Below are 56,244 nucleotides of genomic sequence, written 5' to 3'. Positions count from 1 at the left end.
AATCGGTAGTACACCAACTTCACGCCTTTTGATAACGGCGCCAGTGACATGCTCTTACCTTGATACGTTAGATGTAATGCTGGGTCGAAGTCGATCTCTCCAGACTCTAGCTCCGTGCCTAGAATAATGCCAAGTTCAATCAAGTGGAGAAGACTAGAGTAGGGCAGGTTATGCCCCCCAAGGTTAATGGTGTTGGTGGTGTCTCTTTTACCAAAACTGAACAGCCCTGCGTGAGACTTAAAACCAAGCAACAGCTTTTTACTGTTGTCACTACCAAAGCTACAACCCAGTGAAGCAGCTCTTTGCAAGGTCAGTGCTTCCTTTGGTGTCATATCTTTTAGGATTTGTAGCGCCTTCATCGACGTAGAGCCTGGGTTGGTGACTTCTCGTTTCAGCACCTGAGCCCACAGCCTTTGCATTGATGTGTTGTGGATCTCTTGTGCCATATCGAAAAAGCGGTACAGCCAGTCCTGATCTGGATCTCCAGCCGCTTCATCTTTACATGAAGAGTGGGCCAGTTTCAGGATCTGCTCTAGGTTCTTCTGGCGCAGCTCCTTACGTTTCTTCTCTCGCAATAACGCTCGCTCAATCAGAGTGCTAGCGGCTTTATCGTTCGTTTTTTCGCTATGACTAATTAAGGAATCTAAACCGAAGCTTTGGGCAATGTGCAGCATTCGACTGGCACTGTCGGCAATATGAGGCTTTTTCTCATGCTTGTGCTGTGTGTCGCTAGCATGCTCAATGATCACTGGCTGTTTGGTTTCTGACATAAGAGTACCGTTAGGAGACGAATCAATACCAATCGTAGTCATTGCTCTCAAGGCTTTTCCCTACGCTATTGCTGATCACTGACTTACTGTGATTGGTATAACTGTCTAAAATGTAACTCTTTATCTGATTGGTGGCTAGATTTTGCGTGCAGAGTTGAAGACTTCAACAAAATTTTACTTTTGATAATGATAATAAAATGTTAAATTTGTTGTAATTATCAAGGAGGAGTTATGAATCAAGTCAATGATAACAAGCTGAAAAAGCAGCTTGGTATAGGTTTATTACTCGCGACTTATGTGGGTGTGCTAGCTTATTTATCTAATTACATTGCGTAATTTAGAGGAACAATATCGTTATTAAACTGTTATTGAATAACTTGGTTTATTCAGTGACGGCGGCTCATCGCTGAGCCACCCTCCAAACGACTACATGTCGTCGTATTCTTCAATTGCAGTACCTTCAATCAGATAGCCCGTTTGCGCTAGATCGTGACTGATAGATTCTGTTTTCAGCGTACCTACCAAATAGATCACATCCCATAGTTGCTGGATTGGCGCGCCCTTAGGGAACTTAACGTAAATAATTTGGTTCGGTGGCGGTGGTGGAACATGGATACATGCACCAAAGTACGGCACTAACAGAAACTCAGTGATCATATTCTCATCGCCTTCCAATGGGATCACAAAGCCTGGGATCTTAACCTTACTGCCATTTAGCTCGGGGCGAACAGCGCCAAGTGTCGACTGTTGAGGCTTTTCCATACTGTTATGGTCAACCATCGGCATGCCAAACGAATCTAGTTGAGCGCGCTCTGATTCTGGAATCAAATCAATCCATTCGAGTGTTAATACCGATTCCTCATTCTGAGGTGTTTCAGCGTGAGCTGTACTGATAAATGGGAACATCATTAGCCCAAGTATCAGTAGGAATTTGCGTTGCATCGTAGGTTCCTATTTTAGATTCGAATCGTCATGCCATCAGACAATGACTGGCGGTAAGCCCTGAAAGCGGGAATGAAGCCGATAATTATTCCGGCAATTTGCACCAGCATAAGCAATTTCCACTCGTGTGGTGTGATTGCGGATATCGATATGTTGATACCATAACTTTGTTGCACAATAGGAGCAACTACTGCGATCAGAGCAAACAACACTGCAACGCCTAATGTGATGCCTAAGAAGGTCAGAGCACTGGCTTCACTAATCAGCAAACCAAATACATGGCGAGGCCTTGCGCCCATTGCACGCAGGATAGCCATCTCGCGACGTCTTTCTTGCAAGCTCGTTAGTAGGCTACTCAGCATTCCTAGTAAACCGGCAACCACTACAAACCCTGAAACAATCAGCAATGCTTGCTCTGCTACGGCCATCATGCCCCATAATTCATGCAGAGCAATGCCCGGCATAATTGCGCTTAACGGTTCTTGACGGTAGTTATTGATTTCTCTTTGCAGTGCGAAGGTTTGAATCTTTGAGTTCAAACCAAGCATCATCGCGGTGATTTGCTGAGGCTGGAAATCGTAGGTTTTCAAGGTTTCGGCATCTGGGGTATGCCCTAGGTTGGCACCCGACTCCCAACCAACGTGAATTGCTTCGATCGCTTCTAACGATACATGCACGGTTTTGTCTACTGGCGTTCCTGTTGGTGCGAGTATTCCGACAATCTTGAAGGGTAGGTTATCGTGTCGGCTGAACGCCACATCACTGATACCGTGTGCAAGAATGATTTGATCGCCAATCTTGTAATCTAACTTTTTCGCGACATCGGCACCAATCACCACATCAAATAGTTCATTAAACTCTTTACCTTGCTGGAAAGTAAGGGGTTGCTTACTTCCATAGCGGTAGTTTTCAAAGTAGCTATGGTTAGTACCCATCACACGGAAGCCTTTATGAGAATCACCCAATGAAATAGGGATCGCCCACTTTACGGCTTTGTGTTGGCTAAATTCTTGATAGCTTTTCCAGTCGATATTGTTGGTCGCATTGCCAATTCGAAATACAGAATAAAGCAGAAGGTTTACCTGGCCAGAACGGCCACCGACGATCAAGTCAGTACCTGAAATAGTATTGGCAAAGCTGCTCTTGGCCTCGGTTCTCACGCGCTCTACGCCGAGCAATAGAATGACAGACACTGCCACGGTAAGAATGGTCAGAATAGCTGTGGCTTTACGATTGAGTACGCTTTTTAAGGCTAAGTGAGTAATTACTTTCATACGACAACCTTAGCTTGGTTAACGGTTTTTAAATCTATGGTTCGAGTGAACAATTTTTCGAGTGTTGGATCGTGACTCACAAAGATAAGAGTAGAACCAGCTTGGTTAGCTTGTTCTAGCAACAGTTCGATAAAGGCTTCTCGGTTGTCATGATCCAATGCGGATGTTGGTTCATCTGCAATGATGATTTTAGGTTGGCCAATTAGGGCACGGGCTGCGGCGACACGTTGTTGTTGGCCAATACTCAGCTCAGTAACAGGTTTATCCATTAGGGCTTGAGGCAGCTTTAGTCGTAGTAATAAATCTTGAGCAGTGGCTTGTAGGCTGTTCTTACTTTCTGTGACTTGTTGTTTGCGAATAGTTGAGAACTGGCAAGGAAGCGTCACGTTATCGATTACTGATAGGTAAGGAAGCAGATTAAATTGCTGGAAGATATAACCTATATGGTCGGCTCTGAATTTGTCTCTTTGACGAGGTGTAAGCTGAGTCAGATCTTGACCTAAAATAGAGACTTCACCTTGCTCGGCTTGGTTGATTCCAGTCAGCAGCCCTAGCAATGTAGACTTGCCACAACCACTTGGCCCTTTTATGAAAAGGTGCTCTTGAGCTTGGATGTGCAGAGAAGGGATCTCTAGTGTTGGTGGTAATTCAGGCTTCCAACGAAAGCTAATATTTTCGAGTTTGACCACAAGTGATGAAGTGTCAGAAGACATGCGAGCTCCAATAATTAAAGCGGTGTATCTACTGGACAGCAATTAGAAGCATAAATTCCCTAGAGCACACCGATTTGAACAGCCAAGTAAGTAGGTACTTACTTGGCTGCTTATTTACGTTTAATCCGATCTAGGAGTGGTTAGAATCGAAAACTAATGCGCTCTGCGTTAAGAACTTCTTGTACTTGAGCGGTATCTGTTAGTAGGTTCACCGTCATTTTTTCAGTGTTGCTGAACTTAGAGAACCACTGAGTGTTAACTGTGTCTAGCTTAGCTACATCTGAACATTGGTAGTGGTACTCAACCGTGAACTCACCGTGGCCACCTTCAGAGTGGTCATGACCTTCATGATCGTGGTGGTCGTGACCTTCGTGGTCGTCATGATCATGTTCAGCGTGGTCATGGTCTTTGTGGTCGTCATGATCGTGCTCAGCGTGGTCATGGTCTTTATGGTCATCATGATCGTGCTCAGCGTGGTCATGGTCTTTGTGGTCGTCATGATCGTGCTCAGCGTGGTCATGGTCTTTATGGTCATCATGATCGTGCTCAGCGTGGTCATGTCCTTCATGCTCATCATGATCGCTTTCTAAGGTGTTCGACACTGATTTAAATTTCAGAGTACAGTTCGCGTTGTTAAAGCTAAATAGCTCGTCTGGCTTGTTTAGTTGCGCGATAGCTTGTTCAAACACTTTCTTTTGCTCTGCTGTTTCTGGAGCATGTTCAAAGCCAACTACGTCTGCACCCGGGGCTGTCACTTCAACAAGCAGTTCTTGTCCGTCTTGAGCAATGTTTACTTCAACCTGACCATGCACGTGTGCACCGTGAGAGCGGAACTCTTCGTTAGCTAGAACATTAGTAGAGACAGTCATGCCGATAACAACGGCTAAAATAGAAGGTTTCATGTTTTTTTCCTGAATAAAGGTTAATTAAAAAGTAGTGGTAATTAAATAATTTTGACAGGAGGAGAGCGCGCTAGATAAGCGAAATACAGGCGCTGCAGTGAGGTTACTGACTCCGTGATAACAACAGTAAACTCTGAATGAAACTCTGGAACTTGTGGCAACGAGTGCGAGGTAATGAACTGATTTATGGAAAACAGCTCACAGTGGTGTGAGGTGTGGTGCTCTGGGTCAATATCCACCATATGTGTTGCTGCTAACACGCTTAGCATGAGCATAAGCCCAAGCAAGAAGCCTGTTTTTCGTTTCACATTGTTGGGTGTGTCTTGCCACATCAGGATGATTAACCACAGAATTAAAAAAGGATACTGTTATAATATAACAATATCCTTTGATAAGGTCTCGAAAAAGACGCGAATATCTGATTAAAGGCTCGCTTTAATCAATTCAATAACTTGCGTTACCTCTGATTCGTTAAGTGCGCCTTCTTTCACAAACAAGATTTTACCTTGTTTGTCTTGCACGATAATTGCTGAGCTCTCTTCTTTTAGAGCCCAAGACGAAGCAACGGTGCCATTTTCATCAAGAACCATAGACGACCATGGAAATTCTTCTTTGCTGCTTTCAGCTGATGATTTTACAAAAGAGCCCGTTCCCCAGATTGCATCATCTTGGTTGATAATGGTGGTGGTTTGGTAGCTATCTTCTGAAAATTTGGATGCTGTAATTGCTGCCATCAGTGGTGCATTAAGCTCTTTAGAGCTGCTGCGGCCTGCGATAGCTTGAACGACACGGACTTTACCCAGAAGATCCTTGGTTGCCCAAGCTTGATATCCTGTAGCTCCGTCTTTTAGTACGATTTCACCATAGTTGCTAACATCAACGGCAGGAAGAGTTGAACCTACAGATAAGTTGTGAGCATTGGCGAAGAGTGGAGAGGCTGCGGCTAATAAAGCCAGTAGAGTTTTGTTTTTCATTATATTTTTGTTCCGCTTGTTGGTTTGCATTGGAAGTATAATATGAAATTTGAAAAATGCCTCTTTAACTTTTTTATCGTACGATGTAGAAATAAGTTGCAGGCTTGTTACCAAAGGGTATAATGCAACGATATCAAGATGAACAACAGATTATCTTGCTGTTTGCTAAAGGAATTAGCGATTAAATGTGCTTAGAATACGGTCGTGTTCAGGTGCGTGACAGTAGTACTCAAATGGAATTGAGGTTGTAATATGTTAAGAAAATTTTCTACTTACCGCCCACATCAGGTGGCGCGTTTCGTTAAAGTCCTATTCAAAGGCCAGTTTGCCATCGAAGGTGTCGGAGAGTTCCGTTTCGACCATGGTAAAGTGCTGCTCCCTGAAGTTTCAGATAAACAAAAGCTCACTATTTTTAAAGAAGTTAACGGCACGATTGCTGCTATGCCGATGTAATTAAGCTTTATTGATTGGTCTTGCTTCAAATAGATTAACAGCGAAAAGGGCTTCCGAATGGAAGCCCTTTTTTATGGATATCGTTTAAGGTAGTACAGCCTGACTGCCCTTTATTGTGGTGGGAAGCAAACGCCTGTTCCGCCCAATCCACAGTAGCCGTTAGGGTTTTTGGCTAGATATTGCTGGTGGTAGGTCTCAGCAAAAAAATATTTCCCTGCAGGCAGAACTTCCGTTGTGATTTCGTTGCCTAAAGAATCGGTAATGGCTCTTTGGTAATCTTGGCGAGATTGTTCAGCAATGGCTTGTTGCTCTTCACTGAAGGTGTAGATAGCCGAGCGGTATTGTGTACCTAAATCATTACCTTGGCGCATCCCCTGAGTTGGGTCATGACGCTCCCAGAAGGTCTCAAGTAGTTGTGCTAAAGACGTTTTCTCGCTATCAAAAATGACACGAACGACTTCAGTGTGGCCAGTTTGTCCGGTACACACTTGTTCATAGGTTGGGTTGCTAGTGTAACCACCAGCGTAGCCAACGGACGTAGAGATAACGCCGTCCAATTGCCAGAACAGGCGCTCAGCGCCCCAGAAGCATCCCATACCTAATAACACTTGTTGTTGGGAACCAGAAGGAGCGGCGAGTAAGTCCGTTTGGTTAACGAAATGGCGCTCAGTAATTTGAATTGGAGCTGCATTTCCCGGTAATGCGGTTGCTGCGGAAACCAGTTGTTGTTTGTTTAGCATGTTATATTCCTTTTCGCATACGTTTACCGTGTCGGCTTTTGTAACTGTAGGCGTATTTAGCTCTTGGTTCGTATTAAATAAGTCTTTAAATTAGACCGTGTTATTACAGGATTTCTTACAGACTCAATGCCTTTTTAGCGGTATTATTTCTTTTTGATTATTAACGTATTGATAACTTCTTCACCAATTAAGCATGATAAGAAAAACTTTACCAGTTCTGTTTGGCACTCTATTGTCATCGACGCTCGCTTTTGCTGACGTTTCCCTTGAGATTAAAGGGCTTGATGGAGCGCTAGAAGATAATGTTGATGCTTATCTAAGTGCTGTGCCTGAAGAAGAATATGCGATTTCATTAAGGTTCCAGTCTCGCGTGGAATCTATGATTAAAGAAGCACTCAATGCGTTAGGTTACTACCAACCGACTATCACTTTTTCTCACTCCCAAGATGAAACTGAACTGACTGTAACTGTTGATCGGGGAGAGCCCGTTCTTATTTACGAATCAGACATCGTGCTGAGCGGGGAAGCCAAAGATGATCCAGATTTTTTAGCCTTGATTGCTAAGAGTAAGCTATCCAAAGGTTCGATCCTCAATCATGGTAACTACGACTCTTTGAAATCATCGATGCGCAACCTTGGATTAGCCAAAGGTTACTTCGATGGCTCGTATGAGCTCAGTAAGCTAGAAGTGGCTCCTGAGTTGAATCGAGCTTACATTCGCCTTCACTACAACAGTGGTATTCGTTATCACTTTGGCACTACCACGGTAACGGGCAGCCAAATAGAAGATGATAGGGTTCAATCGCTCAAGCCGTTTAAAGATGGTGAACCTTACTCGATTACTAAGGTTGGCGAGTACAACCAAAACCTGTCCAATACCGATTGGTTCTCTTCGGTTTTTGTTGAACCAGATTTAAGTCAACTGGGTGAAGGTCGAGAAATTCCAATGAAGGTTAGCCTTGCTCCTCAAGCGCGTAACCAAATTGAAACGGGTATCGGTGTATCCACCGACCTTGGCGTAAAAGGCACTCTGAAGTGGAAAAAACCTTGGGTTAATGAACAAGGCCATAGCTTCAATAGCAGCCTGTCGATTTCTAAACCTGAACAGACGATTACTGCTACCTATAAAATCCCTCTGGATGACGTGCTGAACGACTACTATCAAGTTAAGTACGGTATGAAAAACTTGGATAACCGTGATACCAAAAGTTTGGAATCGAACCTAGCGCTAGAAAGGTATTGGCGCCTTGATAATGGCTGGCAGCGCACCGTGTTCATTCGATACTTGGTTGAAAACTATGAGCAAGGTTTACAAGACGATTTGGCGCAATTCGTTTTGCCGGGTATTTCGTTTTCACGAACTCGAACTCGTGGTGGCTCGATGCCAATGTGGGGGGATAAACAAACCATCATGGTTGAGGCGGGTGATGATACCTTATTGTCGGAAACCAAGGTGGTACGTTTTCAAGGACAAACGGCTTGGATTCGTAGCATTGGTAATAACCATCGTGGTCTAACCCGCCTTCAATTTGGTGGTAACTTTGCCGATGAATTTGAGAAACTGTCTCCCTCGCTCAGATTCTTTGCTGGTGGTGATAACAGTATTCGAGGTTATGGCTATGAGTCGATCTCTCCTCGAGATGAAAGTGGTGCACTAACCGGTGCAAAGTTCATTGCAACCAGTTCATTTGAGTATCAATACCGTTTGGTTGGAAATTGGTGGGGAGCGGCTTTCTACGATATTGGTGATGCATTCAATGATACGCCAGAATGGAAGCACGGTACCGGCGTCGGTGTTCGTTGGGCATCGCCGGTTGGCCCTGTCAGTTTAGATTTTGCTTGGGGCCTAGATGCGAAGAAAGGTGACGAGTTCCAACTGCACTTTAGTTTAGGGCCAGAATTATGATCAAAGTGATGGGCAAATGCATAAAATGGACGTCGATTTCCTTGACGTCTATTTTGCTGTTGTTGATAGCCCTGCTCGGTTTTGTACTGTTTACAAACCCTGGCTTAAACACTGTGTTGTGGGGCGCTGAAAAAGCTCTGCCACAACTTAAAGTGGAGAGCACAAAAGGTGCTCTGTTCCCGAACTTCACACTTAATAATGTTCAATTCAAAGATGATAGCCTCCATATCGATACCACAGTGGCAAAGCTGGTATTGGCTATTAATCCTCGCTGTTTACTCGACCCTAAGTTGTGTGTCGACCGCTTAGCGATTCAAGGTTTGGACTTCGCATTTACGGAATTACCTCCAGCTTCTGAAGAAGAGACAGAGCCGACTCCGCCAGTGACATCGCTGAAAACACCGCTACCAATCGTGATCAATCGTATTGCTTTGTCTGATATCAAACTGAATATCTTGGGTCATGAGATTGAATGGGGTTTGTTTTCAACTGCTTTGAGTATGCAGGGTGAAAAGCTTACGGTATCGCCAACCCTGTTCAATGACCTTAAAGTAAAAATTGCTGAATCGACGGAAGAACCACAGGCAGAACCTGTCGAACCAGAGCCTGCGGTGAAAACAGCAATTGAGCTGCCTGAGGTCTGGATTCCGTTACAGATTGTGTTAGAGCGCTTTGATTTAAATCACTTCACCTTAGTGCAAGAAACCCCAATTGTTGTCAATCATCTTGGACTCGAAGCTCAAGCGGGCGGGCATAAAGTGGATGTTTCAACACTTGAGCTCGATATGCCGCAGGCGAGCGCGAACCTTTCTACTAAGGTTGAGCTTAAAGATGGTTATCCTTTAGAGCTTTCATTGGATGCTAAGGTGAAGGACACCGACCTTGCTGGTCAGAAGTTATCACTGAAAGCACAGGGGAGTGTGGCTAAGCTGCAGCTCGACTCGCAGTTTTCTGACTTGATAGAAGCCAAGCTCTCTGGAGAACTTCAACCTTTAGAGCCGACGCTGCCATTTGATTTACTGTTAGAAGATGGACAAGCACAATGGCCCCTAACTGGTAAAAGTGATTACCAAGCCGAAATTGAGCGCTTTAAGGCTGATGGCTCATTAGATGGCTTTAATGTTCAGCTCAAGGGCGAAGCCGATGGTAATGAAATCCCAGCTCTAGTCATCGACCTACAAGGTAAAGGTACCACTGAGCAAATAGAGCTTGAGCGACTGAAACTGAACACCTTGGGCGGTGAGCTCAATGGTGCGGTCAAAGCTAACTGGGCAAAGCTCGTTAATTGGCAAGCGGATGTGACCCTTAAAGATATTCAACCTGGTCTGCAGTGGCCAGAAGCTGAGGGCAATATTAGCGGTAGTTTAGTCACATCGGGTGAATTGACTGAGGCTGGGGGCTGGGCCATTGAGCTACCTAAGCTTGATATTGAAGGTATCTTGCGTGATTACCCGTTAGATATCGAAGGTCAGTTGTCGGCATCTGATCGCAGCGCCAGCGGTGAGCCTAAACTGAAAACCAGTGGTTTGAGTTTGGCGCACGGTGTGAACTCGATTAAGGCTCAGGGGCAGCTTGATAAACAGTGGGATATGGGTGTTGATATTTATTTCCCTGAGCTGGTGAAAAGTGTTCCTGATTTGAAAGGACAAGTGATTGGTAACATCCAACTTAGCGGTCCAACTCAAGAGCCTAAGGTCGACCTGACACTGAATGTAAATAAGGTGGACTGGAATAACGAGGCAACGCTTGAGTCATTATCACTTAATGGTTCTGTGGTCCCACTTCCGTTACCCGAAGCGCAAGCTGACCTTGCTTTAAAGGCTAAAAATTTAACTTATCAAGAACAAAACGTCGAAAGCATTGATTTGACCGTGAGTGGCGGTGAGAAAAAGCACACTGTGACTCTAGATGTGATATCTGACATTGTCTCTACAAGCCTAGCAATTTCTGGCGAGTTGATTCAGAAGCCTTCTCTCATTTGGGATGGCTCTTTAGACCGAGTAAAAGTCACCACTCAACAAGGCCCTTGGGTGCTTGATAAACCTGTATCTATTAAGGCGGATGTCGACAATCAGTTTGCTGATGTTCAAGCGCACTGTTGGAAGCAAGCTGGTTCGAGTGTGTGTCTGGACGAAGACATCCGTGCTGGGAAGTCGGGTGAGGCTAAGATTGCAATCAATCAGTTCGACTTCGATCAGATTAAAGCCTTTGTTCCAAAAGAGACTGAGCTACAAGGCTTAGTAAATGTTAAAGCTCATGCTAAGTGGTCGGAACAAGGCCAGCCAGAGGTAACAGTAAACCTTGATATGCCAAAAGGTCAGGCTGTACAGCAAGTCGGTGAGCCAATCACAATCGGTTGGGAGAGCATTGCCCTAAATGCTCAATTGAAAGACAACAAGCTAGATGCAGACTTCAAACTGGATGTTTCCGATAACGGTGACCTGTCTGGTACCGTGTCGCTGCCTGATGTTCTTGCACAAGATAAAATGGTCGATGCTGCGATTAAGTTGACGACCTTCCATTTGGATTTCTTACAGCCAATTTTAGGTGAATACAGCTTGTTGAAAGCCGACCTTGCGAGTGACCTGCAGGTGAAAGGTTCTTTGATGCACCCTCAAGTTTTTGGTCAATTCTCTGTGGATGGAATTCAAGTCAAAGGTGATGTAACTCCTATTGATGTGAAGGATGGCCGCATTGCTCTCGACTTTAATGGTTATAGCGCCAAGCTTGACGCTAACGTGGAAACACCAGATGGTCAGTTGGATATCGAAGGCTCTGGTGAGTGGCAAGATCTCCAAGCATGGCATTCGAATGTTAGGGTGTTTGCTGATGAGTTGATGGTGGTTGTTCCACCTATGGTCAAGGTTAAGGTCGTCCCTGATATGACCATAGACGTTACGCCTGAGCTTGCAAAAATTACTGGTGACATTGCATTACCGTGGGGCCGCATTGTCGTTGAAGACCTGCCACCGTCTGCAGTTGGTGTTTCTTCTGATCAGGTTATTTTGAATAAAGACCTGCAACCTGAAGGTGAATCGACCATTCCATTTAATGTGATGACCAATATTAATATTTCAATCGGTGATGACTTTAAATTGTCCGCTTTCGGCCTTGAAGGTGAATTGGTCGGTAAACTGAATGTGGCTCAAAAAGACCAAGGCCCGTTTGTGACGGGCGAGGTCAACATCGTTAACGGTACCTACCAATCGTTTGGACAAGACCTGCTTATCGAAGAGGGAAAAATCTTAATGAATGGGCCTCCGGATCAGCCATACGTTGCGATCAATGCGATTCGTAACCCTGACAATACTCAAGATGATGTGACAGCTGGTATTCGAGTGACAGGGCCTGCGATAGAGCCAGCCATTGAGATTTATTCTGATCCTGCGATGCCGCAAGCAAATGCTCTTTCATACATCTTGCGCGGTCAAGATATTGATGGCGAGTCGAATGGCTCAATGACAACGACCTTAATTGGCTTAAGCTTAGCGAAGAGCGGTAAGGTCGTTGGTGAGATTGGTGAGGCCTTTGGTGTACAAGATTTGCAACTGGATACCGCAGGCTCTGGCGACGACTCACAAGTCACGGTAAGTGGTTACATCCTGCCTGGTTTACAGGTTAAGTATGGCGTTGGTATCTTCAATTCGCTTGGTGAGTTTACCGTTCGTTATCGATTGATGCAGGATCTCTACGTTGAAGCCGTTTCGGGTCTCGACAGCGCGGTCGACCTTCTCTATCAATTTGAATTCGAGTAGAACAGTTTGAGCTCGATCGGCAATGTTTTAGCTATTCATTTAACGCGCTTGCGTGAATGGCTTGTGGGGGGGTTATGAAGCATCTTGTTTTTGTTTATGGAACCTTGAGACAGGGTCAATCGAATCATCATTATTTGAAGGGCTGTGATTTACTTGGGCGATTTGATACTCCTGAGGAATACGCTCTTTTTGACCTAGATGCCTATCCCGCGATGATTTTTGGAAAGAAAAGTGTTGCTGGGGAAGTCTATATGATTAACGATGAAGTCTTGGCGTCGCTCGATCGGCTAGAAGATGTGCCTGTCGAGTATCGTCGCGACCAAATAGAGACTATATTTGGGTTAGCATGGGTATATTTGTATCAGCTTGATCTAACAGCTAATAAAGAAATACTTTCGGGTGACTGGTGTCAGCGGAACAATGATTCCTAACTAGTTAATCACCTTACGAGACAACAAAAAGCCAGCACTGAAGTGCTGGCTTTTTTAATGGCGTTAGTTTGAGAATGAAATGAGAGGGTTACTCAGGGTTCAGCTCAAGAAACTCTTCTACTTTACGTACCATTTTTGTTGAACCAACAAAGAAAGGCACACGTTGGTGTAGCTCAGTTGGTTTGATATCCATAATACGTTGTGCACCGTCTGATGCAATACCGCCAGCTTGCTCCATAAGGAAAGCAATAGGGTTGCATTCATAAAGCAAACGCAATTTACCTTGAGGGTGGCTCTCTGTACTTGGGTACAAGTAGATGCCGCCTTTTAGCAAGTTACGGTGGAAATCAGACACAAGAGAACCAATGTAACGTGACGTGTAAGGGCGGTTATCGCTTGGCTCGCTTTCCTGACAGTATTTGATGTACTTCTTAACACCGGTTGGGAAGCGGATGTAGTTACCTTCGTTGATCGAGTAGATCTTGCCTTCGTCTGGAATCATCATGTTTTCATGAGATAGACAGAAAGTACCCAGAGATGGATCGTAGGTGAAACCATTTACGCCAGCACCAGTTGTGTAAACCAGCATGGTTGAAGAACCGTAAATTACGTAACCGGCAGCTACCTGTTTGTGACCTGGTTGCAGGAAGTCTTCTTGAGTCGGTGGTGTTCCGATTGGAGAGACACGGCGGTAGATAGAGAAAATCGTACCAACCGATACATTTACATCGATATTTGATGAACCATCAAGTGGGTCCATCAACACGACGTATTTTGCGTTTTTGTTGAGCTCTTTATTGAAGGCAACCGCTTCGTCTTCCTCTTCACTTGCTACACCACAAACTTGGTCACGAGCTTCTAGAGCCGCTTTAAATTTGTCGTTCGCATAAAGGTCTAGCTTCTGCTGCTCTTCACCTTGAACGTTGTCTGTACCAACAGCGCCAGTAATGTCGACAAGACCTGCTTTGTTGATTTCACGGTTAACAATTTTTGCAGCAAGACGAATTGATGACAAAAGGGATGATAGATCACCACTTGCATGGGGGAAGTCACTCTGTTTCTCAACAATGAACTCACCAAGGGTGCGCATCTCAGACATGTTATTTCCTTAAACTTCTCTGAATATTAGGGGGGATTTGAGCACCATAGAATTTGCCTCTTAAGTGGGCTTTATTCATCTAGACGCTTACCTAAATTCTAAGGCTTAGATCTTTTTAATGGTAATGAACTAAGCGACACAGATCTCACTTACTATGTCGACTCAATTTGTTTTGCATTGCCGCTCGCTTTTAATTTTCATTTAATGATAATGAGTACAAGCCGTTTTAATTAGGCACTGTTTATATTAGCCAAGCGTTTGGAAGCAATTTATGCATATTCATATCTTAGGAATTTGTGGCACCTTCATGGGCGGTGCTGCGGTATTGGCTCGTCAATTAGGTCACAAGGTTACCGGTAGTGACGCGAATGTTTATCCTCCAATGAGCACGTTGTTGGAGTCGCAAGGGATTGAAATTATTGAAGGGTTCGACCCAAGCCAATTAGAGCCTAGGCCTGACCTGGTGGTTATTGGTAATGCGATGAGTCGTGGCAACCCATGTGTTGAGTATGTCTTGGATAACAACCTTAGATACACATCTGGTCCACAATGGTTGCAAGAGTTCTTGCTGCACGACCGCTGGGTTCTTGCGGTGTCCGGTACTCATGGTAAAACCACAACTTCCAGCATGCTGGCTTGGATCTTAGAAGACTGCGGTTATGCGCCAGGCTTTTTAGTTGGTGGGGTATTGGGTAACTTTGGTATCTCTGCTCGCTTAGGTGACAGCATGTTCTTTGTGGTAGAAGCCGACGAATACGACAGTGCTTTTTTCGACAAACGCTCTAAGTTCGTTCATTACCATCCAAGAACCTTAGTAATGAATAACCTTGAGTTCGATCATGCCGACATTTTTGACGATCTTGAAGCGATCAAGCGTCAATTCCATCATTTAGTGCGAACTGTGCCAGGCAATGGTCGTATTTTCTCACCCAAGCAGGATACCGCTATTCAAGATGTTCTATCTCGTGGCTGTTGGAGTGAGACAGAATCGAGTGGCGAAGCTGGCGATTGGGATGCCAAAAAGCTAGTTAAAGATGGCTCTAAATTTGAGGTCTACTTCCAAGGCGAATGTGTTGGTACGGTAGATTGGGACTTGGTTGGTGATCATAATGTCAACAATGCTCTTATGGCGATTGCTGCGGCAAGGCATGTGGGTGTGACACCAGATTTAGCGTGTGAATCGTTGGCGAAATTCATCAATACTAAACGTCGTCTAGAGTTTAAAGGCGAGGTAGCTGGTGTGTCTGTTTATGATGATTTTGCTCATCACCCAACGGCGATTGAACTTACGCTCGGCGGCTTACGTAATAAGGTCGACTCGAAAAAAATCATTGCCGTTTTAGAGTCTCGTTCCGCTACCATGAAACGTGGTGTGCATAAAGAAACCTTGGCTGATTCGCTTAAACAAGCGGATTCCACCTACTTATTCCAACCGGACAACATTGATTGGTCGGTGCAGGATGTCGCAGATGCTTGTCATCAGCCTGCACATGTTAGTGACGATATGGACGTATTTGTTGCTAAAATTGTTTCAGAGGCGCAAGCGGGCGACCAAATTCTGGTAATGAGTAATGGTGGCTTTGGTGGTATTCACCAGAAATTGTTGGACGCGTTAGCTCTTAAAGGTTAACCCAGTCCACTACTTTATAATTGAAGTAACTGAGAACATGACAAAACACGATAAAGCGATAACTCTTGCTTTTACTGGCGCATCTGGTGCGCCTTACGGACTGCGCTTGCTTGAATGCTTGTTGGCAGCAGACTATCAGGTCTATCTGTTGATCTCGTCGGCAGCGCGAGTGGTGTTGGCTACTGAGCATGAGCTTAAGTTACCTGCTGGGCCAGATGCGGCAAAGCAAGCCTTGGTTAAGCACTTGGGCTGCGATCCAGAAAAGCTGGTGGTATGCGGCAAAGATGACTGGTTCTCTCCAGTTGCATCAGGTTCTGCAGCGCCGAAGCAGATGGTGGTCTGCCCATGTTCTGCGGGCAGTTTAGCATCCATTGCTCATGGGTTATCGGATAACCTGATTGAGCGCGCAGCAGATGTGGTGATGAAAGAGCGAGGCCAGCTGTTATTGGTGGTTCGTGAAACGCCATTCTCAACGCTACATCTAGAGAACATGCACAAGTTATCGACGATGGGTGTAACCATCATGCCAGCCGCTCCGGGGTTTTATCACCAACCTAAGTCAATAGAAGATTTGATCGATTTTATGGTGGCGCGCATTCTCGACCATCTTGGTATTGAGCAAGGTTTAGTGCCTAGATGGGGCTACGATCAACGTAATTGATCCAAACTTGATAGCTTATTGTTAAAAATCGAATTACAATTTCGGACACTCATCGGGGAGCAAACCATTCAAATAATGAATGCGAGCTGAGATCAAGCAGGTGCTTGGGACCCGTAAACCTGAACCAGATAATGCTGGCGTAGGAATTGAGTTAGGAACAACCTCTATCGTTATCCTCCCTCAAACCTGTGCCGCTCAGACCATGGAGAGCGTCCAGTGAAATTCACATTAACTACCCTTGCTGTTACTACAGCTATCTCTTTTTCTGCCTTTGCTGCAGACGATACGTTAACCGTCTACACCTATGACTCTTTTGCTGCGGATTGGGGCCCTCGTCCTGCCGTAGAGAAAGCGTTTGAAGAAAAGTGTGGCTGTGATGTGAATTTTGTCGCGCTTGAAGATGGCGTGTCTATTCTTAACCGCTTGCGTCTTGAGGGCGGTAACAGCAAGGCTGACATTGTATTGGGCTTAGATAACAACCTCATGGCTGAAGCGAAAGCGACCGGCTTACTAGCTGAGCATAATGTTGATACATCATCAGTAACACTGCCAAATGGTTGGGAAGATAATACATTTGTCCCGTACGACTTTGGCTACTTCGCTTTTGTCTACAACACAGAGAAGCTAGCAAACCCACCGAAAAGTCTGAAAGAGTTGGTTGAGCAACGTGAAGACCTGAAGGTTATCTACCAAGATCCACGTACATCAACACCTGGGCAAGGCATGATGCTTTGGATGAAATCGGTATACGGTGATGAAGCGACAGCGGCGTGGAAGAAGCTAGCTCAAAAAACGGTGACGGTAACTAAAGGCTGGTCTGAAGCTTACTCTATGTTCCTAGAGGGTGAATCTGATTTAGTATTGTCATACACCACTTCTCCGGCTTACCACATCATTGCGGAGAACGATTCTAAGTATGCTGCTGCGAACTTTGAAGAGGGGCATTACACTCAAGTGGAAGTGGCTGCAAAGGTCAAAGGCAGTAAGAATGAAAAGCTTGCTGATGAGTTTATGGCGTTTATCCTAAGTGATGACTTCCAATCGGCGATGCCAACAGGCAACTGGATGTACCCAGTGACAGATGTTGAGCTTCCTAAAGGTTTCGAACAACTGACGGTACCTCAGCAAGCGTTAAGCTTTAGTTCTGAAGAGATCGCCGAGAAGCGTAAGCCTTGGATTCGTGAATGGCAGAGTGCGCTTACTTTTTAATTTACTTTTAAAAGAATGAACGACCTGTATTTAAAGCCATTCTTTATGTTTGGAATGGACTTTTTACGGTAAAAATCAATTTATGATAAAGAAAACGCCTAAGGTCGGTATTTGGGTTGCGATACTCATTACCGCCTTCGTGGTTTCAGCAGTAGGGGCATTGCTTAGCAATGCCCCTTCTCTTGATATCAGCCAAGTATGGTCCGATCCCTACTATTGGCATGTAACGAAGTTCAGTTTTTATCAAGCGACACTCTCAACGGTGCTGAGTGTTGGCTTTGCTATACCTATTGCACACGCCCTGTGTCGCAGACAGTTTTTTGGGCGAGCACTACTGTTAAGGCTGTTTGCGTCGACCTTAGTTCTGCCTGTGTTGGTCGGTGTATTCGGTTTGTTAGCGATTTACGGCAACAGTGGGTGGTTAGCTAAATCCTTGGCGAACTTCGACATTGAGCTCCCATTCTCGATTTATGGCCTGAATGGTATTTTGTTGGCACACGTCTTCTTCAACCTGCCTTATGCTAGTCGCTTACTTCTGCAAGCCTTAGATACCGTGCCTGCTGAGCAGCACAAGTTGTGTGCGCATTTAGGTATGAGTCATTGGAATAAATTCAAATGGGTTGAATGGCCTCGCTTAAGACAACAGCTACCCCATGTATGTGGCTTAGTCTTCATGCTGTGCTTTACCAGCTTTGCAACTGTGATGGCGCTGGGCGGTGGACCTAAATCAACCACTATCGAGCTCGCTATTTATCAGGCGATTAAATTCGACTTTGATCTGCAAGCGGGGGCTTTGCTGGCGATATGGCAAATGCTGTTATGTGGCGTGTTAGCGGTGAGTATTCAGCGCCTATCTAAGCCGATCTCAGTGACGGCGAGTCAGCTGTCGGAAGAGAAGTATTTGGTTAAAGACAGCTGGTGGTCAAAAGCTTGGGATAGCTTTTGGATCATCATGGTATCAATACTCGTATTACCGCCACTGTTGATGGTGCTTGTTAGTGGTATTAACGCTCAAGCCTTGACAGTGCTCAGCAGTGAGCCATTTTGGGCGGCGCTGATGACGTCGGTGAGAGTCGCTTTATTGGCGAGTGTTATTGCTGTTGGCATAGGTATCGCTATATTGCTCACGAGCCGAGCATGGCGCTTGCAAAACAAGACGATCAGAGCCGATAAAATCGAGCTGATCGGCACTATTATCTTGGTGACGCCGGGATTAGTGATCAGCACAGGTATCTTCTTATTGCTACGTTCATTTACCGATGTGTTCAGCTTGGCTTTCTTTATTGTGATTGCCGTAAATAGCCTAATGGCGCTGCCTTATGTGATTAAGACGCTTGCCCAACCTATGTTGCATCTGTCTCAGCAATATCAATATGTGTGTGCCAGTTTGGGTATGACTGGCTTTACCCGCTTTAGGTTAGTGGAGTGGCGTGCATTGCGTAAACCGATGGCGCAGGCTTTCTCAATCAGTTTTATGTTGGCGATGGGCGATCTGAGCGCGATTGCCTTGTTTGGTAGCCAAGACTTTAGAACCTTGCCTTTGTATCTATTCCAATTATTAGGTAGCTATCAAATGGAAGCGGCTGCTGTGGTGTCAGTGAGTTTGCTGTTACTGAGTGTTGGCAGCTTTAGTCTGATTGAATTTTTGTTTACTCGAAGCTCAAAGCTAAAGAGTTAAGGAACCTATGATGTTAGTGATGAAAGATGTGGATTACCACTATCACCAAGAGTTGTTTAGTTTTGATTTCCAAGCCGATCAGGGTGATATTGTTGCTCTGATGGGGCCAAGTGGTGCGGGTAAATCAACGCTACTCGCATTGGTTGCTGGGTTTATTGAGCCAACATCGGGTGAGATTTCAGTGGCTGGCCAGTCGCTTATTGGCAAAGAAGCACATCAGCGACCTTTGGCAATGCTGTTTCAAGAACACAACCTATTTGCTCACCTCACGGTACGTGAAAATATTGGTTTAGGGTTGCATCCTGGGTTAAAGCTTACCGCAACCCAAAAGCAATCTGTGGAACAAGCCGCAGCGCAAGTTGGTGTTGCTGAGTATTTGGATAGACTGCCTGAGCACTTATCAGGCGGTCAACGCCAACGTGTCGCCTTAGCGCGTTGTTTCGTTCAGCCTCATGATATTTGGCTGCTTGATGAACCTTTCTCTGCGCTTGATCCTTTGCTGCGAGAAGAGATGCTTAGCTTAGTGAAGCGATTAGCGGCAGAGCGAAATATTACGGTTTTGATGGTGACGCACCATTTAGGTGATGCGCGTAGCATTGCGAATAAATTTGTGTTCGTTGCTTTGGGGAAGGTATTGGTTGAGGATTCAATTGAGGTACTCACTGTCGACCACCCTCAGCCAGAGCTCAGCTCGTTTGTTAGAGCTGGCGAGTAGCGTAAATGGTTCAATGAATAAAAAAGACCTAGCGTGTGCTAGGTCTTTTAGTTTTTGATAACCCGTAAAGCTAAAGCCAATTAATCGTCTTGCTTTAGCTCTTTCAGAATTTGGAAGATCTCACGGAAAGCCTTTGCTGGCTTGTTTGCTTTCTTCTCTTTGTTAGCTTGACGTGCTAATTGGCGAAGACGTTGACGGTCTGCTTCAGGATACATTTCCATGACTTCTGAAATAGCAGCATCACCTTCTTCAACGATACGGTCACGCAGTTGCTCAAGCTTGTGTAGCTCAGCTGTTGCTTGTGAGTGCTTGTTACGTACCTTGTCCAAAGCCGCTTGAATCGGCTCTGGGTCGATGTTACGCATGATCTTACCAATGTATTGAAGCTGGCGACGTTTTGCTTCGTTCTTAAAGCGTTGTGCGTCTTTAATCGCGAGTGCCAAATCTTCAGACAGAGGGAATTTCTCTAATACTGATGGCTTTAGGGTAACAAGTTCTTCCCCTAGTTTCTGTAGGGCTTCCATGTCCGTTTTCATTTCGGTTTTACTTACCCAGATGATTTCTTCTTCTGGTTCCCATGGAGCTTTTTGGTTTTTGCGAGCCATCTTTTCTGCCTATGTCACTATCTCAAACGAATATATTGCCTATTTTAGCAAGAATCTTGGGGAGAAAGCGAAATTCTTGTTATCCTACGTAATATTGACCTACAAAATTAGAATAGATATGGATGTAAAACAGCAAGTCGCCCAGCAAAGAGTTGATCTAGAAGCCGCAGTTGCAAAAGCGTTGGACATGGCCTCTGTGAGTGCCGACGCCGCTGAGGTCGCTATTACTAAGTCAACGGGTTTGAGTGTTTCAACACGCATGTGTGAAGTGGAAAACGTTGAATTTAATAGTGATGGTGCGCTAGGCATTACTGTTTATCGCGGCCAGAAAAAAGGCAGTGCATCTACATCTGATCTGAGTGAAAAAGCGATTGCTCAAACAGTCGCAGCTGCACTCGATATCGCTCAGTACACCTCAGAAGACCCGTTCGCAGGCCCTGCAGCAAAAGAATACATGGTGAAAGAGATTCCAGACTTGGACCTTTTTCACCCTGATGAACCAAACCCAGACTATGCCGCTGAGATTGCGATTGCTGCTGAGAAGCAAGCATTAGCTTATAGCGACAAGATCAAACAAAGTGATGGCGCGAGTTACGACAGCCACTATGGTGTTAAGGTCTATGGTAACAGCCACGGTTTGCTAGCAAGTTATGCATCTAGCCGTCATAGCACGAGCTGTTGCGTGATTGGTCAGGGTGCTAATGGTGAAATGGAACGTGACTACAGCTATACCGTTGCACGTCACCGTGATGAGCTATGGACGCCTGAGCGCGTAGGTCAAGAAGCAGCAGAAAAGACCATTAGCCGCTTAGATGCTAAAAAGCTAGCAACAGGTCAATACCCGATCATGTTCGCCAATGATGTAGCGACTGGCCTTATTGGTCACCTAGTGATGGCGATCAGCGGTGGTAACCTGTATCGCAAAGCATCCTTCCTATTGGATCATCTAGGTCAGAAAATCTTGCCAGATTGGTTCAATATCTCTGAGCGCCCACATATCTTACGTGGCTTGGCGTCGAGCCCATTTGATAGTGAAGGGGTATTTACTCAAGATCGTGAAATCATCACTGACGGTGTTTTAGCCACTTATCTACTAACGAGTTACGCAGCACGTAAAATGGATATGACACCGACAGGTCATGCTGGTGGTATTCATAACTGGTTCGTTAAGTCGACAGGTCAAAACTTTGAGCAGATGCTGAAAGAGTTGGGTACTGGCTTCCTCGTAACTGAAGTGATGGGCCAAGGCGTAAATACTGTCACTGGCGATTATTCTCGTGGCGCTGCAGGTTTCTGGGTTGAGAATGGAGAAATCCAATACCCAGTATCGGAAGTGACGATCGCGGGTAACCTAAAAGACATGTTCAACCAGATCGTTGCAGTGGGTAACGACGTTGAAACACGCTCTCAAATTCAGACGGGTTCTATCCTGCTTGAGTCTATGAAAGTGGCAGGTGAGTAATTCACTTAACGCCAACTTGAAGAACTAAAAAAGGGAGCCGATGGCTCCCTTTTTGTATTCAGTGTTTCGCAGTTAAAGTGACTTATGACGACAACTTAGATAAGTATGGTCGCTAAGCCTAAGAACACCGATAGGCCAATAACATCAGTTACTGTTGTGAGCGCCATACCACCGGCTAGGGCTGGGTCGATATTCATCTTCTTCAGCATCACTGGAATGGTTACACCAGCGATACCTGCCACAATCAAGTTGGTCATCATTGCTGCTGAGATGATGCCTCCCAGTATCCAGTTGCCTTTCCAAGCTACCACAATACCACCAATGATAACGGCCCATAGAACGCCGTTGAGGAAGCCGATAGCTGCCTCTTTGAATAGTAGTTCGCGTTTGTTACTGTCACCGATGTGACCAAGTGCTAAACCACGAATCACTAGAGCAACGGTTTGGTTACCAGCAACACCACCCATCGACGGTACAATCGTCATCAGAACCGCAATCGCAGCCATTTGGTCGAGCGTTGCTTCAAACATGTTCGAAACAGATGCGGCAGCAAGCGCTGCTAGAACGTTAGCACCAAGCCATACGCTACGACGACGAGCCGATTTTACGACCGGTGCGAAGGTATCTTCGTCATCGTCCATACCTGCCATACTCATCATCGAGTGTTCGGCATCTTCACGGATAACATCAACCACGTCATCGATGGTGATACGACCAACGAGATGTTGGTTGCTATCGACAACCGGTGCTGAAACCCAGTTACGACGCTCAAATAAGCTCGCGATATCCGACGCGCTGGTCTCTACTGAGATGGCTTCATCTGCATCGTCCATCACTTCTGAAACGGCGATATCAGGCTGAGTCGTAATCAGTGTCGTCAGTGACAAGTTACCAATAAGGCGCTCTTCTTCATCAATGACATACAGAGCATCGGTTGCATCAGGCAGTTCGCCACGCATACGTAAATAACGCAATACAACATCGACATCGACATCACCACGAATCGTGATTACGTCGGTATTCATGATCGCACCGGCAGAATCTTCTGGGTACGACAGGGCGGTTTCAACTAGTGCACGATCGGCGGAGTCCATTTGAGAAAGGACTTCGCGAGATACATCGTCGGGCAGGCTTCGAAGTACGTACGCGACGTCATCGGTCTCCATGCCTTCGGTTGCTTCGGCCAAGGTCTCTGGTGCCATTTTTGACACAAGAGCATCTTTGACGTCTTCGTTTAGTTCATCAAGAATTTCACCGTAGTCTTCTGGATCGGTGAGTTGCCAGAGTACGTCACGACTTTTGCGAGGGGAGGCTTCTAAAAGGTGTGCAATATCCTCAGGTTCCATGTCCTGAAGTTGTCGGCGTACGTGAACAAATCGGCCGTTTTCTAGGGCTTCGCTGACTTCTTGGAGGGTTTGGTGAGCTTGGTCGAATTCTAATTGCTCTGCCATATTTTCCTCCTATCTCATTATTCTTACAATGCTTGGAATAGTAACTTAATTCTAGGGCTTATTTAAATCATAAACTTAGGTAGAACTAAGATTTAATATAGGTTGGTTCACCGTTTGAGTTTGCGGTGTTGTGAGTAAAGCGTCTTGGCTACTCACCCTCATCAAATTTATCTTCGATAAGGTGGCAAACGGCATCAAGTGCTTGTTGTGAATCAGTACCCGAAGCTTGAATCGTGATGTGTTGGCCTTGGGCTGACTCCAGCATCAATAGTCCCATTACGCTGTCTGCGGTGGCACTTTTATCTTCTTCACTATGAATTGTGATAGTGGCATCAAAGCTTTGTGCAAGCTCAACCAACTTTACGGCCGCTCTAGCGTGAAGACCCAAACGGTTTTGGATCAGTACAGTTCGAGTTAATTCCATGGTTAGCCCTGTTGGTGCTTCTCTAAAGAGGCATGTCTGATTTGAACTTGATGACCAAGTTGTTCGAAGTATTCGCCAATTTTCTGCGTTAGATACACCGAGCGGTGCTTACCACCAGTACAACCAATGGCTACCGTTAGGTAACTGCGATTGTTTTTCTCTAACATTGGTAGCCACTGCTCAACAAAGCCTTGAATCTGTTGTTTGAGTTCAATCACTTCTTGATGCTGCTCTAGGAAGGAGTGAATCGGAGCATCAAGGCCTGTCATTGGTCGTAAGTCAGGTTCCCAGTGAGGGTTTGGCAAGAAGCGAACATCAAACACGTAGTCGGCATCGCTTGGCAGACCAAATTTAAAGCCGAAAGATTGAAAGACAATGATTAGTTCTTGCTTCTCTTTGCCTTCGACTTTAAAGCGCACTTTTTCACTCAACTCGTAGAGGTTGCAGTCACTGCTATCAATCACAATGCAGGCTTGCTCTGCTAGAGGGCTGAGAAGTGTCTTTTCTAAATCAATAGCCTGCTCCAGAGAAAGTTTCTCTTGGCCAATTGATAAAGGGTGGATTCTGCGGGTTTCGCTGTAGCGCTTTAGGAGTGTCTGCTTGCTGGCATCGAGGAACAATACATCAACATCGATGTTTGTAGTTGACTCGAGTTGCTCGAGCGTGTCGGTGACTAACTGAGGCTCTTTCGGTAGGTTACGTATATCAATACTTACCGCAACGTTTTGGTTGCTTTCGCGTACCGATTCGACAAAGTTGTTGAGTAGGTTTACTGGTAGGTTATCGACACAGTAATACCCCAAGTCTTCTAGGACTCGTAACGCAACACTTTTACCGGCCCCTGATTGGCCACTAACCACGATTAATCGCATGTTATTGCTCGCAAGTTGGCACTTGAATCATGATGTCGTAAAGCTCTTGATCGCTCTGAGCATTACGCAGCTGTTTAAGAGTCTGCTTGTCGTTTAGTCGTTCTGCCATACAAGAAAGGGTTTTTAGATGCTCTTTGCACTGTTCGCTAGGAACAAGCAAGGCAAATAGTAGGTCGACAGGACGGTTATCAATCGCATCAAATTCGATCGGTTCTTGGCATTGCAGCAATACAGCGATGGCTTTATCACTGACATTCATACGAGCGTGAGGAATGGCGATACCATTACCAATACCGGTACTGCCCATCTTCTCGCGGCTCAACATGCACTCAAATAGCTCTGTTGAATCTTGACCACAGCTCTCTGCTGCGATTTGACTGATGAGCTCAAGGGCTCTTTTTTTGCTTGTGCATTGGACTGCACTTTTGGTGCAGTCCAATGAAAGTACTTCGCTTAATTGCATGTTAGTGACTACTTAGCTTTTCTTTGTGCTTGTTGAGTTGGCGGACGAGTTTATCAACCAATGAATCAATCGCAGCATACATGCTTTCATCTGTTGCTGTTGCATGAATCTCACCTTGATTTACATGAAGGGTCGCTTCTGCAATTTGATTGATTTTCTCAACTTTTAATACAACCTGAACACTATTGATATGATCAAAGAAGCGCTCAAGTTTGTCGAATTTGGTGTGAACATAGTCTTGCATTGAATCGGTAAGATCAACGTGATGGCCTTGAATATTGATTTGCATAGACTTTCCTTTTCAGTTGGTGCCTGATAATAGCTATTAAACAAAAAGCTATTAAATTAGCTTATAGCAGGCGTTTACGCTGACTCGATGGGGCAATGCCCAGAGACTCACGGTATTTCGCTATCGTACGTCTAGCTACCTGAATTCCTTGGTCAGCCAGTAAAGCAGCTATCTTGCTATCACTGAGAGGCTTAGCGGTATTTTCTGCCGCAACAAGCTTCTTAATGAGTGCTCGAATTGCTGTCGATGAACATTCACCGCCATTGTCAGTACTGACATGGCTCGAGAAAAAGTATTTCAGTTCGAAGATGCCACGAGGCGTATGCATGAACTTTTGAGTCGTCACACGAGAGATCGTGGATTCGTGCATATCAACGGCTAAAGCAACATCGTTGAGTACCATTGGCTTCATCGCTTCTTCGCCATGTTCGAAGAAATCGCGCTGATGTTCAACAATGCATCGCGCAACTTTGAGTAGCGTCTCATTTCGGCTTTCTAAGCTTTTGATTAACCATTTCGCCTCTTGCAAGTTTGAGCGAATGTATTGGTTATCAGCGCTGTTGCCTTTACTGCCTAAGTCGGCATATTGCTGATTGACTTTCAGCTTTGGCACACTATCCGGGTTAATGGTCACTAACCATTTACCTAGGTCTTTAAATACCGACACATCAGGAACCACATATTCGGTTTCGTCTGGCGTAATCTTGCTGCCAGGTCGTGGGTCCAGTTGTTGAATGAGCTGCAGAACCTCACGTAGCTCTGCTTCCTTCAACTTAGTTTCTTTGATCACGAGTTTGTAATCACGGTTACCGAGTTGGTCAATATGGCTAGTAAGCACTAACTTAGCTTCTTCAAGCCAAGGTGTGTCTTGTGGGAAAGTCGCCAGTTGTAGCAGTAAGCAATCTTGAAGATTTAGTGAACCAACACCCAATGGGTCAAACTGTTGGATTCTTTTGCGCACAGCTTCGATTTCATCAAGCTCTACGTCTTCACTGTCGAAGTTTTCAAGGATGTCTTCACAAGACACGGTGAGGTAGCCATAGTCATCGATGGCATCGATTAGCGCGAATGCAATGCTTCGGTCTGTTTCTGTGAAGGGGGTCAGGTCGAGTTGCCAAAGTAGGTAATCGTGCAGGCTTTGGGTGGTTTCACCTTGATAGACAGGCATGTCGTCATCGATCGCAATGCCAGTGTTACCTGTATTTGCGCTGTAGACATCTTCCCAAGTTGTGTCGATCTCGAGTTCGTTACCAATCTCTGATTTTTCGATTAAGTCTGAGCTGTCAGGTAAGTCTTGCTCTGCGGCTTCAACTGTTTCTTTCTCGTCACTGCTAGGCTTTTCTTCCGATGATGGCGTTTCTTCATTGCCTTCTTCGACATCGAGTAGTGGGTTAGATTCAAGTGCTTCTTGGATCTCTTGTTGCAAATCTAAAGTAGACAACTGCAACAAACGAATCGCTTGCTGCAATTGAGGAGTCATTGCTAACTGTTGGCCTAGCTTAAGTTGTAATGAGGGTTTCATTCAGTGTTACTTACCTAGTTATTATTCTTAGAACTCTCGATACTCTCTATATAATCATAGACGGAATTGTTCGCCTAGATAAACTTGTTTAACTTGTTCGTTATTGAGAACATCTTCAGGAGTACCCTCTGCGATCAGGTGTCCTTGGCTCACGATGTAGGCCTTTTCACACACGTCTAATGTTTCACGAACGTTGTGGTCGGTAATCAAAACACCCAAACCGCGATCGCGCAGGTGTTCGATGATTTTCTTGATATCGATAACCGAGATCGGGTCAACACCAGCAAACGGTTCGTCTAGCAAGATAAACTGAGGGTTTGCTGCAAGAGCGCGAGCGATTTCAACACGACGACGTTCACCACCCGATAGGGCCATACCATTACTGTGACGGATATGTTGGATGTGGAACTCTTCTAGAAGGTCTTCTAGCTTATCCTGACGCTGCTCATTAGTCATCTCATCACGGGTCTGTAACACCGCCATGATGTTGTTCTCTACAGACAGCTTGCGGAAGATAGACGCTTCTTGAGGCAGATAACCGATACCAAGGCGCGAACGGCTATGCATTGGTAAGATACTGATATCTCGGTCGTCAATGCTGATGGTACCTTCATCACGTGCAACTAAGCCTACAATCATGTAGAAAGAAGTCGTTTTACCGGCACCATTAGGACCAAGCAAGCCGACAATCTGGCCTGACTCAACCTGCAGGCTTACGTCAGTCACTACTTTACGTTTGCTGTATGTTTTCGCTAGGTTTTGTGCTTTTAGAACGGCCATGGCTACTTATTCACTTCCGTTGGTTGTAAAACCGTTGATACTCGTTTGTTCTCACCACTGTCAGCGACTAGCTTCTGAGAGCCAATCTGGTAAGTGATTTTAGAGCCTCGGATGATACTGCCATCTTGAGATAGCATCGCATTCTTGGTCATGATCAGTTTGTCAGCAACAAGCTGGTAATGTAGGTCGTCAGCTTCACCGTAGAGCGTCTTTCCATCATCAGTCAGTTGAGAGAAGGTCGCCGGTTTACCGAAGCCTTGAATCTCTTCAATCTCACCATTTACGGCGTTGCGGGTAACAATCACCTTATCTGCATTGATATTGATGCTGCCTTGTTTCAGGTTTACATCACCAATGAAGGTTACTTGGTTACTTTTCATATCCAATTGCTGGCTGTCTGAGTCAATGTAGACAGGTTGCTCGCTATCCGAAGATAGGGCGTAGACATTTGGTGCCGCAAGAGTCAAAGCGAATAAACTAAGGTGTAAGAGTTTCATATCTACCTTGAACAGAATTAAAGAGAGTCGCATTGTTGGTACCGAAGTTACCTTTTATTGCTTGACCCTCATTTTCAAAAAATGTACCGATCATATGGACCGGAGTATCTGAATAAAAATCTCGGCTTTTCAGCTCAATCACCATTTTTTCAGTGGTCATTGTATCGAAGCTTGCCCCTGGCAGTAGATTCTTTGCCACAACGTTGTCATAAAAAGTGACAACCTGATTTTCATCCATAATCGCGCGATCAGCGGTGACTTGCCATTCAATCGTATGCCCTTCACGGAATACCGAGAGAACAGGGTTTTGAAAGTGCGTGTCGCCAACCACTGAGAAGTGTTCTAAATACGTCGATTCAACTTGGTAGCTGCGAATACCTGACTCATCGTAACTGATGTTGTTGAGGCTGTTGCCGCTAAAAGCAGGTAGCTCCAAATTCGGAGCCACTTGTATCGTCGATGTTTGCTCTTTGTCGAACAAGTAGTAGGTCGACCAAGAGGCAATAAATATTAGTATTAAATAGATAATACGAGTAAAACTCATATGCTTAAACCTTTATGCACGTCGAGTTCATTTCTTGCTTGTAAAATAAGGTCGCAGACTTCACGTACTGCACCGTGACCACCATTGATGGTTGTCACATAGTTTGCTCGCTGTACAAGTAGCGGGTGACCATCTGCTACACAAACCTTCAAGCCAACTTTTTCCATTACCGGCCAGTCGATCAGGTCATCGCCGATGTAACCAGTGTTCTCAGGATTAACAGAAAGCTTATCGCAAATGTCTTGGTAAGCCTTAACTTTATCGTCTTGGCCTTGATAAATAAGTTTGATACCGAGAGCTGTCATTCGATTTTCAACAATCTGAGATTTACGGCCTGTGATGATTGCGATTTCAATGCCCGCGTTCATCAGTGATTTGATGCCGTAACCGTCACGAGTGTGAAAGGTTTTCAGCTCTTCACCATTGTTGCCCATGTAGATACGACCATCAGAGAATACGCCGTCTACATCGCAAATTAGGAGTTTGATGTCTTTTGCGATAGCAAATACATCTGAGTCAACAGTGCCGTAGAGAGTTTCGACTGTCTGTGTCATTACATTACTCCAGCTTTCAATAAATCATGCATGTTTAGAGCACCAACTAGTTTGCCATCTTGGCATAGCATCAAGCCATTGATGCTTTTAGCTTGCATTAAGTTTAAACCCTCAACCGCAAGCATGTTCGGATCGGCAACGGTAGGGTTTAGCGTCATCACATCGCCAATTTGAGTGCTATGAATATCAACGCGTTTATCTAAGATACGACGTAAATCACCATCGGTAAAAATACCGGCCATTTGACCATCTTGATCAACGATGGCTGTCATGCCCAAGCCTTTCTGAGATATCTCTAGTAAAGCATCTCTTACTAAAGCATCAGGTGCAACGACAGGGAGTGCATCGCCTGTGTGCATGATGTCGTCTAGTTTCAATAGTAGCTGACGACCTAAAGCGCCACCTGGGTGAGATAGGGCAAAGTCTTGAGCCGTGAAGCCTCGAGCTTGTAAAAGTGCAACGGCTAATGCATCACCCATTACTAGGGTAGCAGTGGTGCTGGTTGTTGGCGCTAAACCTAGTGGGCACGCTTCTTCCGGCACCGAAATTTGTAAATGGATATCAGACAAGGTCGCCATATTCGATGCAGGCTTACCTGTCATGCTGATGATCTTGATGTTCAAACGCTTCAACACAGGAAACAAGCTAAGAATTTCACCTGATTCACCTGAGTTCGATATTGCAATCACGATATCACCCGGTTCGATCATGCCTAAGTCACCGTGTGCCGCTTCACCTGGGTGAACGAAGAAAGCTGATGTACCCGTACTTGCTAGCGTTGCTGCGATTTTGTTGCCGATATGACCGGATTTACCCATGCCCATCACAACCACTTTACCCTTGTTGTTTAGGATTAAGTCGCAAGCTTTGCAAAAATCATCATTAAAATATTGGTCCAATTGAGTGAGACCTGCAACTTCGGTTTCCAAAACTTGTTTGGCAACACTGCGATAATCAAATGGCTGAGACATCAAATACTCCAAGTACGGAAAGTTAAGTCAACAATTAAGCCGACATGTTCATTAGTAGGTAGCTTTGGTAAGCCACGAACGTCACGATTAACACGCCACCTTCAATACGATTCACACTGCGTGATTTACCTAGCGCCATCACAACAAGTAGCAGAGATACACCTAGCATTACCCAGAAGTCACGACCCATCGCAAATTCGCTCAAGATCGAAGGGTTTAAGATGCCTGGAATACCCATAACAGCCAGAATGTTGAATACGTTTGAGCCAATGATGTTACCCACGGCCATATCGTCTTCGCCTTTCATTACACCAGCAAGTGATGCAGCAAGCTCAGGTAGGCTCGTACCAACGGCGATAATGGTTAAACCAATCACAAGGTCGCTCATGCCGAAGAACTTAGCGATGATCACGGCATTATCAACCAGCATATCAGCAGCTAAAGGAAGGATGATAAGACCAATTACTACCCACATTGCAGCTTTCGGGTTACTAACGCCCTCAGGAATCTCTGATTCTTGTTCATCAAGAAACGCATCGCCGTTCTTTTTCTCACTGCGGCTGATTTGCAGCATGGCAAACAAAAACGCACCGAACAGAACAAATAGCAATACGCCTTCGTAGAAACCTAAGTGGTTATCCCAAAGCAGTGCGCCAGCTAGTAAAGTGACACCAATCATGAGTGGTAGTTCACGGCGAATCACAGCGGAGCTGATTGATAGCGGCTTGATAAGCGCAGTGATACCTAAAATTAGCGCAATGTTGGCAATGTTTGAGCCTAAAACATTTCCGACCGCAGTATCTGTTTTGCCATCAAGTGCAGCGGTTGCAGAAACCATCATTTCTGGAGCTGAAGAGCCCATTGCAAGAATCGTCATACCGATAACTAATGGTGAGATACCGAAGTTGCGAGCAAGAGCTGCGGCGCCGTAAACCAGCTTATCTGCACTCCACACCAAAAAACCTAGACCGATAATAAGAAACGCAATCGCTTCAAGCATGATGATTCCTAAAAAATTAATAAAAAACGGAGAATTAACCGCTAATTTTGACCTGTTGGTAGATAAAAGGGAAGTCACTCAGCAAATTAATTACCACTTAGCGACTGAGAAAGAGATCTGAAAAGATAATTTTCTAATGCTTTCAAATCCCTGCATAGATTCCTGTTTAATATGAATTAATTGAACAGTGCTTTTAATTCTAAAGTAGACTCATTATTATTGCAGCCATAATTGGCGTTTTTTAAAGCAAGGAAACTACAAGAGTATGTCGAATACTGAACTTGTAAAAGTTAAGAACCTTAGCTTCTCACGCGGTGATCGCGTTATTTTTGACGACATCAGTTTAGAGGTCCCTCAAGGCAAGGTTACTGCCATCATGGGGCCATCAGGGATCGGTAAAACAACTTTACTGCGTTTGATTGGTGGACAATTGCCTCCAGATAACGGTGAAGTTTGGTTTGATGGCGACAATATCCCAACTCTATCTCGTCGAAAGCTTTATCAAGCACGTAAAAAAATGAGCATGCTTTTCCAGTCGGGTGCACTTTTTACGGATCTCAATGTGTTTGATAATGTGGCGTTTCCACTGCGTGAGCACACTGAACTTAACGAAAAATTTATTCGTACCATCGTTTTACTTAAGCTTGAGGCTGTAGGATTACGTGGTGCAGCGCAGTTAATGCCGAGTGAGTTGTCTGGCGGAATGGCTAGGCGTGCCGCATTGGCGCGTGCTATCGCGCTAGATCCTGAACTTATCATGTACGATGAGCCCTTTGTCGGCCAAGACCCAATTACAATGGGTGTGTTGGTTGAACTTATTCGCAACCTCAATCAAGCCTTGGGCTTAACGTCTATCGTCGTTTCTCATGATGTTCCTGAGGTGATGAGTATCGCGGATTGGGTTTACCTACTCGCAGATGGCAAAATCATTGCTGCTGGGTCACCGGAAGAGTTGTACAACAATGACGATCCGAGAGTGCAGCAATTTTTGCAAGGCGAAGCTGATGGCCCTGTGCCATTTAGGTTCCCAGCGCAAAGTCTTGAAAAGGATTTGTTTTAATATGATTGCTAAAACTATTGCAGGTGTCGGTAAGCGAACACTTGCGATCTGTGAGTCATTTGGTCGAGCAAGCCTGATGTTATTCGGGGCTTTGTTTGGCATCCCGCGACTAAAAAACTTCCCTTTATTAGTTAAACAACTTTATAGCGTTGGCGTTCAGTCATTGGCTATTATTTTAGTTTCGGGCTTGTTCATTGGCATGGTATTAAGCCTGCAAGGTTATGTCGTGTTAATTGACTACGGCGCTGAGGGCAACCTTGGCCAAATGGTCGCACTTTCATTGTTACGTGAACTTGGCCCTGTGGTTACTGCATTGCTGTTTGCTGGTCGTGCTGGTTCAGCACTGACGGCTGAAATCGGTTTGATGAAAGCAACGGAGCAGATCTCCAGTTTAGAAATGATGGCGGTAGACCCTCTAAAGCGCATTATTGCACCACGCTTGTGGGCTGGGCTTATCTCTATGCCTCTACTGGCGATGATCTTTATGGCGGTCGGTATTTGGGGCGGCCAGTTAGTCGGTGTTGATTGGAAAGGCATTGATCACGGCAGCTTTTGGTCAGCGATGCAGTCTTCTGTTGAGTTAGGTCGAGATATCGGTAACAGCATGATCAAATGCATGGTGTTTGCCATCACCGTAACTTGGATCGCTCTTTTCAATGGTTATGATGCGGTACCGACCTCTGAAGGTATTAGTCAAGCAACCACACGTACAGTAGTACACTCTTCTCTAGCGGTATTAGGGCTAGATTTTGTTCTTACCGCATTGATGTTTGGGAATTAATCATGCAACAAACTCGAAAGTTAGAATTATGGGTCGGCACCTTTGTTATAGCCGGAATTTGCGCAATCTTAATCATGATCTTTCAAGTCGCTGACGTAAAAGGGCTGGGTTCAAACCATACTTACAATCTGAAAGCGACCTTTGACAACATTGGTAGCCTAAAAGTTCGTTCTCCAGTGAAGGTTGGTGGCGTAGTTGTTGGTCGTGTGAAAAGCATTGAGCTTGATACCGAAAGCTATCTGCCTGTGGTTGAAATGTCGATTGATGCGAAGTACTCACAGTTTCCTGATACCTCTAGTGCTCAAATCTTAACGTCAGGTTTAATCGGTGAGCAGTACATCAGTTTAGTTCCAGGCTTCATTTTTGACGATGAAGAGATGTTGGTTGATGGTGATTCGATTGAAGACACTAAATCGGCATTGGTACTCGAAGATTTGATCGGCCAAGTGCTGTATAGCGTTGGCGGCTCTGATGACAATAACGCTGAGGAATAAGATGATGTTGAAAACGATGAAACACTTGAAAATAGGTTTTTTCGCTGTAATGGCCTTGTTGGTTTCAACTCAAGCTTTTGCGGATGCAACTATTGATAAAACGCAGCCTTACCAAATGATGACGCAAGTCGCTGAGGTGGCATTTGAGCGTTTGAAGAGCGAACAAGACAATATCCACAAAGATCCAGAATTACTCAAGGTGATCGTGGAAGAAGAGTTGATGCCTTATGTGAATGCTCAATATGCAGCACTTAAGCTGCTTGGGCCAAACTTGAAAGGCGCAGATAGAAAAGATGTGCGTGTATTTATCGACTCATTCCGTAAATACTTGGTTTCTTCTTACGCGCAAGTGCTGACTCAATACACAGATCAGACAATTGAATTTGGTCCTGAGCCAAAAATCAAAGCAGACAGTCGTATTACCAGCATCAAGGTCGATATCATCGATTCACCACGACCTAACATCAAACTTGAATTTAAGCTTCGCAAAGACAAAAAGTCTGGCGAGTGGAAAGCATTTGATATGGTTGCGGAGGGGATCAGCCTGCTGTCGAGTAAGCAATCAGAGTGGAATACTAAGATTCGTCAAGACGGTATCTTAGCGGTTGCTGACGAGCTAGAAAAACTGGCTGCACAACCGATTCGCTTTGAGAGTAATAAATAATGAGCCAATCTCAATGGCAAGCGCTAAGCTCTAAAGAGTATCAGCTTATCGGAGATATTGACCGAGACAGTGTTCCTGCAATCTGGCGTATATTGGAAAAGTGGCAAACAACGGAATCGAGCGTTGAAATTGACCTTAGCCATATAAATCGAGTCGATTCAGCAGGAATGGTGATGCTAATTCACTTATTAGAGCATGCAAAAAATCAAAACTGTCATATAATGCTCAGTTTCGTGCCAGAACAATTACGAACGTTGTTCCAATTGAGCAATATCCAGCCAATGATGGCAGAACACATAAAAAATTAGGCAGGAGCTATTTGTGGACAGCACAAAAGTACAAGAATTATTAGCAGAGGCACTGAACCTTCAAGAAATTATCGTGAAGGGTGAAGGCAGTCATTACGAAGTTGTTGCGGTTGATCCATGTTTTGACGGCATGAATCGAGTTAAGAAGCAGCAACTAATCTACGGCCCACTAATGGAATACATTCAACGCAATGACATCCATGCTCTTTCTATCAAGGCATTTACGCCGGAAGAGTGGGAACGTGATAAGAAACTGATGTCACTTTAAGGTTTATGATGGAAAAGTTTCGAGTTATTGGATCAGACAAGCCGTTAAGCGGTGAAGTGACGATCTCTGGCGCAAAGAACGCTGCGCTACCAATCCTATTTGCTTCAATTCTTGCTGAAGAGCCAGTGGAAGTAAGTAACGTTCCTCATCTACGTGACATCGATACTACGATGGAACTGCTAAAGCGTTTAGGCGCGAAAGTATCACGTAATGGAAGCGTTCATGTTGATGGCAGCGAAATTAATGAATTTTGTGCGCCTTACGATTTAGTAAAAACAATGCGTGCTTCTATCTGGGCTTTAGGTCCTCTCGTTGCTCGTTTTGGTGAAGGCCAAGTGTCACTTCCTGGCGGTTGTGCAATTGGTGCTCGCCCTGTTGACCTGCATATCCATGGCCTAGAGCAACTAGGTGCAACCATTACATTGGAAGATGGTTATGTGAAAGCAAGTGTTGATGGCCGTTTGAAAGGCGCGCACATCGTGATGGATAAAGTAAGCGTAGGCGCTACGATCACTATCATGTGTGCAGCAACACTCGCAGAAGGTAAAACAGTATTAGATAACTCAGCGCGTGAGCCTGAGATTGTTGATACGGCTGATTTCCTTAACAAACTGGGTGCGAAGATTTCTGGCGCAGGTACAGATACGATTACTATCGAGGGCGTTGAGCGTCTAGGTGGTGGTCAACACTCTGTGGTTGCAGACCGTATTGAAACGGGTACTTTCCTTGTTGCTGCAGCGGTTTCTGGCGGTAAAGTCGTTTGTCGTAACACTAACGCTCATCTTCTTGAAGCTGCCTTAGCGAAGCTTGAAGAAGCGGGTGCGAAGGTTGAAACGGGCGAAGACTGGATCAGTCTTGATATGACAGGTCGTGAGCTTAAAGCGGTGAAAATCGTAACGGCACCACACCCTGGTTTCCCAACCGACATGCAAGCTCAGTTTACTCTGCTTAACATGATGGCGAAAGGTAGCGGTGTGATCACTGAAACCATCTTCGAAAACCGTTTCATGCATATTCCTGAACTTCAGCGAATGGGTGCAAAAGCAGAGATTGAAGGTAATACAGCTATCTGTGGAGAAACCGAGCAGTTGAGCGGCGCTCAAGTAATGGCAACGGATCTTCGTGCATCAGCGAGTCTTGTTATTGCTGGTTGTATCGCACAAGGCGAAACCATCGTTGACCGTATCTATCACATCGATCGTGGCTACGATAAGATTGAAGATAAGCTTTCAGCGCTGGGCGCAAACATTACCCGATTTCGTGACTCAAACTAACTTAGGTTAGTAAATTCATGACTCAGTAAAATGAAAACACAAAAGTCGGAACCTTGGTTTCGGCTTTTTTATAGTTGTATTTACCGCAAGTGAACCTGTTTGCTTATTATAAAGTGAATAGGTGGGTAAGCTTTGCGGTTGTGAGGAACAAAATGATAGCAATATTACGTATTTTCGCATTGGCGATATTTGCGATTCTTATGTTTGTATTCGGCTGTGGCTATTGTCTACTTAGCCCACGTAACCCAAAGCACGTATTTACCTTTGGTCGTTACTTCGGTCGTATGTCGAAAGTGTTTGGTATCAAGCTAGAGCTGCGTATCCCTGAAGATGCTTACTCTCGTGGTCAACATGTTTATGTTGCGAACCATCAGAATAACTGGGACCTGTTCACGGTATCATCGGCTGTGACGCCTAAAGTGGTAACTGTTGGTAAGAAAAGTCTAGCGTGGATGCCTCTGTTTGGTCAGCTTTACTGGTTGACGGGTAATATTCTAATCGACCGTGCAAACCGCAGCAAAGCGGTTGGTACGATTGATCAAGTGGTCGATAATCTGAAAGGCAGCGATGTTTCGGTATGGATGTTCCCTGAAGGAACGCGTTCAAGAGGCCGTGGTCTGTTGCCATTTAAAACTGGCGCTTTCCATGCGGCAATTGGCGCAGGCTTACCTATTATACCTATCGTATGTAGCTCTACAGGTGGCGTTAAGCTAAACCGTTGGAACAATGGTCATGTGATTGTGGAAATGCTAGCTCCAATTAATACCGAAGGTTACGACAAGTCGAATGTTCGTGAATTAGCAAACCTAACTCGTGAACAGATGGCGGCTAAGTTGGAAGAGCTAGACAAAGAAGTGATTGAGCTTAATAAGAAGTAGCTTAAACGCAGAAAACGAATAATAAAAAAGGTTGCCCAGTTGGCAACCTTTTTTGTATCTCATCAGTGCTTAGCTCAGCACTAAGCCACTGACTAAATAGAGTGAAACCTATTTGCGAACAGCAATAGCTTCGATCTCGATACCAACATCTTTTGGTAGACGAGCTACTTCAACACATGAACGTGCAGGGTAGTTTGCAACGCCGTGTTCATCAAAGAATTTACCGTAAACTTCGTTTACTGTGCCGAAGTCGTTTAGGTCTTTAACGAATACAGTTAGCTTAACGATGTCTTTTACAGTCAGGCCAGAAGCTTCTACAACCGCTTTCACGTTGTCTAGAGATTGGCGTGCTTGCTCTGCGATATCAGCAGATACTTCACCAGTTGCTGGGTTTACTGGGATTTGACCAGAAGTCAGTACCATGTTGCCAAGGTCAACGCCTTGTACGTATGGGCCGATTGCAGCTGGAGCCGATTCTGTGTGAAGTACTTTAGTCATTGGTTTATTCCATCAGTTATTAGATAAAAATCGTTTTTCAGTGTGCCTACAAACCGTGGCTAGGTAAAGCGCAAAATACCCCGCACGGGCGAGGTATTTCATAGTTTTTACATTAATCACGTGCTACGCGAAGTTTATCTTTCTGTCACGATCTCGCGAGAGAAGACTTTTTCGCAGTACTTACATTTCAGGCGAATATCTTCATTCTTCTCAAAGATCTTAAAGCTGCTCTCAACCGGCTCGTTGTGAGTAATGCAGTTGGTGTTTGGACACTCAAACACATCGTTGATTTGCTCAGGTAGTTCAAGCGCTAGCTTCTTAACCACTTCGTAATCTTCGATTTGGTTTACCGTCGCGTGAGGTGCGTACAGTGCTAACTTGTTTGCTTGTTCTTCGGTGATAAACACATTCTCAATTTTAAGTAAGTCTTTACCGCCAAGTGCTGAAGAAGGCAGGTTTAAACCAATAGTGACACGCTGATGAGAGTTGTGCATATCAAACAGTTTTAGCACCTTGATCCCGATGTTTGCTGGGATGTGGTCGATAACGGTACCGTTCTTGATTGCTTCAACTTTTAATTGAGTCTCTTTAGACATGATATCTCTCCTCTACAGCGTTTCGTTAAGAACAAGGGCTAGTAATGCTTCACGCGCGTAAACACCATTTTCAGCTTGCTGGAAGTAGTAAGCGTAAGGTGTTTTATCGACATCGACAGTGATTTCATCAACGCGAGGAAGCGGGTGCAGTACCTTCAAGTTATCACGTGCATTTTCTAATAGAGCAGCCGTTAGGATGTAGGCTGACTTGATGTGTGCGTATTCCGACTCATCAAAGCGTTCTTTCTGTACGCGAGTCATGTATAGAACATCCAGCTCAGGAATCACATCTTCCATGTCGGTCAGGAGTTGGTATTTGATGCCAGCTTCGTCAAGCTCTTCACAGATGTAATCAGGCATAGCCAATGCTTCTGGCGCTATAAAGTAGAAACAGATGTTATCGAACTTAGCCAGTGCTTGAGTCAGAGAGTGAACCGTACGGCCGTATTTAAGGTCACCAACGAACGCGACATTAAGGTTGTCTAGGCGGCCTTGTGTCTCAGCGATAGAGAATAGATCAAGCAGGGTTTGTGTTGGGTGTTGGTTAGCACCATCACCAGCGTTGATTACTGGTACACCGTTAGAGAACTCAGACGCTAGGCGCGCTGCACCTTCTTGAGGGTGACGCATTACGTACGCATCAACGTATGAAGAGATAACCTGTACTGAGTCTGCTAGCGTTTCGCCTTTTTTCGCCAGTGAGGTGTTACCGCCGCTGTCGAAACCAATCACATCACCACCGATGCGTTGAATCGCAGTTTCAAAAGAGAGACGAGTTCGTGTTGAAGGTTCGAAGAAGCAGCTAGCCACAACTTTGTTCTTGATAAGTTCTGGGTTTGGTTCTGCTTTAAGCTGACCAGCTGTTTGAACAATTAATTCTAGCTCTTCACGAGAAAGCTCTGGAATTGAGATGATGTGCTTTTGATAGAGCGAATTCGCCATGATCTTCTTCCCCACAATAATGTATTGGCCACAAAAAAGCCCCCCATAATGGGAGGCTTTAAAAAAGTGCTGAAAAGCAGAATAGACCGCCTGGCAAGCATGCTAGCTTACGAGCAATATTAGGTGTTTTCACAATTTTATTATGTGTGATCACAATATTGGTTGGCGTCATTTTCACTACTCTCAGACAAATTGCCGAGAATTATACGCTTTCAATTTGTGAGCGCAAGCGATTACATCAAGCTTTTGTTTACTTTCACTATTCTCAATTAACCGAGTGTTGCGACCATGACAGCTTTGATGGTGTGCATGCGATTCTCCGCTTCATCGAACACGATAGAGTAGTCAGATTCAAACACTTCATCCGTCACTTCCAAACCGTTCATGCCATATTTGTCAGCCACCTGCTGACCGATGACGGTCTCATTATTGTGGAAAGCGGGTAAGCAGTGCATGAATTTCACTTGAGGGTTGCCCGTTAGCTTAATCACATCCATATTCACTTGATATGGTTTCATCACTGCCACACGTTCGTCCCAAGCTTCTGGCGCTTCGCCCATCGATACCCAAACATCGGTGTAGAGGTAGTCACAGCCTTTTACGCCTTCAGCAACGTCTTCAGTCAGCGTGATTTTAGCGCCGGTACCTTGCGCGATAGCTTGGCACTCTTCGACAAGCTGCTCTTCTGGCCAGAAAGCTTTTGGCGCGACAAGGCGAATATCCATGCCCATCTTGGCAGCCCCTACTAATAGAGAGTTACCCATATTGTTACGAGCATCACCTAGGTAAGCAAAGCTGATTTGATGTAGCTGTTTACCGCGACCATGTTCGATCATGGTCAGGAAGTCAGCCAAGATCTGAGTTGGGTGAAATTCATCAGTAAGGCCATTCCACACTGGAACACCAGCATAAGCGCCAAGGTCTTCGACGATGCTCTGACCAAAGCCACGGTACTCGATGCCATCGTACATACGGCCTAATACGCGTGCCGTATCTTTCATTGATTCTTTTTGACCGATCTGAGAGCCCGAAGGACCCAAGTAAGACACTTGAGCGCCTTGATCAAAAGCGGCGACTTCAAACGCACATCGCGTTCGTGTTGATGCCTTTTCAAAGATCAAAGCGATGTTTTTACCAGTAAGCTTCTTTTGTTCAGTACCTGCATACTTAGCTTTTTTTAGGTCAGCCGACAGGTCGAGTAAAAACTGAATCTCTTTAGGAGTAAAGTCTAGTAGTTTTAGAAAGTTACGATTGCGAAGATTAAAGGCCATCTCTCGCTCCTTGCGTATATAGAATCAATGAAGAACTCAGTTAAACATAAAAATGCTATATTTGTGAATATTTATTTTTTAAATTAATAAAAAAGGCCAGTACAATGGTACTGGCCTAGATGAGTTATTGTATTTTTACGCTATTGAGTTATCAGCTTAGATACCGTCTCTTTCGATAGGGCAGCTCATACAACGAGCGCCACCACGGCCACGACCCAGTTCATTACCTGGAATCGTCAGAACTTCGATACCTGCCTTGTCGTACTTCTCGTTGGTGTAAACATTACGTTCGTAACCGATAACCGTGCCCGGTTTCACTGTCAGTACGTTGTTGGCGTCATTCCACTGCTCACGCTCAGCTTCGTAGTTGTCACCACCTGTAGTGATGATCTTAAGCTGATCAAGACCTAGCGCACCTTCAATCGCTGACAGGTAGTTTTCCGCTTTCTCTACGCGCATCTCACCATTCTCTTTTGGTGTTAGGCGCCATGTGTCTAAATCTTTACGAACGATTTCTGGATACACAGAGAAGGTATCGATATCCATGTGTGTCATTACCGTATCAAGGTGCATACATGAACGGTGCTTCGGTAGATCGATAGCGATCACTTCGGTTGCTTGCCCTGACTTAAATAGGCTCGCCGCTAAATTCTCAACGCCTTGTGGTTTGGTACGCTCAGAAATACCGATAAGTACCGCGCCTTTACCAATAACCAGTACATCGCCGCCTTCAATGTTGGCGTTGTCGTAATGAAGGTCCTCATCACCAAAGTACTTAATGAAGTCTTGCCCCGCAAACACTGGGTGCCAGCGATAGATAGCGCGTAGATGGTTTGTCTCACGTTGACGTGCTGGCTTCATCATAGGGTTTAGCGACACACCGCCATAAACCCAACACGAAGTATCGCGTGTAAATAGGTGGTTAGGCAGTGGCTCGATAACGAAATCAAGTGGGCGATGCATTTTAGGAAGCATCGATGATGATTTGATAGGAAGCTCTGAATATGCCAAGCCACCCAGTAAGATTGTCGCTAGATGCTCATTATCCATTTGAGCAAGATAGTTTCTTAAGTCACGAGCAAAAGTAGGCCCATAACGGAAATCTGAGATTTGAGTGTTTAGCAGCCATTCGCGTGCTTGAGGTACGGCAAGCGTCTCTACCAATAAATCGTGCAGTAACAGTACTTCTACGTCTTGATTACGTAGTGTCTCAGCAAAGGCATCGTGTTCTTCACCAGCAGCTTCCACAGCCAATACATCATCAAATAGAAGGTCGTGACAGTTAGAAGGGGTGAGGTGGGTGAGTGCTCTTTCAGGTCGATTTAGGAGAACTCGTCTTAATTGACCGACTTCGGAGCCAACGTACAGCTTACTCATTTTGCATCCTTACTTTTAATCCAGCGTCTATTTATGACAAGCTTGATCGTAATATGCAAGTTTTAGGGTTTGTGTAAAAATGAAGTATTTTTGAAATTATCCGAACTAAAAACCATTTTTGGTTGAAATTTAGGTGTTAAATTCCAATTGAGTGCATTTAGCATGGAACAACATTTTTGAGGATCTATGCTCAATCTGCGCTCTGTCTGAAATCTATTTTGCTTATTATTAGTGATTTTTTATTCACTATTATGCACTTTTTGAAAGCAACTTGAGGTTTTATGCATCTCAAAACCAGTTCAGCGTATGCATTCACCATGACTAAGCACGCAATTTCTATTTAATATGCTCAAAAGTGACATTAGAGACGAAATGCTGAAATAGTCACCAGTTAATAAAATGTTGAAAATTTGTTTCTGTGATTTTGGTTTCACTTTTGAATTGATATTACTTCTGCTATCTAGCGATAAACTTATCTTTCTAGGCCTGATCTGGGTGGCTTTTCTGGGCGATCCGTGCCATATTTCGTGGCAATCAAATTTGATCTTTTCATAGTCAACACTCTGGAGCAGACACATGTCTCACGAAGATGAATATCTATCAGTAGCGGAATTAATTGAATTTCAAAAGGAAGAGACTCGCGACATCATTGAAGCACTAATTGAAGATGGTAGCGATCCTGAAGCTCTATACGATATCGAGCATCACCTATTTGCTGAAGATTTCGAAGTGCTTGAGAAAGCCGTTGTTGAAGCATTCAAAATGGGTTTTGAAGTACTTGAAGCTGAAGAGACAGAAGACGAAGATGGCAACAAGCTACTTTGTTGTGATGCGACTATGCAGTCAGCTCTAGATGCAGAAGCGATCGATGCACAAGTTGAGAAGCTTGTGAACCTTGCAGAGAAATTCGACATAATCTACGACGGTTGGGGCACTTACTACGAAGGTGAAGATGCTATCTACCCTGAAGAAGATGATGAAGGTGAAGAGTAATTTCTTCCCAGTTTGAAAAGTGCCAGCCTCGAGCTGGCATTTTTTTATCCTCAGAAAAATAAATGTCTTTAAATGCATTCATTCATTATAATGCGGTAAAAATTGATCTAGCTCAAGGAATGATATGCGGCTGCAACTTGACGGTCTTTGGCAAATATCGCCACTGACAGACCTCTCTATACCCCAAGATGATATTACTTTTCCTGCACCGCTGAGCGCAAAACTTCCTAACACATTAAGTGAAGAAGAGATTGCGGCACAAGAGTGGCATCTAATGCATGACATTGAAGTCGATGATGCGATGCTGGCTTGCCCCTTTGTTGAGCTAGTCGTCGCGGGTGTCGATTACTTTGCTGAAGTGCGGCTCAATGGTGTAGCAGTCTTTGATTGTGATGGCAGCCAAGAAGAGTACCGTAAAGACATTCGCCCTTATATGCAGCCAGGTCGAAACCGCTTTGAGATCTTGTTTCTTGAAGAAGAGGAAGGGTTGTTGCTCGAAGAAGATATGGATGAGCAATCGTCTTCGCTAAACATTGCTAAATCAGACTCTCGAATGGGTATTTGGCAAGCTCCTTATCTGCAGTTTGTTCGCAATGTGAAACTTGACCAAATTGTCACTGAGCAGATCTGGCACCACGGTGGCGGTTGTGAGTTTAAAGTGGACGTGATTTACCAGACTCTCAAAGCTGGGCTGGTATCGGCATCAATCAAGTTCAATGGTATGACGCTGGTGATGCCGATAGATGTACGTGCGGAACATACTGGCGTTGTGTTCCAAGTGGAAGCACCGATAGTCTTCAATGTTGATAAGCCCAACCCTAAGCATTTATACCAGTTAGAAGTTGAGCTCGATGGACAAAAAGAGAGCTCTTTTGTTGCCCTAAACCCTGCGTCTTGCGTGAGTAACTTTTTACGCTAGACTGCACTTATAGCATTTTGGCCATGACCACTTCACAAGCGTCGTGGCCTGTTTCTCCCCAAGCACTCTCTAGGTGCTCAAAACCTAATGCTTCATAAAGCTTAACCGCTGCCTCCAAACATTCTGTCGTTTCTAAGTACATTTGTTGGTAACCCAGTTGCTTGGCGAGTTTCAAGCTTAAGGCGACGATACGTTTAGCCAACCCTTGCCCACGAGTTTGTTCTAAGAAGTACATCTTTTGTAGCTCACATACGTCTGGTCGGCCTGCCAGTGGGGCAAAACCGCCACCACCCACAACTTCACCTTGATACTCGATCACCCAGTACATCGCATTGTCTTGGCTATATACAGAATACATGTCATCAAGCGTTGGATCGGCGACGCCATAGCCTTTGTCTGCGGTTAAGCCATGTTCGGCAGAGACTTGTCGTATGACATCGGCAACTTGTTCGTTGTCGGCGTGAGTGAGTGGGCGCAGTACAAACTCGTCGGCTTGGCAGACTTTAGTTAGCCCTTTGAGGTAAACCTCCAACCCAAGCTTTAACTGTTGTTGCTCATCCTCGTTTAGGGCTTCTAGCATATTGTCGAAGAAAGCGTTCTGTTGTTGGTCGAGCTCAGACAGCACCTGCTGTCCTCGAGTGGTGAGTGTGACCTTTTGACTGCGTTTGTCATTTGGGTTCTCGATGCTGTCGGTTAACTCAAGCTTGTTTAACCCTGCGACGGTGCGACTGGCATTCGACTTATCGACATTTAATCGTTGTGCGAGCTGGTTGATCGTGAGCGGTTGGAGTTGGATTTCTCCTAGGGCATGGGCTTGGACTGGGGTTAGGGCTATTTCGCCACATTGCTTATCGAGCATACCCAGCAAGCGAACGGCTTGGCGGGAGTAGTGTCTTAGTTGTCGAGCATTCATAATTACTTACCTCAAAAATAAAGTTGCGCACCGCAATCAATTTAGTTGCGGTGCGCAACTTTGTCAATGGGTAAGATTCGATTCTCTGTTTAAGCGTGCTGGTGGACGCAAAATTGTGGTGTTTGAGCGTCTGATTTACGTAACCACACTTTCTCATGGAAGTAGTACGCGACTGTATTTAGAGCGGGCTCTAGCATCGCCATCACACCACCAACAAAGGCATCACCAGTTAGCAAGTAGACCACGGTAAAAGCAACACTGAAGTGGATGGTCGCAAAGCTGGCGGTTTTTAATTTGGTCATCCACTGACGAGCTTTAAGCGCTGGAACTTGAGCCCACGCCTTTTCATGAAAATAGAAGGCGACCGTATTTACAGAGGGCTCAATCATGGCAATTAAGCTACCAATTAAGATGTCGCCTGTTAGTACGTAAGCGACACTAAATGCGATAGTAAAATGTAATGCAGCAAAGGTTAGTGTCTTTTTCATGATAATTACTCAATCGTTGTGTTGTTTCGATAGAGCTATTATTGAGAATTATTATCATTAAATGAAATGGGTATTAGAGATTAATTTGATAGGCAAAAGCTATCAAACTGCCGGCGAAGTTTGGAAAGTGCTGTTATTGGGTGATAAATCCAATGGCATAAAAAAAGGCTGACCATAAGGCCAACCTTTTTATCTGTAACGAGAAGTTTAAAGGCTTCTCATTGAGCGAGGATTTTAAAGAGCTGCGATGGTCGCTTTTTGCTCTTCAAGCTTAGTTAGTGTCTCTTGGTAACCCACTAGCTTCTCACGCTCTTTCGCGATAACCGCTTCAGGTGCTTTAGCAACGAAACCTTCGTTACCTAGCTTGCCTTCGATACGCTTGATTTCGCCGTGAGTTTTCTGCACTTCTTTATCAAGGCGAGCAAGTTCTGCGTCCTTGTCGATCAGACCGGCCATTGGGATCATCAGCTCAGATTGACCCACTAGCTTAGTCGCACATGCTGGAGTCTCAGCATCTTGAGCAAGAACAGTTAGGCTATCTAGCTTAGCAAGAGAGTTCAGAACAACCTTGTTTGCTTCGATACGCGCAGCGTCTTTCTCACTAGCAACTTTGATCATTACTTCTAGGCCTTTGCTAGGTGCAATGTCGTATTCCGCACGTAGGTTACGGATAGCAGTGATGAAAGTCTTAACCCATTCGATATCTTCTACGATCTCAGCGTTGAAGTTCTCTTCGTTAAACTGAGGAAGCGCTTGAGTCATGATAGTGTCGCCTTCAACACCATCTACTAGCGGCTTAACGCTCTGCCAGATAGATTCAGTGATGTAAGGAAGTACTGGGTGAGCAAGACGCAGTGTTTTCTCTAAAACAGTGATCAGCATGTAGCGAGTTGCTTGTTGCTGAGCTTCAGTGCCTTTCCATAGAACCGGTTTAGTTAGCTCTAGGTACCAGTCACAGAATTGGTTCCAGATGAATTCGTAAAGCGTGTTTGCTGCCATGTCTAGGCGGTAGTTGTCTAGGTGAGCATTAAACTCTTTCGCTGCTAGTTCAAACTGAGATTCAATCCACTTATCCGCTAGAGAGAATTCCATGTTTGCACGGTCTTCAGCTGATAGTGACATGCCACAATCGTGCTCTTCTGTATTCATCAGTACGTAACGGCTCGCGTTCCATAGCTTGTTACAGAAGTTACGGTAACCTTCAAGACGCTTCATGTCCCAGTTGATGTCACGGCCAGTTGAAGCCATAGCTGCAAGAGTGAAACGCAGTGCATCAGTACCGTATGGTTCGATACCGTTCTCGAAAGTCTTACGCGTGTTCTTCTCGATCTTCTTCGCTAGCTGAGGCTGCATCATGTTGCCACAACGCTTCTCTACTAGAGACTCTAGGTCGATACCATCGATCATGTCGATAGGGTCAAGAACGTTACCTTTAGACTTAGACATTTTGTCGCCGTTTTCGTCACGGATTAGACCCGTTACGTAAACCGTCTTAAATGGTACTTGTGCTTTACCATTTTCATCTTTGTTGAAGTGCATGGTCATCATGATCATACGCGCAACCCAGAAGAAGATGATGTCGAAGCCAGTAACTAGAACGTCTGAAGGGTGGAATGTCTTCAGATCTTCAGTTTGCTCAGGCCAGCCTTGAGTACCGAATGTCCATAGCGCAGAAGAGAACCATGTATCAAGTACGTCGTCGTCTTGGCGAAGAACAACTACTGGTGCAAGGTTGTTGTTTGCACGTACTTCTTCTTCAGTACGGCCTACGTATACATTGCCATCGTTGTCGTACCATGCTGGGATGCGGTGGCCCCACCAAAGTTGACGAGAGATACACCAGTCTTGAATGTCACGCATCCAAGAGAAGTACATGTTTTCGTACTGCTTAGGAACGAACTGGATATCACCATCTTCAACCGCTTTAACAGCAGGTTCAGCAAGAGGTGCAGCACGCACGTACCATTGGTCAGTTAGCATTGGTTCGATAACCACGCCACCACGGTCGCCGTAAGGAACCGTTAGGTCGTGATCTTTGATCTCGTCAAGAAGACCAAGTTCTTCGAATTCAGCAACGATCGCTTTACGAGCAGCAAAACGCTCCATGCCGTGGTACTTAGCAGGCAGTTCTGTAGAGTAAACATCGCTAGCTTCACCATTAGTAGTGAATACTTCAGCCGCATCACGGATGTCTGCGTTGAAAGTTAGGATGTTGATCATTGGTAGGTTGTTACGCTTACCAACTTCGTAATCGTTAAAGTCGTGAGCAGGGGTGATCTTCACACAACCTGTGCCTTTTTCCATATCTGCGTGCTCATCGCCTACGATAGGGATAAGGCGGTTTACGATAGGAAGTAGGATTTCTTTACCGATAAGATCTTTGTAACGTGGATCTTCTGGGTTTACAGCAACACCAGTATCGCCAAGCATTGTTTCTGGACGAGTTGTCGCAACAACAATGTAATCTTTACCTTCAGCAGTTTTCACGCCGTTTGCTAGCGGGTAGCGGAAGTGCCACATGTGGCCTTTTTTGTCTTTGTTTTCAACTTCAAGATCAGAAATTGCTGTGTGCAGTTTTGGATCCCAGTTTACTAGACGCTTACCACGGTAGATTAGGTCATCTTCGTATAGGCGAACAAACACTTCTTGAACAGCGTTAGATAGGCCATCATCCATAGTGAAACGCTCACGGTCCCAGTCTACCGATGCGCCTAGACGACGAAGTTGCTTAGTGATTGTGCCACCAGATTCGTTTTTCCATTCCCAGATCTTGTCGATGAAAGCATCACGGCCGTAATCGTGCTTAGTTTTGCCTTCTTCTGCCGCGATCTTACGCTCAACAACCATTTGAGTTGCGATACCAGCGTGGTCAGTACCTACTTGCCAAAGCGTGTTCTTGCCTTTCATACGCTCAGCACGGATTAGAGTATCCATGATAGTGTCTTGGAACGCGTGACCCATGTGTAGGCTACCAGTGACGTTCGGTGGCGGGATCATGATGCTGTAAGCTTCTTTTGATGTGTCACCGTGTGGCTTAAAGTAGCCTTTCTCTTCCCAAGTCTGATACAGAGCTTGTTCGATTGATGTTGGGTTGTATGTCTTTTCCATAGTGCTCTTAAACGGATACTGTGAATGGTTAATCGTGGTCAAACTTCATAAGTGAAGCTTCTTGAATCTAAATTCAAAGATAGCTTTATCTATGAGGTTTGACTATGGATGTTGAATCTCGATAGTCTGCAGCTGATATCCAGCCTGACGGTAAATTTTATACCTTTCTCGAGCGAGTTGCTTAGCTTTTTCTTCGCAAGGGACGAAGTCTATCACCTGAGCAAAGGCGTTCGCAAAGGTTGTATGATTATCGGCCAGATTAATTACTAGCTGACGATTCCAATTGTGCTTTACGCCTTGGTAGCCAATCTCAATGTTGGTTGAATACTTCGGGCCTTCGCCAACCAAGTTATGCGCAATAAATTCAGTGGGTTCGACTTGCCAGAAAATCTCTGCGATACGCTCGGCATGGGCTTTGTCATTACAGTTGAGATAAAGTTTAGCGCCTTGTTTTGCAAAGTGCTGAGCAAGAAACAGCACATAGTTAGCGAAACCTTCTTCACTCGCTTGTGGGCTGTCTGATGACACTATGTAAAACGTAGCTGTTTGCATACTTGATACTCGAACTGAAAATCGTGGCTATTCATCTTACTTGGTCAACAGACCCTAACAAATAGCGCTTATTAAAAAAGGGCCCGTAGGCCCTTTTTATTATTTTGAAGATTGCTCTTCAGTCTCTTGGCCGCTGCGGTTCAATAAGAATTGGACTAGCATTGAGACAGGACGACCTGTCGAGCCTTTTGCTGCGCCAGATTTCCAAGCTGTACCTGCGATATCTAGGTGAGCCCAGTGATATTTCTTAGTGAACTTAGACAGGAAACAACCAGCAGTGATAGTACCGCCTGGGCGGCCGCCGATGTTTGCCATATCAGCGAATGGGCTGTTTAGCTGCTCATGGTACTCGTCTGCCATTGGTAGACGCCATGCACGGTCACTTGCTTGCTCAGAAGCGTTGACTAGCTCGTGAGACAGAGGATTGTGGTTTGATAGTACGCCACTGATGTGGTGACCCAGAGCAATAACACACGCGCCAGTTAGTGTTGCAACGTCAACCACGCAATCTGGTTCAAAACGCTCAACGTAAGTTAGCGCATCACAAAGAACCAAGCGACCTTCAGCATCAGTGTTTAGGACTTCAACTGTTTGGCCTGACATCGTCGTTAGGATGTCACCTGGGCGGTAAGCGTTGCTACCTGGCATGTTTTCACAACCAGCAAGAATACCGACAACATTGATAGGCAGGTTCAATTTAGCTAGCGCTTTCATTGTACCGAATACAGACGCAGCACCACACATGTCGTACTTCATCTCATCCATACCTTCACCTGGCTTAAGTGAGATACCGCCTGAATCGAACGTTAGGCCTTTACCAACAAGTACAATCGGTTTTGCATCAGAATCTGGTGCGCCTTTGTACTCCATGATAGACATCATAGATTCGTTCTTTGAACCACGACCCACCGCTAGGTAAGAGGTCATGCCCAGTTTTTCCATCTCTTCTTCACCGATGATCTTAGTCGTTACGGTTTCGAAGTCGTCAGCTAGGCGACGAGCTTGAGAGGCAAGGTAAGCTGGGTTAGCGATGTTTGGTGGCATGTTGCCAAGGTCTTTAGATGCTTTTACACCTGAAGCAATAGCAAGACCGTGAGCAATCGCTTTTTCACCTAGGCTCAGTTCACGACGTGTTGGTACGTTGAATACCAATTTACGTAGTGGGCGACGAGTCTCTGGCTTGTTGCTCTTGAATTGGTCAAATGTGTAAAGACCATCTTTAGTCGCTTCTACCGCTTGACGAACTTTCCAGTAAGTGTCGCGGCCTTTAACGTGCAGTTCTGTTAGGAAACATACGGCTTCCATAGAACCTGTTTCGTTTAGTGTGCTGATGGTTTTCTGAATAATTTCTTTGTATTGACGCTCGCCTAGCTCACGCTCTTTACCACAGCCTACAAGTAGAACACGTTCTGAAAGTACACCAGGTACTTGATGCAGTAGTAGCATCTGGCCAGGTTTACCCTCTAGATCACCGCGACGAAGCAGTGAACTAATATAGCCATCGCTAATCTTATCTAATTGCTCGGCTACTGGAGAAAGGCGGCGCGGTTCGAATACACCGACAACGATACATGCGCTGCGTTGTTTCTCTGGGCTGCCACTTTTTACACTGAACTCCATGCGTACTCCTACATCCTGAAGACAAATCGAACTAAATGTTAGATAATGGGTTCTTACTTGTTGGATCCTATAATGGAACTAACCTTAAAGAAGAACGCTAACACTTAGCTAAAAATTTAAAAAAATAAAAGGTTCAACGGGAAATTATAGTGATTCAATCAAAAAAACAAGTTTTGTATAGGTAATTTGAGCGTGATTATTGTTAGATATTTGATCCGCGAGACAATCAAGAGCCAATTTGCGATCTTTTTTGTTCTCTTTCTCGTGTTTCTCAGCCAAAAATTCATCAGTGTGTTAGCGGACGCCTCTGATGGTGCTATCCCTGCGAGTCTAATCTTGTCGATCGTTAGTCTAAATATGCCAGCGATGGGCTTATTGATGCTTCCGCTCAGTATCTATATTGGTATTTTGCTCACTTTTGGTCGTCTTTACGCTGAAAGTGAAATAGTGGTCATGAACGCGACCGGTATAGGTAACAAATTCCTGATTCAATCGGCACTCTACTTAGCTTTGATTACTGCGTCGGTTGCCGCTTTTAACTCATTCTGGTTATCTCCTTGGTCGCAAGACAAGGTTGAACAGATGTATGAGGAAGTGGCAGCAGAGAACAGTGTTGATTTGCTACCAAAGGGTAAATTTGAAGGAACGCCAGATGGTTCGTCTGTGGTGTTCATCGATGATATTGATGGGAATAAGCTAGAAAACGTGTTCGTTGCTCAAATGCGTCCGCGTGATTCTGTGCTTCCAAGTGTAATGTACTCGAAGTCGGGCGATGTAAAAGAGCTCAGCGATGGCCGCCAAGTCATCGTGATGTACGATGGTACTCGTCATGAAGGTGTTCCAACTCGTCTTGACTATATGGTGACACACTTCGAAGAGTATGAAGGCTTGATTGGTCAGCGAGAAGTTGAGAAGAAAGGTCGTGACTGGGAAGCGATTCCGACACTTGACCTTGTTGGTAACCCAAACAATAGCGCAAAAGCTGAATTGCAATGGCGTATTTCATTGGTACTCTGTATTCCGTTGTTGACCATGCTTGTTGTGCCACTCTCGGCGGTAAACCCAAGGCAGGGACGTTTCGCTAAGATTGGTCCTGCGATTTTGATTTATCTGACCTACTTCTTGGCAATCAGTGCAACCAAATCAGCAATAGAAGAGGGCAGTATCCCTGCAGTAGTCGGCATGTGGCCAATCAATGCATTGTTGTTAATTGTCGCGATTGGTGCAAACTTTATGGATAGCGTGCCAGTAAGGCGTTTGAAAGAAAAATTCAAGAATAAGAGGTTGGCTTAAGCCGTGTTTAAGATTCTCGATTTATATATAGGCAGAACAATCATCGCAACCACGTCACTTGTACTGGTGACGTTTGTTGGCCTTTCAGGGATCATCAAGTATGTAGAGCAGCTGAGAAAAGTTGGTCGTGGTACCTACGATCTGCTTCAAGCTCTGTACTTTGTTTTGTTAAGTATCCCACGTGATATCGAAATGTTTTTCCCAATGGCAGCTTTACTTGGTGCATTGATCGGATTGGGTATGCTTGCGGCGAGCTCTGAGTTGGTAGTAATGCAGGCGGCGGGTTTCTCTAAACTTGATATCGGTTTCTCGGTACTTAAGACAGCGATTCCATTAATGATAGTGGTGACGCTATTAGGGCAATGGGGCGCGCCTCAAGCGCAAAAGATGGCTCGTGACTTAAGAACCATATCGATTGCAGGGGGGAATATCATCTCCACGCAAAGCGGTGTTTGGGCTCGTGATGCCAATGATTTCATCTTTATTGTCAAAATCGACGATGACAAGCTATATGGCATGAACATGTGGCGCTTTGATGAAAATAAGGCTCTGAAAACCGCTATCTATTCTAAAGAAGTGGATTACGTTGGAGACAACGTTTGGACGATGAAAGATGTTGTTGTTACTTCTTTTGAAAATGAACTGCAGATAACGAAAGAGAATTTGCCAACATACACTTGGAAAACATCACTTGCACCAGACAAGCTTGCGATCGTGACAGTGAAACCAGAAGAGCTGTCATTGAGTGGTTTGTATGATTACGTATCTTATCTGAAAGCTTCAGAACAAGATGCTGCGCGTTACGAGTTGGCGTTGTGGAGAAAGATAACCCAGCCAATCTCTATCGCGGTGATGATGTTGATGGCGCTGTCATTTATCTTTGGTCCACTGCGTAGTGTGACCATGGGGGCAAGGATCCTATCTGGTGTTATCGCAGGCTTTACCTTCTATATATCAAGTGAGTTCTTTGGCCCTGTGAGTTTGGTGTATCAGATACCGCCGGCCTTTGGTGCGTTAGCCCCAAGTGTCGTATTCCTCGGAATAGCCGTGATGCTCTTGAGGCGGAAACTATAAATAAAAAAGGAAGGCATAACGCCTTCCTTTTTTTATCTTGATTGAAGCTGTTTAGAAGCACTATCGCGCTTGAGGTAACACAACCACTTCGGTCTTCGCCCAGATATCGTGAAAGCCACGCTTTTGAGGATCTAAGGGAACGCATAGGTTGGCTAAACCAAAACCAGAGGTTCCTAAGCGAATAAGAGCTTGAGTGACAGTAATCGCAGAACCATCTTTGTTCTGAACGCGGAGTTTCCACGCTCTCATTCCCAGAGTTTGACCCGCTCGAGTCCAGAAGAACACAAAGAAGTAAACCCAAACCGCTACTAGATAAAATGTGTAAACCGGGCTCCAGATAGGGTGGTTGGTTAGGAAGTCACTGACATCGGCATAACCACTGTGGTCAAAAATGCCAAGAGCCATAAGCGCATGCAGTAAAGCGATAATGACGCCAGCTGCCATCATTTCAATAGCGATCACGATAAGAGCGTCATAGAACAAAGCACCGAATCGGCGCATCATTCCAGCTGGTGGCAGTGTGTTGGTAGATGTCATGGTGTTATTACTTCTTCAAAAATTTAGGCGTCAGAATATAGTTTAAGGCAGAGCGTGAAAAGAGACATGACGCACAGCTTATGACTTAGTGGCGAAATTATCGGCAAACACACGTGAATTCAAGTTTTTATGCTTGCCACATCAGCTTGCTTACGTATAATGCCAAACATCGACAGGGCAATGCCCACGATAATGCCGGTATGGTGAAATTGGTATACACGACGGATTCAAAATCCGTTGCCTTCGGGCGTGGCGGTTCAAGTCCGCCTACCGGTACCATATATAGAAAGGTCGCTTTTATAGCGGCCTTTCGTCGTTTTGGGCGTTTGTGAATTTGAAACCCAGCGTGTCGGCTTGGATGCAAGCCTAGTCAAGTCACTTACCTGTACCATATTTTAAGACAGAGCCTCAACGAAAGTTGGGGCTTTGTTGTATCTGGAGTCTGGAAGGCGTTGCCTTCGTGGTTGCGGCAGGAATGCCTGTCCAATCAGTTCGCCTAGAGCGGTACCATATAGAAAGGTCGCTTTTATAGCGACCTTTCGTCGTTTTGGGCGTTTGTGAATTTGAAATCCAGCGTGTCGGCTTGGATGCAAGCCCAGTCAAGTCGCCTACCGATACCATATTTAAATGACAAAGCCTCGACTCAAGTCGGGGCTTTGTTGTATCTGGAATCTGGAAAGCGTTGCCTTCGTGATAGCGGCAGGAATGCCTGTCCAATCAGTCAGATCTTGATGTTTCATTTATAAATCTCATCAATTCCCATCGTAGTAATAACCTTCAATAAATTAATCATCTGAAATCAGCCTGTTACCTGTAATTTTTGCTTCTATTGTCTATGTTTAAAGTAGCAATAGAGGAGAAAGATATGCTGACAGTAACCCCTTACTTATTTTTCGATGGTCGTTGTGGCGAGGCGTTGGATTTTTATCATAAATGCTTTGGTGGAGTTGTCTTATCGAAACAACTCTTTAGTGATGCTCCACAGGTAATAGAGGGAGCGCAGCCTGATTGGATCATGCATGCTGAATTCGAAGCCTTTGGTATGAAGCTGATGATGTCTGATGGGGTTAAAGCTAAAGAACTCGAAGGGAATAATCTTGCTCTTTCTCTCGTTACAGATGATACCGCGACCCAAGAGCAGATCTTTGAAAAACTAACACAGGGTGGGCGAATTATGACGCCGCTTGCAGACACGTTTTGGGGCGCTAGGTTTGGCAAAGTTGAAGATAAGTTCGGTATAAGATGGATGGTGCATTGCGACTCTTTAAACTGAACCTGTGAAATAGGATAGTGAAATTGCTGCTTGGTTTTATTAGAATTATAAATAGAGATTATTAATCAACGTTATATATAAAAATGGGCAGCATAAAAATTACCGTAGATCGCATCCAGCCCGGTCTACATATACGACTTCCCGTCAAGTGGAATGAACACCCGTTTCTATTCAATAGCTTTAAAATAAAAGACGATGCTCAGGTTAAGATCATTCGACACCTTGGTATCAAACACGTCTATATAAACCTTAATCAAAGTGATACTTCACCTTTGCCGGTTAACCATATGGTTGAGTTGGAATCAGGTGATGACTTACAGGTTAGTCTTGAAGCTGAAAAAATGTGGCAAGAAAAGCATGATCGCATTGAAACTTTAAGTTCTTACCGACGCAGAGTGAGTAACTGTGAGAAAGAGTTTGAGCGTTCACTTGCTCGAATGCGCTCAGTCATGACCAAAATTCGCAATCGTCCTTTGGATGCGGTAGGAGAGGTGAAATCTCTCGTTGATGATATTGTCGAAACATTAGTATGTGATGATAACGTCACACTCCACCTAATGAATGGTAAAGCTGACTTTGAAGATATCTACTTCCACACACTAAATGTTGCTGTTGTTGCCATGATGCTCGGCAAAGCTAAAGGCTACAACACACAACAACTGAAAGCTCTCTCTTTTGCTGCGTTATTCCATGACGTGGGCAAAATCAAAATACCCGTCGCTATATTAAGAAAGCAGAGCGCATTGACGGTGCCAGAAGAGAACTACTTAAAGCTCCATACTAAGTATGGTGCGGAGATCGTTTCTGCAATAGATGATTTTCCTGAAACAGCTAAAAAGGTAATTGCTCAGCATCATGAGATGAATGATGGCTCTGGTTACCCAGAAGGCTTAAAGGAAGAAGAGATTGATGAGTTTGCCAAGATAGTAGCAGTTGCCAATGCATTCGATAACTTGTGCCATGGTAAAACACAGTCACCGCCAATGATCCCTTACCTATCGCTTTCTCACTTATATAAGAACTGCAAACACCTATATAGCCAAGACAACTTAAGTCTATTGGTTAAGTTCATGGGAGTGTACCCGCCAGGAACCGTGGTTCAGCTCTCCAATGATTCAATTGGTATTGTTATTTCGGTAAATGCCAAGCATATGCTTTATCCCAATGTGCTGACGTATGACCCTAGCGTGCCCAGAACACAAGCTCCGGTAATCGACCTGCTTGCTAAAGATATAAAAATCGTTAATGCGGTTAATCCCAACAAACTACCTGAACAAGTAAGAGAGTACCTAAACCCTAGGTCCCGGTTGTCTTACTTCTTTGATAGTGGTGAGTAGTTATCCACAGGGTTCTGTGAGTAATTTGTTCGAAAGTTGGGCTTAAAGTGGTACAAATAAGCCCTTGGTTGAAATGTCTTCGTTTAACCTCTTTTTTCAATAAAAAATGCATTTAATGCTTGCCAATATGAGCGGCGTCTCTATAATGCCGCCTCACTGACACGGCAGACGCCACAAGGCTTCAGCGAAGAATGTTAGTAAAGGCAACTAGCTTTGAGTGATAATTCACTCCTACTTTTAGAAAGTAGAAATTAATTCCAAATAAGTGTTTGACACTGAGAATTAAGTCGCTAGAATGGCCGCCTCTTACGAAGTGACGCAGGTCACAACGAAGAGAAGCTCTTTAACAATTTAAACCTATCAATCTGTGTGGGCACTCGTTGATGAATATCAAAACGTTTTATCGTTAGATAAAACAGATTCTTCGGAATCAAAATGAT

At 44.8% G+C, this 56,244-nt stretch carries 57 protein-coding genes, 1 tRNA gene and 1 riboswitch (1 of these 59 only partly in view); of the genes, 25 read left to right on the top strand and 33 right to left on the bottom strand.

What is annotated here, in order from left to right; all coding sequences use genetic code 11:
* From F0232_RS20300 to F0232_RS20270, 7 genes are all read right to left on the bottom strand, one after another.
* On the bottom strand, positions 1-770 hold the 5' portion of the coding sequence (locus F0232_RS20300) for a TIGR03899 family protein (RefSeq protein ID WP_032498533.1). It extends 139 nt beyond the left edge of the window; only the first 770 of its 909 coding nucleotides appear in the window; its start codon is at positions 768-770; the stop codon falls past the left edge of the window.
* Between the two features lie 426 nt (positions 771-1,196).
* Positions 1,197-1,712, bottom strand: coding sequence for a DUF3299 domain-containing protein (locus F0232_RS20295; RefSeq protein ID WP_061033917.1), 516 nt, complete (start codon positions 1,710-1,712; stop codon positions 1,197-1,199).
* A gap of 14 nt (positions 1,713-1,726) precedes the next feature.
* Positions 1,727-2,986 (bottom strand): ABC transporter permease, encoded by a 1,260-nt coding sequence (locus F0232_RS20290; protein WP_008220483.1) that lies wholly within the window; start codon positions 2,984-2,986, stop codon positions 1,727-1,729.
* Complete coding sequence (locus F0232_RS20285) at positions 2,983-3,699, bottom strand: ABC transporter ATP-binding protein (RefSeq protein ID WP_061033916.1); 717 nt, start codon at positions 3,697-3,699, stop codon at positions 2,983-2,985. The genes F0232_RS20290 and F0232_RS20285 overlap by 4 nt, the downstream gene beginning before the upstream one ends.
* Positions 3,700-3,839: 140 nt before the next feature.
* Entirely contained in the window at positions 3,840-4,601 is a 762-nt protein-coding gene (locus F0232_RS20280) for a DUF2796 domain-containing protein (RefSeq protein WP_171750963.1), read from the bottom strand.
* Positions 4,602-4,642: 41 nt separating this feature from the next.
* Complete coding sequence (locus tag F0232_RS20275) at positions 4,643-4,933, bottom strand: DUF2607 family protein (protein ID WP_105057625.1); 291 nt, start codon at positions 4,931-4,933, stop codon at positions 4,643-4,645.
* Positions 4,934-5,023: 90 nt separating this feature from the next.
* Complete coding sequence (locus tag F0232_RS20270; RefSeq protein ID WP_061033934.1) at positions 5,024-5,575, bottom strand: YtfJ family protein; 552 nt, start codon at positions 5,573-5,575, stop codon at positions 5,024-5,026.
* A gap of 252 nt (positions 5,576-5,827) precedes the next feature.
* On the opposite strand from F0232_RS20270, the gene F0232_RS20265 reads away from it, so the two are divergent.
* On the top strand, positions 5,828-6,028 hold the full coding sequence (locus F0232_RS20265; protein ID WP_008220470.1) for a DUF1107 family protein: 201 nt from the start codon (positions 5,828-5,830) through the stop codon (positions 6,026-6,028).
* A gap of 110 nt (positions 6,029-6,138) precedes the next feature.
* Here F0232_RS20265 and msrA read toward each other — a convergent pair whose 3' ends face one another.
* Positions 6,139-6,768, bottom strand: coding sequence for a peptide-methionine (S)-S-oxide reductase MsrA (gene msrA, locus F0232_RS20260; protein ID WP_105057624.1), 630 nt, complete (start codon positions 6,766-6,768; stop codon positions 6,139-6,141).
* 193 nt (positions 6,769-6,961) lie between these two features.
* On the opposite strand from msrA, the gene F0232_RS20255 reads away from it, so the two are divergent.
* From F0232_RS20255 to F0232_RS20245, 3 genes are all read left to right on the top strand, one after another.
* Positions 6,962-8,674, top strand: coding sequence for an autotransporter assembly complex family protein (locus F0232_RS20255; RefSeq protein ID WP_105057623.1), 1,713 nt, complete (start codon positions 6,962-6,964; stop codon positions 8,672-8,674).
* Positions 8,671-12,429: a translocation/assembly module TamB domain-containing protein gene (locus F0232_RS20250; protein WP_105057622.1), complete on the top strand. Its 3,759-nt coding sequence runs from the start codon at positions 8,671-8,673 to the stop codon at positions 12,427-12,429. Before F0232_RS20255 ends, F0232_RS20250 begins: the two co-directional genes overlap by 4 nt.
* Positions 12,430-12,503: 74 nt before the next feature.
* A complete protein-coding gene (locus F0232_RS20245) occupies positions 12,504-12,860 on the top strand; it encodes a gamma-glutamylcyclotransferase (protein WP_105057866.1) in 357 nt (118 codons plus the stop codon).
* Between the two features lie 88 nt (positions 12,861-12,948).
* Here F0232_RS20245 and fbp read toward each other — a convergent pair whose 3' ends face one another.
* Positions 12,949-13,959, bottom strand: a complete 1,011-nt coding sequence (fbp, locus tag F0232_RS20240) for a class 1 fructose-bisphosphatase (protein WP_008220458.1) — start codon at positions 13,957-13,959, stop codon at positions 12,949-12,951.
* Between the two features lie 271 nt (positions 13,960-14,230).
* Between fbp and mpl the strand changes: the two genes are divergently transcribed.
* The 5 genes from mpl to thiQ all read left to right on the top strand — a co-directional run bounded on the left by mpl (position 14,231) and on the right by thiQ (position 19,852).
* Positions 14,231-15,589 carry a UDP-N-acetylmuramate:L-alanyl-gamma-D-glutamyl-meso-diaminopimelate ligase gene (gene mpl / locus F0232_RS20235; RefSeq protein WP_171750962.1) on the top strand — a complete coding sequence of 453 codons (1,359 nt, stop codon included), beginning with the start codon at positions 14,231-14,233 and terminating at the stop codon, positions 15,587-15,589.
* Between the two features lie 37 nt (positions 15,590-15,626).
* Positions 15,627-16,250 carry a flavin prenyltransferase UbiX gene (locus tag F0232_RS20230; protein ID WP_105057620.1) on the top strand — a complete coding sequence of 208 codons (624 nt, stop codon included), beginning with the start codon at positions 15,627-15,629 and terminating at the stop codon, positions 16,248-16,250.
* A gap of 43 nt (positions 16,251-16,293) precedes the next feature.
* A riboswitch (TPP riboswitch) is annotated at positions 16,294-16,413 on the top strand.
* Positions 16,414-16,466: 53 nt separating this feature from the next.
* Entirely contained in the window at positions 16,467-17,459 is a 993-nt protein-coding gene (gene thiB / locus F0232_RS20225; protein ID WP_105057619.1) for a thiamine ABC transporter substrate binding subunit, read from the top strand.
* An 82-nt stretch (positions 17,460-17,541) separates the two neighbouring features.
* Positions 17,542-19,137, top strand: coding sequence for a thiamine/thiamine pyrophosphate ABC transporter permease ThiP (thiP, locus tag F0232_RS20220; RefSeq protein ID WP_171750961.1), 1,596 nt, complete (start codon positions 17,542-17,544; stop codon positions 19,135-19,137).
* A gap of 10 nt (positions 19,138-19,147) precedes the next feature.
* Positions 19,148-19,852 (top strand): thiamine ABC transporter ATP-binding protein, encoded by a 705-nt coding sequence (gene thiQ, locus F0232_RS20215; protein WP_105057618.1) that lies wholly within the window; start codon positions 19,148-19,150, stop codon positions 19,850-19,852.
* Positions 19,853-19,932: 80 nt separating this feature from the next.
* Here thiQ and yjgA read toward each other — a convergent pair whose 3' ends face one another.
* Positions 19,933-20,457, bottom strand: coding sequence for a ribosome biogenesis factor YjgA (gene yjgA, locus F0232_RS20210; RefSeq protein ID WP_008220444.1), 525 nt, complete (start codon positions 20,455-20,457; stop codon positions 19,933-19,935).
* Between the two features lie 118 nt (positions 20,458-20,575).
* Between yjgA and pmbA the strand changes: the two genes are divergently transcribed.
* Positions 20,576-21,919 carry a metalloprotease PmbA gene (gene pmbA, locus F0232_RS20205; protein WP_105057617.1) on the top strand — a complete coding sequence of 448 codons (1,344 nt, stop codon included), beginning with the start codon at positions 20,576-20,578 and terminating at the stop codon, positions 21,917-21,919.
* Between the two features lie 95 nt (positions 21,920-22,014).
* Here pmbA and mgtE read toward each other — a convergent pair whose 3' ends face one another.
* The 12 genes from mgtE to F0232_RS20145 all read right to left on the bottom strand — a co-directional run bounded on the left by mgtE (position 22,015) and on the right by F0232_RS20145 (position 31,286).
* Positions 22,015-23,370 (bottom strand): magnesium transporter, encoded by a 1,356-nt coding sequence (gene mgtE / locus F0232_RS20200; RefSeq protein WP_004738711.1) that lies wholly within the window; start codon positions 23,368-23,370, stop codon positions 22,015-22,017.
* Between the two features lie 148 nt (positions 23,371-23,518).
* Entirely contained in the window at positions 23,519-23,794 is a 276-nt protein-coding gene (locus F0232_RS20195) for an HPr family phosphocarrier protein (protein ID WP_008220439.1), read from the bottom strand.
* Positions 23,795-23,796: 2 nt separating this feature from the next.
* On the bottom strand, positions 23,797-24,666 hold the full coding sequence (gene rapZ / locus F0232_RS20190) for an RNase adapter RapZ (RefSeq protein ID WP_105057616.1): 870 nt from the start codon (positions 24,664-24,666) through the stop codon (positions 23,797-23,799).
* Between the two features lies 1 nt (position 24,667).
* On the bottom strand, positions 24,668-25,129 hold the full coding sequence (ptsN, locus tag F0232_RS20185; protein WP_017107765.1) for a PTS IIA-like nitrogen regulatory protein PtsN: 462 nt from the start codon (positions 25,127-25,129) through the stop codon (positions 24,668-24,670).
* A gap of 1 nt (position 25,130) precedes the next feature.
* Positions 25,131-25,418, bottom strand: coding sequence for a ribosome hibernation promoting factor (gene hpf / locus F0232_RS20180; protein ID WP_008220435.1), 288 nt, complete (start codon positions 25,416-25,418; stop codon positions 25,131-25,133).
* A 61-nt stretch (positions 25,419-25,479) separates the two neighbouring features.
* Complete coding sequence (locus tag F0232_RS20175; RefSeq protein ID WP_105025877.1) at positions 25,480-26,940, bottom strand: RNA polymerase factor sigma-54; 1,461 nt, start codon at positions 26,938-26,940, stop codon at positions 25,480-25,482.
* A 54-nt stretch (positions 26,941-26,994) separates the two neighbouring features.
* Entirely contained in the window at positions 26,995-27,720 is a 726-nt protein-coding gene (gene lptB, locus F0232_RS20170; protein ID WP_004738702.1) for an LPS export ABC transporter ATP-binding protein, read from the bottom strand.
* 2 nt (positions 27,721-27,722) lie between these two features.
* A complete protein-coding gene (lptA, locus tag F0232_RS20165; protein WP_004738701.1) occupies positions 27,723-28,217 on the bottom strand; it encodes a lipopolysaccharide transport periplasmic protein LptA in 495 nt (164 codons plus the stop codon).
* A complete protein-coding gene (lptC, locus tag F0232_RS20160; protein ID WP_008220430.1) occupies positions 28,198-28,761 on the bottom strand; it encodes an LPS export ABC transporter periplasmic protein LptC in 564 nt (187 codons plus the stop codon). The genes lptA and lptC overlap by 20 nt, the downstream gene beginning before the upstream one ends.
* Complete coding sequence (gene kdsC, locus F0232_RS20155) at positions 28,758-29,315, bottom strand: 3-deoxy-manno-octulosonate-8-phosphatase KdsC (protein ID WP_102425640.1); 558 nt, start codon at positions 29,313-29,315, stop codon at positions 28,758-28,760. The genes lptC and kdsC overlap by 4 nt, the downstream gene beginning before the upstream one ends.
* Entirely contained in the window at positions 29,315-30,286 is a 972-nt protein-coding gene (gene kdsD / locus F0232_RS20150; protein WP_008220426.1) for an arabinose-5-phosphate isomerase KdsD, read from the bottom strand. Before kdsD ends, kdsC begins: the two co-directional genes overlap by 1 nt.
* Positions 30,287-30,320: 34 nt before the next feature.
* Complete coding sequence (locus F0232_RS20145) at positions 30,321-31,286, bottom strand: calcium/sodium antiporter (RefSeq protein WP_008220425.1); 966 nt, start codon at positions 31,284-31,286, stop codon at positions 30,321-30,323.
* A 265-nt stretch (positions 31,287-31,551) separates the two neighbouring features.
* Between F0232_RS20145 and mlaF the strand changes: the two genes are divergently transcribed.
* The 8 genes from mlaF (at position 31,552) to F0232_RS20105 (ending at position 37,013) form a co-directional block, all read left to right on the top strand.
* Entirely contained in the window at positions 31,552-32,346 is a 795-nt protein-coding gene (gene mlaF / locus F0232_RS20140) for a phospholipid ABC transporter ATP-binding protein MlaF (protein ID WP_105057615.1), read from the top strand.
* 1 nt (position 32,347) lies between these two features.
* Positions 32,348-33,127 (top strand): lipid asymmetry maintenance ABC transporter permease subunit MlaE, encoded by a 780-nt coding sequence (gene mlaE, locus F0232_RS20135; RefSeq protein ID WP_008220420.1) that lies wholly within the window; start codon positions 32,348-32,350, stop codon positions 33,125-33,127.
* Between the two features lie 2 nt (positions 33,128-33,129).
* Positions 33,130-33,621: an outer membrane lipid asymmetry maintenance protein MlaD gene (gene mlaD / locus F0232_RS20130; RefSeq protein WP_061033901.1), complete on the top strand. Its 492-nt coding sequence runs from the start codon at positions 33,130-33,132 to the stop codon at positions 33,619-33,621.
* 49 nt (positions 33,622-33,670) lie between these two features.
* Positions 33,671-34,285, top strand: a complete 615-nt coding sequence (locus F0232_RS20125) for a phospholipid-binding protein MlaC (protein WP_116872052.1) — start codon at positions 33,671-33,673, stop codon at positions 34,283-34,285.
* Positions 34,285-34,593 (top strand): lipid asymmetry maintenance protein MlaB, encoded by a 309-nt coding sequence (locus F0232_RS20120; protein WP_105057614.1) that lies wholly within the window; start codon positions 34,285-34,287, stop codon positions 34,591-34,593. The genes F0232_RS20125 and F0232_RS20120 overlap by 1 nt, the downstream gene beginning before the upstream one ends.
* Before the next feature lie 13 nt (positions 34,594-34,606).
* Positions 34,607-34,861 carry a BolA family iron metabolism protein IbaG gene (ibaG, locus tag F0232_RS20115; RefSeq protein WP_004738686.1) on the top strand — a complete coding sequence of 85 codons (255 nt, stop codon included), beginning with the start codon at positions 34,607-34,609 and terminating at the stop codon, positions 34,859-34,861.
* Positions 34,862-34,869: 8 nt separating this feature from the next.
* Positions 34,870-36,135, top strand: coding sequence for a UDP-N-acetylglucosamine 1-carboxyvinyltransferase (gene murA, locus F0232_RS20110; protein WP_008220410.1), 1,266 nt, complete (start codon positions 34,870-34,872; stop codon positions 36,133-36,135).
* A gap of 152 nt (positions 36,136-36,287) precedes the next feature.
* On the top strand, positions 36,288-37,013 hold the full coding sequence (locus tag F0232_RS20105) for a 1-acylglycerol-3-phosphate O-acyltransferase (protein ID WP_061033899.1): 726 nt from the start codon (positions 36,288-36,290) through the stop codon (positions 37,011-37,013).
* A gap of 108 nt (positions 37,014-37,121) precedes the next feature.
* Here F0232_RS20105 and F0232_RS20100 read toward each other — a convergent pair whose 3' ends face one another.
* The 5 genes from F0232_RS20100 to arcA form a co-directional block, all read right to left on the bottom strand.
* Entirely contained in the window at positions 37,122-37,511 is a 390-nt protein-coding gene (locus F0232_RS20100) for a RidA family protein (protein ID WP_004738682.1), read from the bottom strand.
* 134 nt (positions 37,512-37,645) lie between these two features.
* On the bottom strand, positions 37,646-38,107 hold the full coding sequence (gene pyrI, locus F0232_RS20095; protein WP_004738681.1) for an aspartate carbamoyltransferase regulatory subunit: 462 nt from the start codon (positions 38,105-38,107) through the stop codon (positions 37,646-37,648).
* A gap of 12 nt (positions 38,108-38,119) precedes the next feature.
* Positions 38,120-39,049 carry an aspartate carbamoyltransferase gene (gene pyrB, locus F0232_RS20090; RefSeq protein ID WP_105057613.1) on the bottom strand — a complete coding sequence of 310 codons (930 nt, stop codon included), beginning with the start codon at positions 39,047-39,049 and terminating at the stop codon, positions 38,120-38,122.
* Positions 39,050-39,318: 269 nt separating this feature from the next.
* Positions 39,319-40,320, bottom strand: a complete 1,002-nt coding sequence (locus tag F0232_RS20085; RefSeq protein ID WP_105057612.1) for an ornithine carbamoyltransferase — start codon at positions 40,318-40,320, stop codon at positions 39,319-39,321.
* A 156-nt stretch (positions 40,321-40,476) separates the two neighbouring features.
* Positions 40,477-41,697, bottom strand: a complete 1,221-nt coding sequence (arcA, locus tag F0232_RS20080; protein WP_004738676.1) for an arginine deiminase — start codon at positions 41,695-41,697, stop codon at positions 40,477-40,479.
* Positions 41,698-42,273: 576 nt separating this feature from the next.
* On the opposite strand from arcA, the gene rraB reads away from it, so the two are divergent.
* Positions 42,274-42,690 carry a ribonuclease E inhibitor RraB gene (rraB, locus tag F0232_RS20075; protein ID WP_004738675.1) on the top strand — a complete coding sequence of 139 codons (417 nt, stop codon included), beginning with the start codon at positions 42,274-42,276 and terminating at the stop codon, positions 42,688-42,690.
* A gap of 124 nt (positions 42,691-42,814) precedes the next feature.
* Positions 42,815-43,609: a hypothetical protein gene (locus F0232_RS20070; RefSeq protein WP_105057611.1), complete on the top strand. Its 795-nt coding sequence runs from the start codon at positions 42,815-42,817 to the stop codon at positions 43,607-43,609.
* 7 nt (positions 43,610-43,616) lie between these two features.
* Here F0232_RS20070 and F0232_RS20065 read toward each other — a convergent pair whose 3' ends face one another.
* The 5 genes from F0232_RS20065 to pepA all read right to left on the bottom strand — a co-directional run bounded on the left by F0232_RS20065 (position 43,617) and on the right by pepA (position 50,290).
* Positions 43,617-44,522 carry a bifunctional helix-turn-helix transcriptional regulator/GNAT family N-acetyltransferase gene (locus tag F0232_RS20065; protein ID WP_105057610.1) on the bottom strand — a complete coding sequence of 302 codons (906 nt, stop codon included), beginning with the start codon at positions 44,520-44,522 and terminating at the stop codon, positions 43,617-43,619.
* Positions 44,523-44,611: 89 nt separating this feature from the next.
* Positions 44,612-45,010: a DUF2061 domain-containing protein gene (locus F0232_RS20060; protein WP_105057609.1), complete on the bottom strand. Its 399-nt coding sequence runs from the start codon at positions 45,008-45,010 to the stop codon at positions 44,612-44,614.
* A 234-nt stretch (positions 45,011-45,244) separates the two neighbouring features.
* Positions 45,245-48,118 (bottom strand): valine--tRNA ligase, encoded by a 2,874-nt coding sequence (locus F0232_RS20055; protein ID WP_061033894.1) that lies wholly within the window; start codon positions 48,116-48,118, stop codon positions 45,245-45,247.
* Between the two features lie 102 nt (positions 48,119-48,220).
* Entirely contained in the window at positions 48,221-48,670 is a 450-nt protein-coding gene (locus F0232_RS20050) for a DNA polymerase III subunit chi (RefSeq protein ID WP_061033893.1), read from the bottom strand.
* Positions 48,671-48,769: 99 nt separating this feature from the next.
* Positions 48,770-50,290 carry a leucyl aminopeptidase gene (gene pepA / locus F0232_RS20045; protein WP_004738667.1) on the bottom strand — a complete coding sequence of 507 codons (1,521 nt, stop codon included), beginning with the start codon at positions 50,288-50,290 and terminating at the stop codon, positions 48,770-48,772.
* A gap of 192 nt (positions 50,291-50,482) precedes the next feature.
* Here pepA and lptF point away from each other — a divergent pair, with 192 nt between their 5' ends.
* Together lptF and lptG are read left to right on the top strand one after the other, a co-directional pair.
* The gene (gene lptF / locus F0232_RS20040; protein ID WP_032498526.1) at positions 50,483-51,583 is read left to right on the top strand and encodes an LPS export ABC transporter permease LptF; all 1,101 of its coding nucleotides are present in this window, start codon (positions 50,483-50,485) and stop codon (positions 51,581-51,583) included.
* A gap of 3 nt (positions 51,584-51,586) precedes the next feature.
* The gene (gene lptG, locus F0232_RS20035; protein ID WP_061033892.1) at positions 51,587-52,657 is read left to right on the top strand and encodes an LPS export ABC transporter permease LptG; all 1,071 of its coding nucleotides are present in this window, start codon (positions 51,587-51,589) and stop codon (positions 52,655-52,657) included.
* 60 nt (positions 52,658-52,717) lie between these two features.
* Here lptG and F0232_RS20030 read toward each other — a convergent pair whose 3' ends face one another.
* On the bottom strand, positions 52,718-53,194 hold the full coding sequence (locus F0232_RS20030; protein WP_004738663.1) for an RDD family protein: 477 nt from the start codon (positions 53,192-53,194) through the stop codon (positions 52,718-52,720).
* Between the two features lie 194 nt (positions 53,195-53,388).
* On the opposite strand from F0232_RS20030, the gene F0232_RS20025 reads away from it, so the two are divergent.
* The 3 genes from F0232_RS20025 to F0232_RS20015 all read left to right on the top strand — a co-directional run bounded on the left by F0232_RS20025 (position 53,389) and on the right by F0232_RS20015 (position 55,804).
* A tRNA-Leu gene (locus tag F0232_RS20025) sits at positions 53,389-53,473 on the top strand.
* Positions 53,474-54,059: 586 nt separating this feature from the next.
* Positions 54,060-54,467, top strand: coding sequence for a VOC family protein (locus F0232_RS20020; RefSeq protein WP_008224717.1), 408 nt, complete (start codon positions 54,060-54,062; stop codon positions 54,465-54,467).
* An 83-nt stretch (positions 54,468-54,550) separates the two neighbouring features.
* Complete coding sequence (locus F0232_RS20015) at positions 54,551-55,804, top strand: HD-GYP domain-containing protein (protein ID WP_105057608.1); 1,254 nt, start codon at positions 54,551-54,553, stop codon at positions 55,802-55,804.
* The last annotated feature ends 440 nt before the right edge of the window (positions 55,805-56,244 follow it).

Origin of the sequence: Vibrio sp. T3Y01 (genome assembly GCF_013114525.1) — a bacterium.
Taxonomy (GTDB): Bacteria; Pseudomonadota; Gammaproteobacteria; order Enterobacterales; family Vibrionaceae; genus Vibrio; species Vibrio chagasii_B.
The sequence above is the reverse complement of the archived record's forward strand: the minus strand, read 5'-3'. Positions and strand labels throughout refer to the sequence as shown.

Bases quoted from the DNA above. Each gene is read 5' to 3' on its own strand.
- F0232_RS20270 (WP_061033934.1), bottom strand. From the start codon at position 5,575: ATGAAAAACAAAACTCTACTGGCTTTATTAGCCGCAGCCTCTCCACTC.
- F0232_RS20100 (WP_004738682.1), bottom strand. From the start codon at position 37,511: ATGACTAAAGTACTTCACACAGAATCGGCTCCAGCTGCAATCGGCCCA.
- mlaD (WP_061033901.1), top strand. From the start codon at position 33,130: ATGCAACAAACTCGAAAGTTAGAATTATGGGTCGGCACCTTTGTTATA.
- F0232_RS20230 (WP_105057620.1), top strand. From the start codon at position 15,627: ATGACAAAACACGATAAAGCGATAACTCTTGCTTTTACTGGCGCATCT.
- F0232_RS20015 (WP_105057608.1), top strand. From the start codon at position 54,551: ATGGGCAGCATAAAAATTACCGTAGATCGCATCCAGCCCGGTCTACAT.
- F0232_RS20265 (WP_008220470.1), top strand. From the start codon at position 5,828: ATGTTAAGAAAATTTTCTACTTACCGCCCACATCAGGTGGCGCGTTTC.
- F0232_RS20285 (WP_061033916.1), bottom strand. From the start codon at position 3,699: ATGTCTTCTGACACTTCATCACTTGTGGTCAAACTCGAAAATATTAGC.
- F0232_RS20030 (WP_004738663.1), bottom strand. From the start codon at position 53,194: ATGACATCTACCAACACACTGCCACCAGCTGGAATGATGCGCCGATTC.
- F0232_RS20070 (WP_105057611.1), top strand. From the start codon at position 42,815: ATGCGGCTGCAACTTGACGGTCTTTGGCAAATATCGCCACTGACAGAC.
- rapZ (WP_105057616.1), bottom strand. From the start codon at position 24,666: ATGCGATTAATCGTGGTTAGTGGCCAATCAGGGGCCGGTAAAAGTGTT.
- pyrB (WP_105057613.1), bottom strand. From the start codon at position 39,049: ATGGCGAATTCGCTCTATCAAAAGCACATCATCTCAATTCCAGAGCTT.
- kdsD (WP_008220426.1), bottom strand. From the start codon at position 30,286: ATGTCTCAGCCATTTGATTATCGCAGTGTTGCCAAACAAGTTTTGGAA.
- F0232_RS20120 (WP_105057614.1), top strand. From the start codon at position 34,285: ATGAGCCAATCTCAATGGCAAGCGCTAAGCTCTAAAGAGTATCAGCTT.
- F0232_RS20020 (WP_008224717.1), top strand. From the start codon at position 54,060: ATGCTGACAGTAACCCCTTACTTATTTTTCGATGGTCGTTGTGGCGAG.
- F0232_RS20290 (WP_008220483.1), bottom strand. From the start codon at position 2,986: ATGAAAGTAATTACTCACTTAGCCTTAAAAAGCGTACTCAATCGTAAA.
- ptsN (WP_017107765.1), bottom strand. From the start codon at position 25,129: ATGCAATTAAGCGAAGTACTTTCATTGGACTGCACCAAAAGTGCAGTC.
- kdsC (WP_102425640.1), bottom strand. From the start codon at position 29,315: ATGACACAGACAGTCGAAACTCTCTACGGCACTGTTGACTCAGATGTA.
- F0232_RS20060 (WP_105057609.1), bottom strand. From the start codon at position 45,010: ATGAAAAAGACACTAACCTTTGCTGCATTACATTTTACTATCGCATTT.
- mlaF (WP_105057615.1), top strand. From the start codon at position 31,552: ATGTCGAATACTGAACTTGTAAAAGTTAAGAACCTTAGCTTCTCACGC.
- mlaE (WP_008220420.1), top strand. From the start codon at position 32,348: ATGATTGCTAAAACTATTGCAGGTGTCGGTAAGCGAACACTTGCGATC.
- F0232_RS20105 (WP_061033899.1), top strand. From the start codon at position 36,288: ATGATAGCAATATTACGTATTTTCGCATTGGCGATATTTGCGATTCTT.
- F0232_RS20065 (WP_105057610.1), bottom strand. From the start codon at position 44,522: ATGAATGCTCGACAACTAAGACACTACTCCCGCCAAGCCGTTCGCTTG.
- F0232_RS20055 (WP_061033894.1), bottom strand. From the start codon at position 48,118: ATGGAAAAGACATACAACCCAACATCAATCGAACAAGCTCTGTATCAG.
- F0232_RS20245 (WP_105057866.1), top strand. From the start codon at position 12,504: ATGAAGCATCTTGTTTTTGTTTATGGAACCTTGAGACAGGGTCAATCG.
- F0232_RS20125 (WP_116872052.1), top strand. From the start codon at position 33,671: ATGGCCTTGTTGGTTTCAACTCAAGCTTTTGCGGATGCAACTATTGAT.
- fbp (WP_008220458.1), bottom strand. From the start codon at position 13,959: ATGTCTGAGATGCGCACCCTTGGTGAGTTCATTGTTGAGAAACAGAGT.
- murA (WP_008220410.1), top strand. From the start codon at position 34,870: ATGGAAAAGTTTCGAGTTATTGGATCAGACAAGCCGTTAAGCGGTGAA.
- F0232_RS20295 (WP_061033917.1), bottom strand. From the start codon at position 1,712: ATGCAACGCAAATTCCTACTGATACTTGGGCTAATGATGTTCCCATTT.
- lptC (WP_008220430.1), bottom strand. From the start codon at position 28,761: ATGAGTTTTACTCGTATTATCTATTTAATACTAATATTTATTGCCTCT.
- pmbA (WP_105057617.1), top strand. From the start codon at position 20,576: ATGGATGTAAAACAGCAAGTCGCCCAGCAAAGAGTTGATCTAGAAGCC.
- arcA (WP_004738676.1), bottom strand. From the start codon at position 41,697: ATGAGTAAGCTGTACGTTGGCTCCGAAGTCGGTCAATTAAGACGAGTT.
- thiP (WP_171750961.1), top strand. From the start codon at position 17,542: ATGATAAAGAAAACGCCTAAGGTCGGTATTTGGGTTGCGATACTCATT.
- F0232_RS20050 (WP_061033893.1), bottom strand. From the start codon at position 48,670: ATGCAAACAGCTACGTTTTACATAGTGTCATCAGACAGCCCACAAGCG.
- msrA (WP_105057624.1), bottom strand. From the start codon at position 6,768: ATGCTAAACAAACAACAACTGGTTTCCGCAGCAACCGCATTACCGGGA.
- F0232_RS20195 (WP_008220439.1), bottom strand. From the start codon at position 23,794: ATGGAATTAACTCGAACTGTACTGATCCAAAACCGTTTGGGTCTTCAC.
- lptA (WP_004738701.1), bottom strand. From the start codon at position 28,217: ATGAAACTCTTACACCTTAGTTTATTCGCTTTGACTCTTGCGGCACCA.
- pepA (WP_004738667.1), bottom strand. From the start codon at position 50,290: ATGGAGTTCAGTGTAAAAAGTGGCAGCCCAGAGAAACAACGCAGCGCA.
- F0232_RS20280 (WP_171750963.1), bottom strand. From the start codon at position 4,601: ATGAAACCTTCTATTTTAGCCGTTGTTATCGGCATGACTGTCTCTACT.
- mpl (WP_171750962.1), top strand. From the start codon at position 14,231: ATGCATATTCATATCTTAGGAATTTGTGGCACCTTCATGGGCGGTGCT.
- F0232_RS20085 (WP_105057612.1), bottom strand. From the start codon at position 40,320: ATGGCCTTTAATCTTCGCAATCGTAACTTTCTAAAACTACTAGACTTT.
- F0232_RS20255 (WP_105057623.1), top strand. From the start codon at position 6,962: ATGATAAGAAAAACTTTACCAGTTCTGTTTGGCACTCTATTGTCATCG.
- hpf (WP_008220435.1), bottom strand. From the start codon at position 25,418: ATGCAAATCAATATTCAAGGCCATCACGTTGATCTTACCGATTCAATG.
- thiQ (WP_105057618.1), top strand. From the start codon at position 19,148: ATGTTAGTGATGAAAGATGTGGATTACCACTATCACCAAGAGTTGTTT.
- pyrI (WP_004738681.1), bottom strand. From the start codon at position 38,107: ATGTCTAAAGAGACTCAATTAAAAGTTGAAGCAATCAAGAACGGTACC.
- lptB (WP_004738702.1), bottom strand. From the start codon at position 27,720: ATGGCCGTTCTAAAAGCACAAAACCTAGCGAAAACATACAGCAAACGT.
- F0232_RS20250 (WP_105057622.1), top strand. From the start codon at position 8,671: ATGATCAAAGTGATGGGCAAATGCATAAAATGGACGTCGATTTCCTTG.
- F0232_RS20175 (WP_105025877.1), bottom strand. From the start codon at position 26,940: ATGAAACCCTCATTACAACTTAAGCTAGGCCAACAGTTAGCAATGACT.
- rraB (WP_004738675.1), top strand. From the start codon at position 42,274: ATGTCTCACGAAGATGAATATCTATCAGTAGCGGAATTAATTGAATTT.
- F0232_RS20275 (WP_105057625.1), bottom strand. From the start codon at position 4,933: ATGTGGCAAGACACACCCAACAATGTGAAACGAAAAACAGGCTTCTTG.
- yjgA (WP_008220444.1), bottom strand. From the start codon at position 20,457: ATGGCTCGCAAAAACCAAAAAGCTCCATGGGAACCAGAAGAAGAAATC.
- mgtE (WP_004738711.1), bottom strand. From the start codon at position 23,370: ATGGCAGAGCAATTAGAATTCGACCAAGCTCACCAAACCCTCCAAGAA.
- F0232_RS20145 (WP_008220425.1), bottom strand. From the start codon at position 31,286: ATGCTTGAAGCGATTGCGTTTCTTATTATCGGTCTAGGTTTTTTGGTG.